56 protein-coding genes, 1 rRNA gene and 3 riboswitches (1 of these 60 running past the window's edge) are annotated in these 57,671 nt (G+C 36.7%); of the genes, 20 read left to right on the top strand and 37 right to left on the bottom strand.

The features are described 5' to 3' along the window. Nucleotides 1-171 (bottom strand): 16S ribosomal RNA (locus EK386_RS11850); the annotation flags it as partial. 416 nt (nt 172-587) lie between these two features. Further along, on the bottom strand, nt 588-1,490 hold the full coding sequence (locus EK386_RS11855) for a nucleotidyltransferase-like protein (RefSeq protein ID WP_126659386.1): 903 nt from the start codon (nt 1,488-1,490) through the stop codon (nt 588-590). A 378-nt stretch (nt 1,491-1,868) separates the two neighbouring features. Between EK386_RS11855 and EK386_RS11860 the strand changes: the two genes are divergently transcribed. Next, entirely contained in the window at nt 1,869-2,222 is a 354-nt protein-coding gene (locus tag EK386_RS11860) for a YgzB family protein (protein WP_126659387.1), read from the top strand. A gap of 151 nt (nt 2,223-2,373) precedes the next feature. Here EK386_RS11860 and perR read toward each other — a convergent pair whose 3' ends face one another. The 3 genes from perR to bcp all read right to left on the bottom strand — a co-directional run bounded on the left by perR (nt 2,374) and on the right by bcp (nt 4,451). Continuing rightward, the gene (perR, locus tag EK386_RS11865; protein ID WP_126659388.1) at nt 2,374-2,820 is read right to left on the bottom strand and encodes a peroxide-responsive transcriptional repressor PerR; all 447 of its coding nucleotides are present in this window, start codon (nt 2,818-2,820) and stop codon (nt 2,374-2,376) included. A gap of 213 nt (nt 2,821-3,033) precedes the next feature. Next, nucleotides 3,034-3,981: a D-2-hydroxyacid dehydrogenase gene (locus EK386_RS11870; RefSeq protein ID WP_126659389.1), complete on the bottom strand. Its 948-nt coding sequence runs from the start codon at nt 3,979-3,981 to the stop codon at nt 3,034-3,036. Beyond that, on the bottom strand, nt 3,981-4,451 hold the full coding sequence (gene bcp / locus EK386_RS11875) for a thioredoxin-dependent thiol peroxidase (protein WP_126659390.1): 471 nt from the start codon (nt 4,449-4,451) through the stop codon (nt 3,981-3,983). The genes EK386_RS11870 and bcp overlap by 1 nt, the downstream gene beginning before the upstream one ends. A gap of 118 nt (nt 4,452-4,569) precedes the next feature. Here bcp and EK386_RS11880 point away from each other — a divergent pair, with 118 nt between their 5' ends. Beyond that, a complete protein-coding gene (locus EK386_RS11880; RefSeq protein ID WP_126659391.1) occupies nt 4,570-5,859 on the top strand; it encodes a glutamate-1-semialdehyde 2,1-aminomutase in 1,290 nt (429 codons plus the stop codon). A gap of 101 nt (nt 5,860-5,960) precedes the next feature. Then, a complete protein-coding gene (locus EK386_RS11885) occupies nt 5,961-7,049 on the top strand; it encodes an FUSC family protein (RefSeq protein ID WP_126659392.1) in 1,089 nt (362 codons plus the stop codon). A gap of 52 nt (nt 7,050-7,101) precedes the next feature. Here the strand turns inward: EK386_RS11885 and EK386_RS11890 are convergent, their stop codons facing one another. Further along, nucleotides 7,102-7,710, bottom strand: a complete 609-nt coding sequence (locus EK386_RS11890) for a Crp/Fnr family transcriptional regulator (RefSeq protein ID WP_158674419.1) — start codon at nt 7,708-7,710, stop codon at nt 7,102-7,104. Between the two features lie 145 nt (nt 7,711-7,855). Between EK386_RS11890 and EK386_RS11895 the strand changes: the two genes are divergently transcribed. The 4 genes from EK386_RS11895 (at nt 7,856) to cysK (ending at nt 11,611) form a co-directional block, all read left to right on the top strand. Then, complete coding sequence (locus EK386_RS11895) at nt 7,856-8,707, top strand: ABC transporter ATP-binding protein (RefSeq protein WP_179966030.1); 852 nt, start codon at nt 7,856-7,858, stop codon at nt 8,705-8,707. Continuing rightward, entirely contained in the window at nt 8,640-9,425 is a 786-nt protein-coding gene (locus EK386_RS11900) for an ABC transporter permease (RefSeq protein ID WP_126659394.1), read from the top strand. Before EK386_RS11895 ends, EK386_RS11900 begins: the two co-directional genes overlap by 68 nt. 11 nt (nt 9,426-9,436) lie before the next feature. Then, nucleotides 9,437-10,459 carry an aliphatic sulfonate ABC transporter substrate-binding protein gene (locus EK386_RS11905; RefSeq protein WP_126659395.1) on the top strand — a complete coding sequence of 341 codons (1,023 nt, stop codon included), beginning with the start codon at nt 9,437-9,439 and terminating at the stop codon, nt 10,457-10,459. Nucleotides 10,460-10,687: 228 nt separating this feature from the next. Further along, a complete protein-coding gene (gene cysK / locus EK386_RS11910) occupies nt 10,688-11,611 on the top strand; it encodes a cysteine synthase A (RefSeq protein WP_126659396.1) in 924 nt (307 codons plus the stop codon). A 44-nt stretch (nt 11,612-11,655) separates the two neighbouring features. Here the strand turns inward: cysK and nikC are convergent, their stop codons facing one another. From nikC to mutY, 9 genes are all read right to left on the bottom strand, one after another. Continuing rightward, a complete protein-coding gene (gene nikC / locus EK386_RS11915) occupies nt 11,656-12,525 on the bottom strand; it encodes a nickel transporter permease (RefSeq protein ID WP_126659473.1) in 870 nt (289 codons plus the stop codon). A gap of 33 nt (nt 12,526-12,558) precedes the next feature. Then, entirely contained in the window at nt 12,559-13,563 is a 1,005-nt protein-coding gene (locus tag EK386_RS11920; RefSeq protein WP_126659397.1) for an ABC transporter permease, read from the bottom strand. 513 nt (nt 13,564-14,076) lie between these two features. Beyond that, a complete protein-coding gene (locus EK386_RS11925; protein WP_126659398.1) occupies nt 14,077-15,705 on the bottom strand; it encodes an ABC transporter substrate-binding protein in 1,629 nt (542 codons plus the stop codon). Nucleotides 15,706-15,732: 27 nt separating this feature from the next. After that, nucleotides 15,733-16,716 carry an ABC transporter ATP-binding protein gene (locus EK386_RS11930; protein ID WP_126659399.1) on the bottom strand — a complete coding sequence of 328 codons (984 nt, stop codon included), beginning with the start codon at nt 16,714-16,716 and terminating at the stop codon, nt 15,733-15,735. Continuing rightward, nucleotides 16,688-17,710 (bottom strand): ABC transporter ATP-binding protein, encoded by a 1,023-nt coding sequence (locus EK386_RS11935; protein WP_126659400.1) that lies wholly within the window; start codon nt 17,708-17,710, stop codon nt 16,688-16,690. The genes EK386_RS11930 and EK386_RS11935 overlap by 29 nt, the downstream gene beginning before the upstream one ends. A 295-nt stretch (nt 17,711-18,005) precedes the next feature. Next, nucleotides 18,006-19,751, bottom strand: a complete 1,746-nt coding sequence (locus EK386_RS11940) for an ABC transporter ATP-binding protein (RefSeq protein ID WP_126659401.1) — start codon at nt 19,749-19,751, stop codon at nt 18,006-18,008. Between the two features lie 325 nt (nt 19,752-20,076). Beyond that, the gene (gene ntdP, locus EK386_RS11945) at nt 20,077-20,631 is read right to left on the bottom strand and encodes a nucleoside tri-diphosphate phosphatase (protein ID WP_126659402.1); all 555 of its coding nucleotides are present in this window, start codon (nt 20,629-20,631) and stop codon (nt 20,077-20,079) included. A gap of 250 nt (nt 20,632-20,881) precedes the next feature. Next, nucleotides 20,882-21,079 carry a hypothetical protein gene (locus tag EK386_RS11950; RefSeq protein WP_126659403.1) on the bottom strand — a complete coding sequence of 66 codons (198 nt, stop codon included), beginning with the start codon at nt 21,077-21,079 and terminating at the stop codon, nt 20,882-20,884. A gap of 70 nt (nt 21,080-21,149) precedes the next feature. After that, nucleotides 21,150-22,211, bottom strand: a complete 1,062-nt coding sequence (mutY, locus tag EK386_RS11955) for an A/G-specific adenine glycosylase (protein ID WP_126659404.1) — start codon at nt 22,209-22,211, stop codon at nt 21,150-21,152. A 136-nt stretch (nt 22,212-22,347) separates the two neighbouring features. Between mutY and EK386_RS11960 the strand changes: the two genes are divergently transcribed. After that, nucleotides 22,348-23,334, top strand: coding sequence for a metal-dependent hydrolase (locus EK386_RS11960; protein ID WP_126659405.1), 987 nt, complete (start codon nt 22,348-22,350; stop codon nt 23,332-23,334). Between the two features lie 337 nt (nt 23,335-23,671). On the opposite strand, the gene EK386_RS11965 is transcribed toward EK386_RS11960, so the two are convergent. Genes EK386_RS11965 through recX form a run of 3 tightly spaced genes read right to left on the bottom strand, consistent with a single transcriptional unit; the run spans nt 23,672 to nt 25,083 of the window. Continuing rightward, nucleotides 23,672-23,950, bottom strand: coding sequence for a YfhJ family protein (locus EK386_RS11965; RefSeq protein ID WP_126659406.1), 279 nt, complete (start codon nt 23,948-23,950; stop codon nt 23,672-23,674). 1 nt (nt 23,951) lies between these two features. Continuing rightward, nucleotides 23,952-24,281 (bottom strand): YfhH family protein, encoded by a 330-nt coding sequence (locus EK386_RS11970; RefSeq protein WP_126659407.1) that lies wholly within the window; start codon nt 24,279-24,281, stop codon nt 23,952-23,954. Then, nucleotides 24,274-25,083, bottom strand: a complete 810-nt coding sequence (recX, locus tag EK386_RS11975; protein ID WP_126659408.1) for a recombination regulator RecX — start codon at nt 25,081-25,083, stop codon at nt 24,274-24,276. Before recX ends, EK386_RS11970 begins: the two co-directional genes overlap by 8 nt. Nucleotides 25,084-25,260: 177 nt before the next feature. On the opposite strand from recX, the gene EK386_RS11980 reads away from it, so the two are divergent. Continuing rightward, nucleotides 25,261-26,052: a polysaccharide deacetylase family protein gene (locus EK386_RS11980; RefSeq protein WP_126659409.1), complete on the top strand. Its 792-nt coding sequence runs from the start codon at nt 25,261-25,263 to the stop codon at nt 26,050-26,052. Nucleotides 26,053-26,093: 41 nt separating this feature from the next. On the opposite strand, the gene ribH is transcribed toward EK386_RS11980, so the two are convergent. Genes ribH through ribE form a run of 3 tightly spaced genes read right to left on the bottom strand, consistent with a single transcriptional unit; the run spans nt 26,094 to nt 27,864 of the window. Next, a complete protein-coding gene (gene ribH, locus EK386_RS11985) occupies nt 26,094-26,561 on the bottom strand; it encodes a 6,7-dimethyl-8-ribityllumazine synthase (RefSeq protein ID WP_126659410.1) in 468 nt (155 codons plus the stop codon). A gap of 2 nt (nt 26,562-26,563) precedes the next feature. After that, entirely contained in the window at nt 26,564-27,208 is a 645-nt protein-coding gene (ribB, locus tag EK386_RS11990) for a 3,4-dihydroxy-2-butanone-4-phosphate synthase (RefSeq protein ID WP_126659411.1), read from the bottom strand. Between the two features lie 17 nt (nt 27,209-27,225). Further along, a complete protein-coding gene (ribE, locus tag EK386_RS11995; RefSeq protein ID WP_126659412.1) occupies nt 27,226-27,864 on the bottom strand; it encodes a riboflavin synthase in 639 nt (212 codons plus the stop codon). Between the two features lie 264 nt (nt 27,865-28,128). Continuing rightward, nucleotides 28,129-28,259: riboswitch (FMN riboswitch) on the bottom strand. A 118-nt stretch (nt 28,260-28,377) separates the two neighbouring features. Continuing rightward, nucleotides 28,378-28,508: riboswitch (FMN riboswitch) on the bottom strand. Nucleotides 28,509-28,704: 196 nt separating this feature from the next. On the opposite strand from ribE, the gene rlmD reads away from it, so the two are divergent. From rlmD to nspC, 3 genes are all read left to right on the top strand, one after another. After that, the gene (rlmD, locus tag EK386_RS12000; protein ID WP_439331234.1) at nt 28,705-30,063 is read left to right on the top strand and encodes a 23S rRNA (uracil(1939)-C(5))-methyltransferase RlmD; all 1,359 of its coding nucleotides are present in this window, start codon (nt 28,705-28,707) and stop codon (nt 30,061-30,063) included. A gap of 367 nt (nt 30,064-30,430) precedes the next feature. Beyond that, nucleotides 30,431-31,654 carry a saccharopine dehydrogenase family protein gene (locus EK386_RS12005; protein WP_126659414.1) on the top strand — a complete coding sequence of 408 codons (1,224 nt, stop codon included), beginning with the start codon at nt 30,431-30,433 and terminating at the stop codon, nt 31,652-31,654. Then, nucleotides 31,655-32,794: a carboxynorspermidine decarboxylase gene (nspC, locus tag EK386_RS12010; protein WP_126659415.1), complete on the top strand. Its 1,140-nt coding sequence runs from the start codon at nt 31,655-31,657 to the stop codon at nt 32,792-32,794. 192 nt (nt 32,795-32,986) lie between these two features. Here nspC and EK386_RS12015 read toward each other — a convergent pair whose 3' ends face one another. Then, on the bottom strand, nt 32,987-34,168 hold the full coding sequence (locus EK386_RS12015; protein ID WP_126659416.1) for an MFS transporter: 1,182 nt from the start codon (nt 34,166-34,168) through the stop codon (nt 32,987-32,989). A gap of 408 nt (nt 34,169-34,576) precedes the next feature. On the opposite strand from EK386_RS12015, the gene EK386_RS12020 reads away from it, so the two are divergent. From EK386_RS12020 to EK386_RS12030, 3 genes are all read left to right on the top strand, one after another. Next, the gene (locus tag EK386_RS12020; protein ID WP_126659417.1) at nt 34,577-34,774 is read left to right on the top strand and encodes an SE1561 family protein; all 198 of its coding nucleotides are present in this window, start codon (nt 34,577-34,579) and stop codon (nt 34,772-34,774) included. Nucleotides 34,775-34,989: 215 nt separating this feature from the next. Beyond that, nucleotides 34,990-36,540, top strand: a complete 1,551-nt coding sequence (locus EK386_RS12025) for a fumarate hydratase (protein WP_126659418.1) — start codon at nt 34,990-34,992, stop codon at nt 36,538-36,540. A gap of 217 nt (nt 36,541-36,757) precedes the next feature. Continuing rightward, complete coding sequence (locus EK386_RS12030) at nt 36,758-38,662, top strand: heavy metal translocating P-type ATPase (protein WP_126659419.1); 1,905 nt, start codon at nt 36,758-36,760, stop codon at nt 38,660-38,662. Nucleotides 38,663-38,828: 166 nt separating this feature from the next. Here the strand turns inward: EK386_RS12030 and EK386_RS12035 are convergent, their stop codons facing one another. Both EK386_RS12035 and EK386_RS12040 read right to left on the bottom strand, forming a co-directional pair. Further along, complete coding sequence (locus EK386_RS12035; RefSeq protein WP_126659420.1) at nt 38,829-39,761, bottom strand: YihY/virulence factor BrkB family protein; 933 nt, start codon at nt 39,759-39,761, stop codon at nt 38,829-38,831. A 17-nt stretch (nt 39,762-39,778) separates the two neighbouring features. Beyond that, on the bottom strand, nt 39,779-40,114 hold the full coding sequence (locus EK386_RS12040) for a YtxH domain-containing protein (protein WP_126659421.1): 336 nt from the start codon (nt 40,112-40,114) through the stop codon (nt 39,779-39,781). A gap of 273 nt (nt 40,115-40,387) precedes the next feature. On the opposite strand from EK386_RS12040, the gene EK386_RS12045 reads away from it, so the two are divergent. Then, nucleotides 40,388-40,609 carry a DUF1128 domain-containing protein gene (locus EK386_RS12045; RefSeq protein WP_126659422.1) on the top strand — a complete coding sequence of 74 codons (222 nt, stop codon included), beginning with the start codon at nt 40,388-40,390 and terminating at the stop codon, nt 40,607-40,609. Between the two features lie 45 nt (nt 40,610-40,654). Here EK386_RS12045 and EK386_RS12050 read toward each other — a convergent pair whose 3' ends face one another. The 4 genes from EK386_RS12050 to motA form a co-directional block, all read right to left on the bottom strand. Next, a complete protein-coding gene (locus EK386_RS12050) occupies nt 40,655-41,569 on the bottom strand; it encodes a pseudouridine-5'-phosphate glycosidase (protein ID WP_126659423.1) in 915 nt (304 codons plus the stop codon). Continuing rightward, nucleotides 41,569-42,657: a PfkB family carbohydrate kinase gene (locus tag EK386_RS12055; protein WP_126659424.1), complete on the bottom strand. Its 1,089-nt coding sequence runs from the start codon at nt 42,655-42,657 to the stop codon at nt 41,569-41,571. The genes EK386_RS12050 and EK386_RS12055 overlap by 1 nt, the downstream gene beginning before the upstream one ends. 97 nt (nt 42,658-42,754) lie before the next feature. Beyond that, on the bottom strand, nt 42,755-43,516 hold the full coding sequence (gene motB / locus EK386_RS12060; protein WP_126659425.1) for a flagellar motor protein MotB: 762 nt from the start codon (nt 43,514-43,516) through the stop codon (nt 42,755-42,757). Beyond that, on the bottom strand, nt 43,500-44,303 hold the full coding sequence (gene motA, locus EK386_RS12065; RefSeq protein ID WP_126659426.1) for a flagellar motor stator protein MotA: 804 nt from the start codon (nt 44,301-44,303) through the stop codon (nt 43,500-43,502). The genes motB and motA overlap by 17 nt, the downstream gene beginning before the upstream one ends. 418 nt (nt 44,304-44,721) lie before the next feature. Here motA and EK386_RS20320 point away from each other — a divergent pair, with 418 nt between their 5' ends. Beyond that, nucleotides 44,722-44,862: a hypothetical protein gene (locus tag EK386_RS20320; RefSeq protein ID WP_179966032.1), complete on the top strand. Its 141-nt coding sequence runs from the start codon at nt 44,722-44,724 to the stop codon at nt 44,860-44,862. Between the two features lie 89 nt (nt 44,863-44,951). Next, nucleotides 44,952-45,566, top strand: coding sequence for a beta-class carbonic anhydrase (locus tag EK386_RS12070; protein WP_126659427.1), 615 nt, complete (start codon nt 44,952-44,954; stop codon nt 45,564-45,566). A 117-nt stretch (nt 45,567-45,683) separates the two neighbouring features. Here the strand turns inward: EK386_RS12070 and EK386_RS12075 are convergent, their stop codons facing one another. Next, nucleotides 45,684-46,283: a GNAT family N-acetyltransferase gene (locus EK386_RS12075; RefSeq protein ID WP_179966035.1), complete on the bottom strand. Its 600-nt coding sequence runs from the start codon at nt 46,281-46,283 to the stop codon at nt 45,684-45,686. Between the two features lie 82 nt (nt 46,284-46,365). Beyond that, a complete protein-coding gene (locus tag EK386_RS12080; protein ID WP_126659428.1) occupies nt 46,366-47,151 on the bottom strand; it encodes a polyphosphate kinase 2 family protein in 786 nt (261 codons plus the stop codon). A 112-nt stretch (nt 47,152-47,263) separates the two neighbouring features. Here EK386_RS12080 and EK386_RS12085 point away from each other — a divergent pair, with 112 nt between their 5' ends. Beyond that, on the top strand, nt 47,264-47,995 hold the full coding sequence (locus tag EK386_RS12085) for a TspO-related membrane protein (protein ID WP_126659429.1): 732 nt from the start codon (nt 47,264-47,266) through the stop codon (nt 47,993-47,995). 151 nt (nt 47,996-48,146) lie between these two features. Here the strand turns inward: EK386_RS12085 and map are convergent, their stop codons facing one another. Continuing rightward, nucleotides 48,147-48,899, bottom strand: coding sequence for a type I methionyl aminopeptidase (map, locus tag EK386_RS12090; protein WP_126659430.1), 753 nt, complete (start codon nt 48,897-48,899; stop codon nt 48,147-48,149). A gap of 161 nt (nt 48,900-49,060) precedes the next feature. Beyond that, the gene (gene thiT, locus EK386_RS12095; protein WP_126659431.1) at nt 49,061-49,621 is read right to left on the bottom strand and encodes an energy-coupled thiamine transporter ThiT; all 561 of its coding nucleotides are present in this window, start codon (nt 49,619-49,621) and stop codon (nt 49,061-49,063) included. Between the two features lie 136 nt (nt 49,622-49,757). Continuing rightward, nucleotides 49,758-49,865, bottom strand: a riboswitch (TPP riboswitch). Between the two features lie 127 nt (nt 49,866-49,992). Between thiT and EK386_RS12100 the strand changes: the two genes are divergently transcribed. Next, entirely contained in the window at nt 49,993-50,331 is a 339-nt protein-coding gene (locus tag EK386_RS12100; protein WP_126659432.1) for a magnetosome magnetite crystal formation protein family, read from the top strand. Nucleotides 50,332-50,443: 112 nt separating this feature from the next. On the opposite strand, the gene EK386_RS12105 is transcribed toward EK386_RS12100, so the two are convergent. The 5 genes from EK386_RS12105 to cuyB all read right to left on the bottom strand — a co-directional run. After that, nucleotides 50,444-53,518 carry an AAA family ATPase gene (locus tag EK386_RS12105; RefSeq protein ID WP_126659433.1) on the bottom strand — a complete coding sequence of 1,025 codons (3,075 nt, stop codon included), beginning with the start codon at nt 53,516-53,518 and terminating at the stop codon, nt 50,444-50,446. After that, nucleotides 53,515-54,687 (bottom strand): exonuclease SbcCD subunit D, encoded by a 1,173-nt coding sequence (locus tag EK386_RS12110; protein WP_126659434.1) that lies wholly within the window; start codon nt 54,685-54,687, stop codon nt 53,515-53,517. Before EK386_RS12110 ends, EK386_RS12105 begins: the two co-directional genes overlap by 4 nt. A gap of 254 nt (nt 54,688-54,941) precedes the next feature. Further along, complete coding sequence (locus tag EK386_RS12115; RefSeq protein WP_126659435.1) at nt 54,942-56,171, bottom strand: aminopeptidase; 1,230 nt, start codon at nt 56,169-56,171, stop codon at nt 54,942-54,944. Between the two features lies 1 nt (nt 56,172). Continuing rightward, complete coding sequence (locus EK386_RS12120; protein ID WP_126659436.1) at nt 56,173-57,321, bottom strand: DEAD/DEAH box helicase; 1,149 nt, start codon at nt 57,319-57,321, stop codon at nt 56,173-56,175. Nucleotides 57,322-57,519: 198 nt separating this feature from the next. Beyond that, nucleotides 57,520-57,671, bottom strand: the end of a protein-coding gene (cuyB, locus tag EK386_RS12125) for a cysteate racemase (protein ID WP_126659437.1). 559 nt of this gene lie beyond the right edge of the window; the window shows 152 of its 711 coding nt (coding positions 560-711); its start codon lies beyond the right edge, outside the window; it ends in the stop codon at nt 57,520-57,522.

A 57,671-nucleotide genomic window follows, 5' to 3' on the forward strand; every position in this document is an offset into this window, starting at 1 on the left:
TATTAGCTCCGGTTTCCCGGAGTTATCCCCAACTATAGGGCAGGTTGCCCACGTGTTACTCACCCGTCCGCCGCTAACCTTTAGGAGCAAGCTCCCAAAGGTCCGCTCGACTTGCATGTATTAGGCACGCCGCCAGCGTTCGTCCTGAGCCAGGATCAAACTCTCCATAAAAGAGAAAATTTGATTAGCTCAAATTTCTTGCTGGCATCAATTATGATGTCCAAATTTTGTTTCTCAACTTAATGAGAAACTTTATTTCATTAACGTTTTGTTGTTCAGTTTTCAAGGTTCATTTCAGTCACTTCTCAAAAGTAACTTTCAAATCATAACATTTTCACGAGTCGTTGTCAACAACTTTTTTATCAGTTATTTTTCAGCGACTTCTCAATAATAACAACTTCCCATCTTCATGTCAACAACTTTCTTTGTAAAAGTTGTTAGTAGAAAACTACTTCGTTATGATCATCGCTCTTTTCTATCAGCGACGTTAACTATAATACATTAGAATTTATATTTAAGTCAACACTTTCTCACAAAAAAATTGGGGTGTGTATATAAACCACCCCAAAACTGCACTACGACAGTATTTATTGATTCGTTAAAACGTATTCATTTTCTACAAATTCTCTATCTACTTTGTAATATCTGTGATAAACCATTTCGCTTTTGGCAACAGTTGGATCTATTAAGATGTATCCTTTATCAATTAAATACTCCACAAATACTTCTAAGTCCTTTGAGTAATACTTTAATTCGCGATGGCTATGTAGCTCCTGAATTGTCCATGTTTCTTTCGACAACATCGTCTCTAATATATGCTGAGCTCCATCATGTGTTCTGGAATTGATTAAAAACTCAATTCCTAAAAATAATAACTCTAACCTTTTCTCTAGAGTCTCTGTGCTCATTACTAGTTCTTCATATAACTTGTAAATGGCTGGTTCGATTTTTTTTACTTGAGACCAAACCGTTACTTCTGGGTATAAGCCATTATCGATAACTGATAATCGCCCTAGATGATGAAGTGATTCGACTACATGATTGTATGAATCTAGAAAATTACCATGGTTGAAAAATTCTTTTCCTTCAAAATAACGGCGAATTAATTTGGAAAACTGAATACCAGATTTAATTTTCCGACCAAAGAATGGGAACTCTTGTAGCTTCAATCTAAGATTATGTAAATATTCATTTCGATCAAACATTACTTTTCCATGGAAGATCCAATCTACAACACGTCTGTTAGAACCAATATAAAGCCACTTATTTAAGATTGCTTCCGTTACAACGTGCATGGCCATTTTTTGTCCTTCATATAAATAATGCTTAGTAAAGATTGGGTTTACTGCGTCTTTTACAATTATTAATAGAACTGTATCAAATGTATCTGTAATACTTTTCGTCTCTTCACGCTTTGAAACAAGGATAACTCCTAATGTATCAGATTGACTTGCACGTTCTTGGTAAATCGGGCGTAAAATATGCTCCATATTACCCCTCCTAATTTACGATTCCGTTATTGGTTTCGACACAATTCGTTAGATTCCTTCTCAAACAGCTTGAGAAAAAAATTAAATTTGATCAAATAACAAAGTAATGACATATTTTTTCGCACGATGATCATAGAAAGAAATTTTCCAAAGCCGCGGATTGAAGATAGGACATATTTATATTTAAGTGCCTTTCTACAATTTCAATCAAAACTGCACTTAATTTTAAATAAGCCGTATAGCGAAGTTCGTCATTTTCAATTTTCTTTACTTCTTTACACACATGATTTATAGAAGAAATGTAAATTTGATATTTTTCATCTCCGCAAACTAAAACGTTCTATGATATAGTAGAGTCTAGATTGGGAGGCATAGAACATGGCAAAAAAGAAATACTCAAATAAAATAAATAAAATTCGCTCATTTGCACTTTCACTTATCTTTATTGGATTCGTTATTATGTATGGGGCAATTTTCTTCCGCGAGAATCAAATATTAGTATTAATCTTTATGACAGTTGGTTTACTTTGTATTGTCGGAAGTACAGTCGTTTATGGATGGATTGGGTTGCTTTCCACTCGCGCTGTTCAGGTAGTGTGTCCAAATTGTAGTAGACATACAAAGGTTCTTGGTCGTGTAGATATGTGTATGTATTGTAATGAACCGTTAACCCTAGACCCGACTTTAGAAGGTAAAGAGTTTAATGAAGCATACAATAATCGAGAAAAATAAAGTTTCCCGCTATCCAGGGGAACCTCAATATAAGTTGGCTCAAATTTTTTTGAGTCAACTTTTTTAATGGTGTAGTAGAATCAAATACAAAAGAATGGTTTTTCATGGACTACAAAAAAACCTAGTAACATTTAAGCTACTAGGTTACACATTATAAAACTTGTTTATTCTCGTTTTCTAGACAGTCTTGGCATGTACCATATACTTCAAGGCGATGTGAGTGTACTTTGAAGCCTGTTACATGTGATGCAAATTGCTCCACTTCATTTAAACCTGGATAATGGAAATCAACAATCTTCCCACAGCTTTGACAAATCATATGGTAGTGATCATTTGTTACAAAATCAAATCGACTTGCTGCATCTCCGTAAGTAAGTTCTTTAACTAGGCCAGCTTCACGAAAAACTCGTAAATTATTGTATACCGTAGCTACACTCATATTCGGGAACTTGCCCTCTAATGATTTGTATATTTCATCTGCAGTTGGATGTGTCATTGATTCAATTAAATATTCCAAAATAGCATGACGCTGCGGAGTAATTCTTACGCCTGTTGTCTTTAACGTGTCGAGCGCATCCTTTAAATGCAGTTCAGACATCGCCATGCACCTCTTTTCATAAAGATTCTTAATTTATAATAGTTATAAATAGTGTAACGAATATATTTGTCCTAGTCAACATTTCCTTACTTCACATTGTTACTTTACGTTCATTTTCAATAAATATTCATAAAAAATCATTATTTATGACAAAAAAATATAAAGATAATAGGCAATCCAACATATTGCGTTTTCCTATCTACTAATTTATTCTCAGTAACCGCGCAACATGTCAACCTTATTTTCAAAATCTGTCTCACCATTTAACCATTTTTTTAAGCTCGGTTTAAAAATTTCTAAACTTCTTTCTAAATAACGAGAAGAGTGGCTTGAACAATGGGGGGATATTGTAATATTATCCAATTCCCAAAGCTGATTGTCTGACGGTAATGGTTCTTCCTCACAAACATCAAGCACGGCATGAGAAATTTGTCGCTCTTTTAAGGCACGATAAATGACATCTGTTTCCACTAAGTCGCCTCTACCAAAATTCATAAAGATCGCACTTTCACGCATCAACTGGAAATGCTCATATTGTAACAAATATTTCGTCTCATCTGTGCTTGGTAAGATGGAGATAATTATATCTGCTTTTGGAAGTTGTTTTGTCAGATCATGAATTCGATACGTTTCGTTCATAAAAGGCGCTTCATTTCCGCTACGGTTACATCCGATTGTATAAACGTCAAAGGCTTGTAGAATTCTTCCTATTTCAGCCCCAATTGCACCAGGACCAATAATGAGCGCCGTACTACCATTTAACTCTGTTGGACTCCCCCCGCGTTTATTCCAAATTTTATTCCGTTGATTGTTATAGATATAAGGTAAATCACGTTTTATAGCTAGAATATGTGCAAGGATCGATTCTGCCATAGGTTTTTTATGTATCCCGCGCACATTGGAAACAAGAATATTTCGTTTTGCTATTGTCTCTTTTGGCATTAGCTCAATACCAGCTGATGCTACAAAAATCCATTTTAAGTTACGAGCACATGCGATATGTTCATCCTCTAAATCTTCCCCATATGTAACGAGTACATCAGCTTGGGCTAATAGTTCTTCGTCGATCCCATCATGAAAGGAAAAATCCACATTTGGAAATTGCTCAATTAAATCTTGTTGTAAATCAGGTCTTGAATCAAAAGTAAAATACACTTGCATTACGCGTTCTGCCCTTCCTGTAAATAAATTAACACTTCTTCGATATGGTTTTTCACTTTCACCTTTCGCCATTCTTTTTCTACGATGCCTTCTTCATTAATAAGAAAAGTCGTACGTTCAATCCCCATATACTCTCTTCCATACATTTTCTTTAAAACCCACACACCGTACTTTTCGCATACTTCATGATCTTCATCAACTAGTAAAGAGAATGGTAATCCATATTTTTCGATAAATTTTGTATGTTTGGAAGCATCATCTCCACTTACTCCTAGAATCACCGCATTTAAATCCGTAAATGTTTCATAGTGATCGCGGAAATCACAGGCTTCTGTTGTGCAGCCAGGTGTCATATCTTTTGGATAGAAATATAGAACAACCTTCTTCCCACGAAAATCACTTAAAGTAACCTTTTCCTCTTTTTCATTTAATAACGTAAAATTCGGAGCCTCTGTATTTACCAATGTCATATAAATTCCTCCTTTTTCATAATCGTACCGAACAACTCGGACAGTTTCAAATTCTTTGGCGTTCATCCAGATTTAGGTCTACAATAAGAGATGAATATAGTTAGGAGGCATTTTCAAAATGAAGCATGCAAAATCACAAGAAGTCTATAATGAAGCACTTGAACATATTGTTGGTGGGGTGAATAGTCCATCACGTTCTTATAAAGCAGTGGGTGGTGGTGCTCCTGTCGTCATGGCGAAAGGAAAAGGACCATATTTTTGGGATGTAGACGGCAATCGCTATATTGACTATTTAGCAGCATATGGTCCGATTATTACCGGTTTTGGCCATCCACATATCGCACAGGCAATATCTCATGCAGCAGAAACAGGTGTATTGTTTGGTACACCAACTGAGCATGAAGTAAAGTTTGCCAAAATGTTAAAAGAGGCTATTCCTTCATTAGATAAAGTCCGTTTTACGAACTCTGGTACTGAAGCGGTAATGACGACTGTACGTGTAGCGCGTGCTTACACAGGTCGCACAAAAATTATTAAATTTGCAGGCTGTTACCACGGACACTTTGACCAAGTGTTAGTTGCGGCCGGGTCTGGTCCAGCTACTCTAGGTTCACCTGACTCAGCAGGGGTACCTGTCGCAGTAGCTACAGAAGTCATTACAGTTCCATTTAATAATAAAGAACAGTTCCAATTGGCAATTGATAAATGGGGAGACGAAATTGCCGCTATTTTAATCGAACCAATCGTTGGGAATTTCGGAATTGTTGAGCCAAAGCCAGGATTCCTAGAGTATGTACATGCTGTAGCGAAAGAAAAAGGGGCACTGACAATCCATGATGAGGTAATCACGGCATTCCGCTTCCATTATGGAGCAGCGCAAGATTTACTTAGTTTAACTCCTGACTTAACGGCGATGGGTAAAATTATCGGTGGGGGTCTTCCAATTGGGGCTTATGGTGGACGTAAAGAAATTATGGAAACAGTTGCTCCACTTGGCCCTGCCTATCAAGCTGGAACAATGGCTGGTAATCCTGCTTCCATGTTAGCAGGAATTGCCTGTCTTGAAGTGTTAAAACAGCCTGGTGTTTACGAGGAAATGGATCGTTTAGGGGCTATTTTAGAAAAAGGTATCCTAGAAGCTGCCGAAAAACACGGGGTAACGATTACAGTCAATCGTTTAAAAGGGGCTTTAACAGTTTACTTTACAGACGAAAAGGTAGAAAACTATGAGCAAGCTGAAAATTCAGATGGTGAAACGTTTGGCCGCTTCTTTAAATTAATGTTAGAAAAAGGCGTAAACTTAGCTCCGTCTAAATATGAGGCATGGTTCTTAACGACGGAGCATAAAGAAGAAGATATTATCGAAACAATCGCAGCAGTTGATTATGCCTTTTCACAGCTAAAATAAAACAAATTCTGAGCATTAAGTGGACTTGACTGACATAAAAAAGTTAGGTAAAGTAATGTAATTTCTAATAATGATTGAAGAAAGAGAGGGCGAACTTATACATGCAATTAGGTGCCCGCGTTTTAAAAACAGGGGTTGCAATTGTCTTCGCACTTTTTCTTGCGGAATTGCTCGCCTTACCTTCCCCAGTATTTGCTGGAATTGCCGCGATCTTTGCAATTCAACCATCTATTTATAGATCCTACTTATCTATAGTAGAACAAATACAGGGAAATTTTATCGGTGCAACAGTTGCCGTCATTTTTGGTTTATTGTTTGGTCATCATATTGTCGCGATTGGTATTGCTGCGATTATCGTGATTGGCTTAATGCGAAAGTTCAAATTGGATAGTTCGATGTCTCTTGCACTTGTTACGGTGGTAGCCATTATGGTCTATGAAGGCAATGACTTTCTAGAGTTCGGGGTTGTACGCTTTGTAACGGTTATGGTCGGTGTATTTGCAGCGTTTGTTGTAAATTTAGTGTTCATTCCACCAAAATATGAAATCAAATTATTTAAGATGATCGACTCTCTTCAGGATGACATCATTCGTTGGACACGACTCGCAGCAAGACAAGCATCCGAACATACGTCAACGAAAATAGCGTTATCAAAATTTCAAAGCCGTCTTACCGAAGTCGGGAATTTGTATGACTTCTATAAAGAAGAACGACATTATACGAAGAAAAAACGCTATATTCAGGCGAGAAAGCTCGTGATTTATCGTCAAATGATTACGACGACAAAGAAAAGCTTGGAGTTACTTCACCGTTTGCATAAACATGAAAATGAAATTGCTAATTTACCTGCCCATTTTCGATCGATGGTTCAGGAGCGTCTTGATTTTCTCCTTACGTTCCATGAACAATTGTTATTAAAATTTACTGGGAAACTTAAACCAGAGCATTCAAAATGGGTAATGGAAGAAGAAAACAAGCATGCAGATGTGATGGATCAGTTAATTCAACAAATTGCCTATGAACAAGATCGAGAAGGCGAAGAGGAATTTTCGAGTTATCACTTGTTCTACATTTTCTCTAGACTTCTTGATTATGAGGAAAACTTAGAGCATTTGGATACACTGATCGTTTCCTACCGTAGCTATCACGGAAATGAAAAAAACCCCGATCTTGAAGAAGGGTTCTACTAACGAAAAGCAGACGTCCCAAAATGATTTTTCGGACGTCTTTTTTTTATGTATGTTAAATTGGGTGATCGATATTAATTAATTGAATACTTCCCCGTTCATATTCGATAATGCCTTCCTTTTTCCATTTGTTTAAATACATTGTAATTTTTTGACGACTACAGCCAAGCATAAAGGATATTTCCTCATGGGTTAATGGAATATCCACCGTTAAAGTCCCATTCACTTCTTTTGCCAGCTTTTTTAATAACCATCGCAGCCGTTCTTCAACCGTCATTTTCGAATGAACATAAATTAATTCATGCGCTTCGGATAATTGCTTTATTAGAGTAAAAACTAAACTTTGTTCCAGTATTGAATGTTCCTGTCGGTGTTGTAAAAACAACTCAGCTGGAATTGCAATTAATGACGTATCTGTTAATGCAACAGCGTATCGAGTGTGTTCGACTTCCCCATTCAATCGATCAATAAATCCAAACAGTTGTCCTGGATGAAGAAGGGCAATTGTCACTGAATGACCATCTTTTGCATCATCTGCTAACTTTACTAACCCTTCCTTTATATAGTAAACATTTTTCACTTCTTCGCCAGCTTGATAAATTCTTTGTCCTTTTGTAAAAGAAACCTTTTTTCCATATTGCTCAATTGACGATACACGTTCCATCAACATCCCCCTTATTATTCTATTATACAAAAATATTCGAAAATTGTAACAAAGGTGACAGAAAGTACTTTTCATAACGACTATTATAGTTATAACCTAAAACATAGTAAATTAATAAGTTTTATAAGAAAGAAGGGAGTTCATTTTGTCAGCTGATCATATTACTCTAAAAAATGTACATAAGAAGTTTGACAGTAAAGAGCATAGTTCAACTATTGCGTTAGATGATGTTTCATTAACGATTAAAAAAGGTGAATTCGTTTCTTTATTAGGACCTTCAGGATGTGGGAAGTCTACACTTTTAAATATAATTGCAGGACTTGAAAAAGAATCTTCTGGATCACTACTAGTGAACGACAAAGAAATTAAAGGACCCGGAAATGATCGCATTGTCGTATTTCAGGAATCCGGCTTATTTCCTTGGATGACGGTCCTTGAAAATGTAATGTATGGACTGCTTATAAAAAAGGTACCAAAAGAAGAAGCCGAAAAACAAGCAATGACTTGGTTACAAAAAGTGCATCTTGGAAAATTTGCTCATTCGATGCCACACGAATTATCTGGTGGTATGAAACAACGTGTTGCGATTGCGCGTGCACTTGTAATGGATCCGGAAATTCTTTTAATGGATGAACCGTTTGCCGCACTTGATGAGCAAACACGAATGGTATTACATAAAGAACTTGAAAAGCTTTGGCGTGAAACAGGGAAAACAATTATTTTTGTTACGCACAACATTCGTGAAGCTGTCGTATTATCAGACCGTATTGTATTAATGAAGACTCGACCTGGTGGAATTAAAAATATCTTCCCTGTGCAAGCATCGCGACCTCGTAATTCGTCCGATAGCATTTTAATACATTTAGAGAATCGTATATTAACAGAGCTTGAACAAGAAATGGAAAAAGTGCTGAAGGAGGAACTAGGTAGTGACTACGCTCTTGAGAAGGATCGCCTTCGTGACGATCCTAATAATAATTTGGGAAGCGATATCTAAATTCGAAGTTTTCCCAGCTTTCATGTGGCCACCATTCATCATTCCGAATGACCCAGGTGGCGTTACCGTAATTAAAACATTAATAAACGGACTAATTAGTGGCCAATTATTAGAAGCGACTGGTTCATCTGTCGTTCGATTATTAATAGGTTTTGTAATTGCAGTCATTATTGGACTTGTACTTGGATTCTTAATCTATAAATACAAAATTATTGATGATACACTTGGCTTTTTCGTAACTACTTTACAAGCAATCCCAAATATCGTTTGGATGCCACTTGCAATTCTTTGGTTTGGTCTTGGGGTTGGCTCAGTAATCTTTATCGTAATTTTAGGAGCCGCTTTATCCATTACGATTACATCTAGTACCGCTTTTAAAAGTGTCTCTCCCCTACTCATTCGTGTAGCAAAAACAATGGGCTCATCTGGGTTCCATCTTTTCCGTACTGTTATTTTCAAGGCAACAGTACCTCAACTGATAGCGGGACTTCGTTTAGCATGGGCTCTTGCATGGCGCGCAGTACTTGCAGGGGAATTACTAGGTGGAAGCGGCGGACTTGGAACACTTCTTGATTTAGGTCGTTCCATCCAAGCTATGGATTTAATCTTTAGTATTATGATCATTATTGGAGTAATTGGCTCCTTTATCGATAACTTTATTTTTGTACGTTTAGAACGTTACGTGTTTAGAAAATATGGCATACAAACAACACATTAGGAGATGAAAAAATGAAAAAGAATAAGTTTTTATTAGTAGCACTATTAACCCTTGTGATCGGAGTACTTGCGGCATGTGGGAATAGCGAAAAAGAGTCTGAATCGAGTGCTGAAAAAGATTCGGCGACAGAAGTACGTATTGGTTACTTCCCAAATATGACGCATATCGCTTCAATCGTTGCACTTGAAAAAGGTTTCTATCAAGAACAATTAGGTGAAGGCATCACAATTGAAACAAAGACATTTAGTGATGGTTCTGCATTTATGGAAGCTATGTCAACAAATGCAATTGACTTAGGTACAGTTGGTCCTACACCGGCTTTAAATACATTTGTTAAAAATCCACAGCACGAAATTATCGCTGGTGCTGTTAATGGTGGTGCTGTTCTTGTTGTAGGTGCTGATTCAGGTATTAATAGCGTTAAAGATTTAGCTGGTAAAACAGTGGCAGTTCCAACATTCGGTAGTACACAAGATGTTGGCTTAATGAAATCTCTACAAGATGCTGGTTTAAAAGTAAAATCTAGTGGTGGCGATGTTAACACAATTAAACAAGCTCCTGCTGACACAGCTGCTTTAATGTTAAAAGGTGAGATTGATGCTGCCGCAACTCAAGAGCCTTGGGGAGTAAACATCGAAACAAATGCCAATGCAAAATTATTATTAGATCAAAATGAATTTGCTTGGGGTAGTGAATCTACAAATACAGTTGTAACTGCTAGAAAAGAATTTACATCAAACAATCCAGAATTAACGAAGAAAGCATTAAAAGCTCATAAACAAGCTATTGATTTTATTAATGAAAATCCAGAAGAAGCAATCCAACTATTCCTTGACCACGTAAAAGGAATTACAGGTAAAGAGCTTTCAAAAGAAGAAGTAACAAAAGCGTTTGAGCGCTTAACTCCAACAACGGATATAAATGAAGATGTTTTAAAAGAAATGGCTACAATTTCTAAAGAAGCTGGTTATATTACTTCAGATAACATTGATGGATTAGTGAATCTTTCTTATTTAGAAGCTGCTTCAAAATAAGAATCAATTATCTTGGATTAATTGATAGAAGTTTTTTATACTAATAAAGGGGATGTCCAGAAAGCACTACTCTTTCTGGACATCTATGCTTCTAATGATAAAATATCGCTAAAAAGCTTTGCTCCTGTGGTAGTAACAATAAATTGTCACTATCCTCGTCGCAAAGGAGACGTCCCAAAATAACTTTTCGGACGTCTCCTTTTCTAAATTTTTAAAGAAGGTGTCTACATGAAACTGCATAATTCAATTTTAGAATTAGTTGGAAATACTCCAATTTGTAAGTTAAATTCACTGCCTGCTAAAGATGGTGCAGAAGTTTTTATTAAACTCGAATCTTTTAATCCTGGGGGGAGCGTTAAAGACCGCGCTGCACTGAACATGATTGAACAAGCTGAAAAAGAAGGCAAATTAATTCCTGGAGTAAGCACAGTAATCGAACCAACTTCAGGAAACACAGGGATTGGGTTAGCCATGGTTTGCGCTGTAAAAGGATATCCTTGCATCATTACAATGCCTGATAACGCAACAAAAGAACGCGTCCAAATTATGAAAGCTTATGGCGCAGAAGTTCACCTAACACCTGCTACATTACGTATGCAAGGTTCTATTGATGAAGCAGTGCGGATTGCAGCGGATATTCCAAATAGTTTTATTCCTTTACAGTTTGATAATCCAGCAAATGCCGATGCACATCGAAAAACAACGGCTATTGAAATTTTAAATGCGTTTGATCATCAACTGGATGTATTAGTTTTAACAGCTGGAACTGGTGGTACGGTAACTGGAACAGGTGAAGAATTAAAGAAAGCTTTACCGAATTTAAAAATTTATGTTGTGGAACCTGCTGGATCTCCTGTATTAGCAGGTGGAAATCCAGGACCACATAAAATCCCAGGTACAGGACCAGGGTTTATTCCAAAAATCTTAAATCGTGATGTTTTTGATGAAATTCTTCATATTCAAGATGAAGATGCGGAAACGACAGCAAGACAACTTGCCGCGCAAGAAGGGATATTAGTTGGTGCATCGGGTGCGGCCTCTGCATACTTTGCTATTCAATTAGCAAAGGAACTTCCTCCTACAGCCCGCGTGCTAAGCTTAGCACCGGATACAGGTGAACGTTATTTATCTTCAGATTTATTTCCATATTAAAAATTTAAAGGGTAAGCCATTAAATCAGGCTCACCCTTTTTCTTTTAATTTTTCATCTTTGGATCCAATGCATCACGTAACCCATCCCCCATTAAATTAAAACCAAGTACAGTTAACATAATCGCTATACCTGGGAATAAAATTGTCCACGGTGCCGTCATGATATGAATTCGCGCATCCGATAGCATTTTGCCCCATTCCGGTTGTGGCGCTGTTGCCCCTAGTCCTAGAAAACTTAAAGCGGCTGCTTCAATAATTGCTGTAGCGATTGCTAGCGTCCCTTGTACAATAACTGGAGAAAGAGAATTCGGTAAAACATGCCTGAATAAAATACGGGCATCTTTCATACCAATCGCCCTAGCAGCCACAATATATTCTTCTTCCTTTACGCTTAATACTTTCGAACGTATTAGCCTGCCAAAGTTCGGGATATTGATGATAGCAATTGCGATTAACGCATTTTGCAATGATGGTCCTAAAATGGATACAATGGCAATAGCCAATAAAATACTCGGAAACGCCAACATAATATCAAATATGCGTGAAATAATTGTATCAATCCATCGTCCATAATACCCCGCTATCATACCGAGGAAACTCCCTACTACAGCAGACAAAATAACCGATAAAAATCCTACTGCTAAAGAAATTCTAGCACCATGAACAATTCGCGAAAAAATATCTCGACCAAAATCATCTGTGCCAAACCAATATTCACTAGAAGGAGGCAATAGGCGAACGCTTAAGTTTTGATCGTTAATTCCTTGAGGTACAAATAAAGGACCAAATACAGCTAAAAAGACAAAAAATAGAACAATCGCTGCTCCTACTAGTGCCGCTTTGCTTTTTTTAAAGCTACGCCACGCCTCTTTCCATGGCCCAACTGCTTTAACTTCCTTTGCTGTCATTTCCATTGAATTTGAGACCAATTCTATTTCCTCCCCCTTCTAGTTATATTTAATCCGTTTATCAATGACTGTGTATAAAATGTCCACTATGAGATTAATCATGACGAACAAAAATGCCACGATTAAAATACCGGATTGAATTACCGTGTAATCACGATACCCTATTGCTTCGTAAATGTAGCGTCCAATTCCTGGCCAACTAAAAATTGTTTCCGTTAAAATGGCGCCCCCTAATAATAAGCCCGTTTGCAAACCGATAATCGTTAAAATAGGAATTAATGCATTTTTTAAAGCATGCTTATAAATAACAACAATCATTTTTTGACCTTTTGCACGAGCAGTTCGAATAAAATCAGAACGCATTACTTCGAGCATAGAAGAACGAGTCATCCTTGCAATAATGGCCATCGGAATCGTAGCAAGTGCGGCTCCAGGCAGAATCAAATGTTTAATTGTAACTAAAAACTGATCAAATCGACCATGAATGAGTGTATCAATTAGATAAAAATGGGTTATAGCAGCGACAGGATCCCTCACTTCTTCTCGCCCTGAGGTAGGGAACCATCCTAAATTAATACTGAACGCCCATTGTTCCATTAACCCTAACCAAAATACTGGCATCGATACACCAATTAAAGCCACAACCATCGCAATATAATCAAACCAAGAGTTTTGGAACCAAGCCGAGATAATTCCTGCGTTCATACCGATAATGACAGCAAGGAGCATGGCAAAAAACGCTAACTCGATTGTTGCAGCTAAATACGGCCAAACTTCTGTAGTAATTGGTTGTCTCGTGCGAAGCGATTCACCTAAATCCCCTGTCAACAAACCTTTTAAGTAATCGAAATACTGGATATACCACGGGTTATCTAGTCCAAGTTTTGTGCGCAATGCTGCAGTTGCTTCAGCCGTCGCTTGCTGTCCTAATATTACTTGAGCAGGGTCTCCAGGGATTGCACGGATAATTAAAAAGACGATAAACGTCATCCCTAATAACACAGGTATTAAATGAAGAACTCGTTTGCCTATGTAGTGGAGCATATCTTCACCTCTTTCGTTAGAATAGCTAGATTTTTGTTTGAAACTCTGGGTTAAAGCCACGCTTGGTGCTATGAAGACCACTTTGATCAGTTTTTCACGTGGTTCGGGCTTTCATTGGCGTTATGAACACCCTTTCGATCCGATTTCCATGCGATTTGGGCTTTCATCGGCTTTATGAACACCTCTTTGACCGGATTTCCATGCGGTTCGGGCTTTCATCGGCGCTATGAACACCCCTTTGACCGGATTTCCATGCGGTTCGGGCTTTCATCGGCGCTATGAACACCACTTCGACCGGATTTCCACGCAGTTTTGTCTTTCATCGGCGCTATGAACACCACTTCGACTGGATTTCCACGCAGTTTTGTCCTTCATCGGCGCTATGAACACCACTTCGACTGGATTTCCACGCAGTTTTGTCTTTCATCGATACTCTCGATACTACCTAAGTTGCATTTAATGGGGATTAATAAAGGAGAGGCACATAACCTCCCCCTCATTTAAACTGTTTAATTATTGCATTGATACATTCACTAAGCTTTCAGAACCTGTTGGATGTGGTAAATAATCTGTTACCCCTTTTTTCGCTGCAAGTAATGGGATTGAATGCGCTAATGGTACCCATGGAGCGTCCTCATGAATAATTACTTGAGCATCTTTGTATAATTGATTTCGTTTCTCTTCATCCACTTCTGATTGAGCTGCAATTAATAATTCATGGGCAGCGTCACTTGAGTAATATGAGTAGTTGTTACTTCCGATATTGTCTTTATCTAGTAATGTGTAGATGAAGTTATCGGCATCTCCGTTATCACCAGTCCAGCCTAATAAGAAGGCATCTGCTTCCCCATTTTTCGCTTTTTCTAAATACGTTGCCCACTCGAATGTAACAATTTTAGATGGGATACCAACGTCTGCTAGATTTTTCTGAATTGCTTCAGCTACTTTTTGACCATCTGGCATATATGGACGTGGAACAGGCATTGCCCAAAGCTCGATTTCAGCACCATCATAACCCGCTTCAGCTAATAATTCTTTCGCTTTTTCAGGGTTGTACTCGTACCCAGCGATTTCATCATTGTATCCACTAATTGATGGAGGCATTGGGTTTACAGCCACTTCTGCACGCCCCTCAAAGAAGGCATCCACAATTGCTTGTTTATCAATTGCATAGTTTACAGCTTGACGAACTAATTTGTTGTCAAATGGCTTACGTGTTGATGTTAAACCTAAATAACCAACATTCATTGATGGACGTTCAATTAATTGTAATTCTGCATTTCCTTCGATTGATGTAGCATCTGAAGGATTGATACCTTCTGCTAAATCGATTTCACCCGTCATTAATGCATTTAAACGAGTAGAGTTATCAGGAATTGCGCGGAAAATAATTGTGTCTAGTTTTGGAAGACCTGCTTGCCAGTAGTTTTCATTTTTCTTAACTGTGATTGAATCGTTACGTTTCCATTCAACAAATACGAATGGACCTGTACCAACTGGGTTGTCACCAAATTTATCTCCCGCTGCTTCAAATGCTGTTGGTGAGGCAATACCAAATGGGCTCATCGCAATATTTTTTAAGAATGGTGCTTGTGGACGAGTTAATTCAAATACAACTGTTTTTTCATCCACAGCCGTAACTGTTTTAATGATATCTTGGCCTTCTGCTTTAAACATAGAGTTGAAATAATAGAACTGTTCTTCTGTTCCCGCTTTCCAACGATCCACATTTTTCACAACCGCTTCTGCATTAAAGTCCGTTCCATCATGGAATTTCACACCTTCTTGCAGGTGGAATGTATATGTTAAGCCATCTTCACTAACTTCCCATTCCTTTGCTAAACCTGGATTGATTGTTGTATCTTGTTCACCAAAATTCAGTAATGTTTCAAAGATGTTTTCCGTTACTTTAAACGATTCACCATCTGTAACGATTGCTGGGTCAAGAGAAACGGAATCTCCACCACGCCCAAATACTAAAACTTGAGGAACTGCTTCTTTTGTTGCTGTTTCTGTAGCTGGTTCGTCTGTTTTTTCTGTCGTTTCAGAACCCTCTTCATCTCCACCACTACATGCAGCTAATACAACCGATAGCATGAGTAGTAAAAACAACCCTAGTGACCATAACTTATTTTTCTTCATCCATTACCCTCCCAAATTTCGAATGATCTATGTCATTGTCGTTGTCTCATTCATTAAATGACACGCAACAGAATGACCTGGTTTAACAGTTACTAAATTGGGTACTTCCATTTTGCAAATTTCCGTTGCATAAGGGCATCGCAAATGGAATGTACATCCAGCTTCAGGGGTTGATGTGGCAATATCACCTGAAATAATTAATTGTTCTCTTTCAAATGTTGGATCGGGAATCGGTACAGCAGATAGTAGCGCTTGTGTATAGGGATGCAGTGGCTCTTTGTAAAGCAATTCACTATTTGCTATTTCTACTAATCTACCTAAATACATCACACCAACTCGATCACTAATATGTCGCACAACTCCTAAGTCATGGGCAATAAAAATGTAGGTTAGCTTTAAATCTTCTTGTAATCTTTGCATTAAGTTCAAAACTTGTGCTTGTATGGAAACATCCAAAGCCGATACAGGTTCATCTGCAATAATGAGCTTTGGATTGGTCATTAACGCACGAGCAATACCGATTCTTTGGCGCTGTCCTCCACTAAATTGGTGTGGGTACCGCCCCGCATGATAAGCACTTAACCCGACAATCTCTAAATACTCTTCTATTCTCTCTTTCCGTTCCTTGGCAGTACCAATTCCATGTACAATCAATGGTTCCTCTAAAATTTTTCTAACGGTATGCCTTGGATTTAATGAAGCATACGGATCTTGAAAAACCATTTGGATATCTCTTCTTGTTTTTCGCAATTCGGTTTTAGATAGCGTAGAAAGCTCCACTCCATTAAATTGAATTGTTCCATCTGTAGGTTCCAGTAATCGCATAATCATTCGACCAGTTGTGGATTTACCACATCCCGATTCGCCTACGATTCCGAGTGTCTCTCCCTCATATACTTCAAAGGAAACATCATCTACCGCTTTCACATAACTGATATTTCTTTTTAATGACCCTGTTTTTTTAGGAAAATGCTTTTTTAAATTATCGACTTTCAAGAGCACGTTCGACATGTTCAATTCCTCCCGTCTCTTGCAAGAAACATCTTGCTCGATGGTGTGCTGTGTCGCTTACTTCATAAAGTGGTGGGTTTTCTGTTACGCATCGATCTTGTGCAAATTCACAACGTGGTGCAAAACGACACCCTACTTTAATCGAACCAGGTTTTGGAACACTTCCTGGAATGGAATATAAATTTTCCTTTTTAAAACGCATATCAGGAACGGATTGTATTAATCCCTTTGTGTATGGATGCTGAGGGTTTTTAAATATTGTAGTTACAGGAGCTTCTTCAACAATTTGACCTGAGTACATAACGATTACCCGTTCACAGGTCTCCGCAACAACGCCTAAGTCATGAGTAATGAGTAAAACAGCCGTTCTAAATTTTGTATTCAACTCTTTCATTAGTTTTAATATTTGAGCTTGAATCGTAACATCCAAGGCTGTAGTCGGTTCGTCAGCAATTAATAGTTTAGGATTACAAAGTAGTGCCATCGCGATCATGACACGCTGCCTCATACCACCTGATAATTGATGGGGGTAATCTTTCATTAATGCTTCGGCTCTAGGTAATCCAACCAACCGCATCATTTCAACCGCACGAGCTTCTGCTTGCTTTTTTTTCCACCCCTTATTATGTATTAGGATCGCTTCAATAAGCTGATTACCAATCGTGTATAGGGGGTTCAATGAGGTCATTGGTTCCTGAAAGATCATGGCAACATCTCTTCCACGAATTTTACGCATTTGCTTCTCTGATAATTTCGTTAAATCTGTTCCATCTAGAATGATTTCACCCGATGTAATCTTTCCAGGAGGGGATGGTACTAGCCCCATGATTGATAAAGAAGTGACACTTTTCCCGCAGCCAGATTCTCCAACAATCCCTAATATTTCGCCTTCTTTAATGTTAAAATTAATCCGGTCAACAGCTGGTATATTGCCATCCTCTGTAAAAAAGGTTGTTTCTAAATCTGTAACCTCTAGCAAAGTTTTCTGATCCATCTTACCCCTCCCCAAACTTCAATATATTAAAAACTCAAAATATACTGAAAATTTACGTTATATTTACATTAATCTATTATTATTATGCTAAGATAACCTCACTTTGCTCAACAAAATCCGTTCGACAAAATTGTTTACCTTCAATGGTTCAACGCGTTAAATCGCTAACAAACAAAATATTAAATACTGGCAAATGTCGTTGGTACTAAAGGCTTAATTTGTAGTATTTTATTAAAAATAAAAAAGTTCAATGTATCAAAAATTGACACATTGAACTTTTTCTTGTCGAACGTTTTTAATCTAATTTTTGTATCTGGAATAAATCAAAGTAGACACCTTGCTTCGCCATTAATGCTTCATGGGTACCTTCTTCTACGAGTTCTCCATGATCAATTACGAAGATTTTATCTGCATGGGTAATTGTGGACAATCTGTGGGCAATGATAATCGTTGTTCTGTCGCTCGCTAATCGATCGAGTGAATCTTGAATTAGAGCTTCACTTTCTAAATCGAGTGCCGAAGTTGCTTCATCAAGCACTAGGATTGGTGGATTTTTTAGAAATACTCGGGCGATTGCAACACGTTGCTTTTGTCCTCCCGATAATTTTACTCCGCGCTCCCCAACCTTTGTATCATAGCCCTCTGGTAATGACATGATAAAGTCATGCGCATTGGCTGCTTTTGCTGCTGCAATCACTTCCTCATCGGTCGCATCTGGTTTCCCCATTAAGATGTTTTGTTTTACAGAATCGCTAAATAAAATATTGTCTTGTAATACAATTCCGATTTGAGAACGCAACGAATTGATTGTTGTATCTGTTACATTCATCCCGTCGATTTTAACCGCCCCATTTGTTACATCATAAAAACGAGGAATGAGACTAACAATAGTAGATTTACCTCCACCACTCATACCGACAAACGCGGCAGTTTCTCCAGGATGGATATTGAAGTTAATATTTTTTAATATCATTTGTCCATCTTTTTCATATTGAAAATCTACATTTTCGAATTCTACTCGACCTTCAACAGCAGGTAATAGTTTTGCATTTGATTTGTCTTGAACGTCGTATTGCTCGTCCATCAATTCAAACATTCGATCCATCGAAGCAATCGATTGTGTTAGTGTAGTAGATGAATTTACTAAACGACGTAAAGGACTATATAATCGTTCAATGTACGCAATAAATGCAGCCATTGTTCCAACAGATAGTTGATCATTAATTACTTGATACCCTGCAAAACCAATCACAAGTAATGGTGCAATATCTGTAATGGTATTTACAACCGCAAAGGATTTAGCATTCCATTTCGTATGGTCCAGCGCTTTTTCTAAAAATTCCCCATTTTCACGATCGAAAATAGTTTGTTCATGCTTTTCTAATGTAAAACTTTTAATGATACTGATTCCACTTACTCTTTCATGTAAATAGCTTTGAACATGAGCTAAAGCTTGTGAACGTTTTCGAGTTAAATCACGAAGTTTGCCAAAGAAGAACTTCACACTAATTGCGAAAAATGGTAATGAAATAATTGCGACTAATGTGAGTTTCACGTCCATTGCTAGCATGATTCCAATGGCAATGATAATTGTCGCCACATCTAACCACAAATTCATTAAGCCAATCATAATGAAGTTTTTCGTCTGTTCAACATCATTGATGACACGAGAGATAACTTCCCCCGCTCGTGTATTAGCGTAATATTTCAAGCTTAACTTTTGTAAATGGCCAAACAATTCTTGCCGAATATCAAATAACACTTTATTTCCGACATGCTGCGCAAAGTATTGACGGTAATATTCAATAGGCGGGCGGATTACGAAAAATAAAAGGACTGTTCCACCAAGCCAATAAAATAATTGTCTCGTTTTTTCACTATCTGATAAGTTTGGTGCTCCAATAATATCATCAATGACGATTTTGATTAAGAGTGGAATAAATAGCGGAATTGCAAATTTTAAAATACCAATAATAATAGTTCCTATGATTTCCCACTTATATGGTTTTACAAATCTCATATAACGTTTAATGCTACTCAATTTTCCCATTCACTTCCTTACTTGTTACATTAGTATGTATGAATATATCAATTACGCCTTGGCGTAATTGCGTCTGGATTTTGAATTGTGCTTGCACAATTAACTCCTTACAAAATCCATGACATCCGCCTGGGGCTTTATCTTCATTCAGCTAATATCATTTACTGAATTAATTACTACTTCACATTCATCCCTGCTTATAGAAGTGGGAGTCTTCTGCTGAATGAAGATAAAAGGTGCCCAATTATGGACACCTGAATAACACTATACGCTAATTTCTTTAAATGTACATAAAAATAAGCCTACTGAGAAAGCGACAGTAGACTTATCCTTGTTTTTCATTTGATTGCATTTCTTTATTGAAAGAATAACGATTTGTCCATACTTCAATAAAATCAGGCGCAAATGGTCCTCTTTTTTGTTTAATCCAACTGATCAATTTAGTAACATTACGCTTTAAAATTTTGTCGATTACTTCAGGATAGCCCATTTCTTTTTTATGTTGTTCGTATTCATCTTCATCTAATACTGTATAGGTCATATCGGGAAATACTTTAATATCTAAATCGTAGTCAATATATTTAATAGCATTATTGTCAAATACAAATGGAGAACTCATATTACAGTAATAGTAAACTCCATCTTCACGCAACATACAAATGATGTTAAACCAATGTTCTGCATGGAAATAACAGATTGAAGGCTCTCTCGTTAACCAAGTACGACCATCTGATTCAGTAACCAGCGTCCGCTCGTTTGCACCAATAAATATGTTCTTCGTTCCTTTTAAAACCATCGTTTCTTGCCAGACACGGTGGATGCGACCATTATGTTTATAACTATGTATTTGTATCGTTTCTCCTTCTATTGGTATTGCCATAGTATTGCCCACCTTTTCGTCTATGCTAAAACCCTTAGCAGTCTATTACATCTATTATAACAATGGTTTACAAAAACTTGTAGCAAGAAGAACATATTTTTCACAAAACTGGAAAGAAAAGCGGAGGTGGCTTGCTAAATTCTGATAACAACTAGTGCCTTTTGATAATTGAGACCTTTATATAAAAATTTAAGGTATAGACAAAAATGTCTATACCTGTAAAAGTGAATTCACTTTCTGAAACAAAAAATTAAATATCGTTATTGTTGTTATTGCGGTTGTTGTTATTATTACGTTGATTGTTTTGTTGGTTTTGCTTTTGGTTTTGTTGACGTACTTGTTGGAAGTCTTGGTCAACTGCGAATTCCTCGTTGTTGTTATTGTTGTTATTATTATTGTTGTTGCGGAATTCATTGTTGTTGTTATTGTTGTTATTTCTTCTCGCCATCTCAAATCACCTCCGTGCTAAATATGATGGACGGATGTGTTCGAGTTTATTCGACAAGTTTCTAAATATATTAATTCAGAACTTTCAAAATTTTCTGCATTGGTACAGGTAATGGCAATTGTGCAATCTGCTCTAAAGTAAAAAAGTTTGTGTTTTCAGGTAAATTAGCTGTTTGCTCAACCTTCACTAAAGTACAGTCCATCTCCCATACTAAGTGAGAAAAAATGTGTTTGAATGTTAGAAGATTTTCGTTTAAACAACTCTCAATCTTCACATTATACAGTGATTGAAATTTCTTACGTGTTTCAGAAGTGTTCTCTTTTTCTATTTCAATCATCGGAAATTGCCACATATCTGCAAGCAACCCTTCACTCGATCGTCTTTCTAACAAGTAACGACCACTTGCATCCTTCGCAACATAAACATGGAATTGAATCTTTTTCGTTTTCGTCTTTTTCGTTTTAATTGGCAATTGATCAGCATCCCCTTCATGGAAGGCCGTGCAATATTCGCGAACTGGGCATAATAAACATTTCGGGGAGGTCGGAGTACAGATCATCGCACCAAGATCCATTAAGGCTTGATTAAAATCTCCTGGTTGGTTTGGATGAATTAACATATCAACCGCTTCCTCAAAAGTCTTTCTTGTTTTTGGAAGTGCTATATCTTCCTTAATATGTAAAACGCGACTTAATACGCGCATCACATTTCCATCGACGGCATGTTCTGGTTTGTTATAGGCAATACTTAAAATGGCTCCCGCTGTATATGGACCCACCCCTTTTAACTTGGAAATGTCGTGTCGGTTATTCGGTACTTGTGAATCGTACTTTTCTACAACTTCCTTAACGCCTGATTGTAAGTTTCGTGCCCTTGAGTAGTAGCCTAGCCCTTCCCACATTTTTAATAATTCTTCTTGTGGTGCATAGGCAAGCGACTGCATTGTTGGATATTTTTCTAAAAAACGATTGTAGTATGGGATGACGGTATCAACACGAGTTTGTTGGAGCATCACTTCAGAAACCCAGATTTTATATGGGTCACTTGTTCTTCTCCAAGGTAAATCTCTTTTTTCTTGATTAAACCAATCGACTAAATTTTGTCTAAATTGTTCTGTATGTTGATATTTCACAATAACCTCCAGATAATTGGATTTTAATTTTAGCAAAAAGGGTATAATATAGGCATAAGGATAGAAAATGAAAATTTAACCAAAAACTAGTAATTATTGGTGCACAAACGCTCCGATACTTAGGGAGTTGATACTTTTGGATTCAGGTACACATTTAGTGATGGGAGTTGCTTTAGGCGGATTAGCATTGGCAGACCCTGTCGTTGCAAACCATTCGATGACATTTGGTGCAGTCATGGCAGGAACAATTTTAGGTTCACAAGCACCAGACGTGGATACAGTATTGAAACTTAGAAACAACGCCGTTTATATTAGACATCACCGAGGTATTACCCATTCGATTCCAGCAGTACTATTGTGGCCAATTGGCATTACGGCTATTTTATCGCTTATTTTTCAAGAAGCGAATATTTTGCATTTATGGCTTTGGACATTCCTTGCTGTATTTTTGCACGTTTTTGTTGATATTTTCAATGCATATGGTACTCAAGCTCTCAGACCATTTTCCAGGAAATGGGTAGCGCTTGGTGTCATCAATACATTCGATCCCATTATTTTCGGGATACATTGCATCGGCATACTACTTTGGGCTTTTGATTTTGAACCAGTACGAACTTTTACAATTATGTACCTCATCATTATTGCCTATTATGTCATCCGGTTTGCAGTGCAAGGAGCTGTTAAAAAAGCTGTGCACAATACGATTCAAGATGAAGATTATGTTATCGTTGCCCCTACCATGAGGTTTTTCAACTGGCGTATTGCCGCTAAGTCAAAAACTCATTATTATGTAGGAAGTGCATACGGAAGAACGATTAATATTTATGATAAATTTGAGATTCATCCGATACCGAAAACAGCTATTGTTGACAAGGCATTAGAAGATCCAAACCTATCTGCCTTTGTTTCGTTTTCACCGATTTATCGATGGGAAATTTCAGAATTGGACAACGGGTTAACAGAGGTACGGTTGATTGATTTACGCTACCGAAGTAATGATCGTTATCCATTCGTAGCCGTTGCACATATTGATGATGATTTAAATATCATTAACTCGTATACTGGCTGGATATTTAGTGAGGATAAACTTCAACGAAAGCTACAGATTGGTGCGAGTGAATAACTGAAGGTACGCTACACATACTTCTCGGAACTAGAAGAGGCTGTCTAATTAATTGGCGAACTGCTCCCAATTAATTAGACAGATAAGATAATAAAATTTTACTTTTATTATTTCTATTAGTAATTCAAAAAAATATTACTTAGTGAGCGGACTAAGCACACAAGCCGCAAAGCCACGTTGTACGTGTCTTTACGACTTGTCTTAGTGCTTTGTGTAAGGTCCGCTCACACAGGATATCCCCAACTTCACTTTCATAATTTAGTGCGCGGCTTACAGTGGTAGGCCGCGTTTTCTAACTTTAGTTGACTCCCTAAACGTTACGTAAGCCTCTTTTTATTTATTGAAGTGTAGTATCCTCATCCGCATCTAACAAATGAGCATATTTTGGATTGCGTCCTGCAAATTCATGGATTTTATCACCGTAACTTGTGATCCATTGTCTAATGATCTTTTCCGTATATTCTGCCCCACGATAGTCATATCCCGCTTTTGCGTATGTGGACTCAAAATCTGACCATAAAAGCTCAATCCAGGTTTGGGCTTTATTAACGGATAGGTGTGGATTTTTGTCTACTAGCTCTTGTGTAAGGCTTTTAATAATTTCATGTGCATCCATACTATTTACCCTCTTTCATTGGTGAAAGGATTGAGATTGGTAACGCTTCTTCAAAACGCTCGCCACCTAAACGATAGCCCCAAGCAAAACGGCCCTTTAGATATTCCACTTTGAAAAATTCACCAGGTGCGCCATTAATTCGATACATTTCCCCTGCAATAATTGTTTCAGGATCAATCAAATACGCCTCAGCCATTAATGCTTTTCTTTCATACACTGCATATTCATTTACAATACCAAGTTGTTCCGCTTTTCTTGCTTTCTCTCTTAAAGTACGAATTTCGTTTATTAATTCTTGCTCTGTCATTTGTGCATAAGCTTTGTCATTCATTGTCTTCTATCTCCTTTTGTTCGATAAAACGTTCAATTACTTCTATTGGAAAACCTTTTTGATATAGGGCTTGTTTTATTTTCATTCTTAAATCGTTACCAGAAAATTTAGAAGCATACTTTCTCCATATTTTCTCACCTTGTAATTCAATCATTTCTTGCCAATCATCATCTTCTCGCTCTAACTGCATTTGGTCAAGTATTTCGTTTAATACTGTAAAGGAATACCCTTTTCTCGTCAAAACATCCTGTATTTTTTGTTTTATTTGAACAGGCGTTTTTTTACTATGGGCACGAACCGTTTTTTCTGCTAGCTCCATTGCAAGTTTCAATTGATCATCATATGTAAAGGTCTCAAGTACTTTTTGTTGCGTGTCTTTATCAATACCTTTTTTAATTAAATCTTGCTTAATCGCTCGTGGCCCTTTTTTAGCCGTTTTCTTTTTTGTTTCAAGTAATGCCTTTGAATAGGTTTCATCATTTAAAAACCCTAATTTTTCGAGTTTTCGAATAGCCTCTAAAATAACGGCTTCTCCAAAACCAGCGTCTAGAAGCTTTTTCTTTACTTCATATTCACTCCGCATTTGAAAGCTTAAAAATTGAAGAGATCGATTAAAGGCTTTTGATATTTCATCTTCATAATTTATTTCATCAATATCAAAGGGTTCGAGTATTTTTCCTTTTGTTAAGCCAAACTTAATTAAAGTTGATTCATCTACAGCAAAAGAATATTTTTCATCTAAATAAATATTATAGCGTTCTGGATTGTTTTTTTGACGGGTTATTTTTGTGATAACTTGCATACAAACACTCCTTCTATGCCTAGTATACATGTTTTTTCATTTTTCGCGAAACGCGTAATTCGTAAAATTAAATCGCATAATGCAAACTTTTTCGCACACGCTATGAAAAGAAACTGAGACTAACTATGTATGTTTATATTTTCTTGTCCATAAAGCAAAAGGAGGATTAATTCTTTTATGTGGAAACATCACATATTCGGTTTAACGCTAATCGCCATGGTCATCACCGTAGCCTTTAGTTTTGTAAATCCAGATGTTGCAAGTGCGAATTCCTACCATTGGGGCTTCACAAAGTCAAAGGATGGAAAGCCAGCTGATGCTGGTGCCCAATTTGAAACAATACTCAAAGAAAATGGTGCCTTTTACCGAGGCAATCCAAATAAAAAAGTAATTTATTTATCCTTTGATAATGGTTTTGAAAATGGGTATACAGAATCTATTTTGGATACGTTGAAAAAAGAGGAAGTTCCGGCAACCTTTTTCTTAACAGGGCACTATTTAACGAGCGCTACAGATTTAGTGAAGCGCATGATTAAAGAAGGTCATATTATAGGAAATCATTCATACGGACATCCCGATATGTCTAAATTATCGGATGATGAACTTGTGAAAGAGTGGAAGAAATTTGACGATAAACTGAAAGAACTAACAGGCATTAAACGTACTTATTACGTTCGACCACCTAAAGGAATTTTCAGTGAACGCGATCTCCGAGTTGGTAATGAGCATGGCTATACCCACGTCTTTTGGGATACGGCCTTCGTGGACTGGCATGCAGATTCTACTGTTGGTTGGGAGTATGCATATGATGAACTCATGGATCAATTACATCCAGGAGCCGTGATTTTATTGCATACAGTAGCTAAACATAACGCGGATGCACTTCCTAAATTTATAGAAGATGCGAAAAAGGAAGGCTATACTTTTGGCTCTTTAGATGATTTGGTAATGGAGAATTTAATGGAATAAATAAAATGGGATTCCTTGAATTTAGGAATCCCCTTTACTTATTATTTAAACATTTTGTTTAAGTTAGCCATTTCAATTGCGGACACTGCAGAATCGTATCCTTTATTTCCAGCTTTCGTTCCTGCGCGCTCAATTGCTTGTTCAATATTTTCTGTTGTCACAACCCCAAAGATTACTGGCACATTTGTATCCAACGACACCTTTGCAATTCCTTTTGCAGCTTCATTACATACATAGTCATAGTGTGATGTCGCCCCGCGGATCACTGTACCTAAACCGATTACAGCATCGTAGTTACCTGTCGTAACCATTTGCTTTGAAATAAATGGTACTTCAAATGCTCCTGGAACCCATGCAATATCAATGTTTTCTTCTTTTACACCATGTCTTTTAAGGCCATCTAATGCACCATCTAACAACTTACCTGTAATGAATTCATTAAATCTTCCTACAGCGATCCCAATTTTTAAATCTGTACCTATTAATTGTGCTTCAAATACTTTTCCCATGTTCATTCTCCTTTGTTTGCGTTAGTAATATAACGTGGTTTATTTTCGTGTTTTATAAGGTAACTAACTAAATCTTCTATTGAAATAATTTTTAAATTATGTGTGTTTGCAAATTCTTTTAATCCATCTAAACGTAACATTGAACCATCATCACCCATGATTTCACAAATTACACCTGCTGGATAAGAATTACAGAGTAGCGCTAAATCAACGGCAGCTTCCGTATGTCCTCGTCGTTCTAAAACACCATTTTCTTTTGCTACAAGCGGAAATACATGACCCGGTCTTCTGAAATGACTAGCCTTTGAATTGGCATGAATCATTTGAAGAATTGTAAATGAACGTTCATATGCACTAATCCCTGTTGTCGTTTCAATATGATCAATGCTGACAGTAAATGCCGTTTGATGATTATCTGTGTTGTTTTCAACCATTGGATGAAAGTTTAGTCGATTGGCAAGTTCTTTTGTAATCGGTGTACAAATTAAACCACGACCATAAGTAGCCATAAAATTAATATTTTCTGGAGTAGCAAATTCAGCTAAAGAGACTAAATCGCCTTCATTTTCACGATTTTCATCATCTACTACAATGATGTTTTTACCTGCTTTTAAGTCTTGGAGCGCTTCTTCAATTGTGTTTAACATAAAAACACCACCTTTTTTTAGAATCCATTTTGTCTTAAAAAATCTATTGTAATATTGGACTGATTTTCCGTTCTTCTTAAATGATGTAACACATATTTTCCAAGCATATCGGTTTCAATATTTACTTTATCACCAACATTTTTCCTTCCTAATATTGTTTCATCATAAGTATGTGGAATAAGGGAGACTGTCACACTTTGGTCCGTTACTTTAAATAAAGTTAAACTTGTCCCATCAATTGTGATCGACCCCTTTGGAATACAGTTTTCTACTAACTCTTTTGGTAATTCGATGTCAATATATACCGCATTCGATACGGGCTTTTTACTTCGAATCGTGCCCACACCATCGACATGTCCAGAAACGATATGCCCGCCAAATCGCCCATTCGCACTCATCGCTCGTTCTAAATTAACGAGATCACCAAGTTTTAGCGTATGAATCGTTGTTGCTTTTACAGTTTCAGGCATCACATCAACAGTCATCAGTTCATTTGTAAAATGTGTAATCGTTAGACAAACACCATTAACTGCAATGCTATCACCTAAATTCGCATCTGAAACAATTTTTGGAGTCGCAATGGTAAGCTGCATACTTTTGTCATCTTTTTGAATCGCAGTAACTCTTCCCTTGTCTTCAATAATTCCTGTAAACATTTACTTTACTCACCTCATTAGAAAAGTGGAGAACGCCCGTTTAGCTCCGAAAACAACTGGAGGAAACCACAAGAGGACGCTTTTTGTCCTCGTAGGGGTTTTCGCAAGTTTAGAGGAGCTGGCGTTCGCAACTAGACACTTTTCAATATTTTTTTACTTTCTTTTAAAAATAAAAAACTCCTAAAGAAGTTCCTTAGGAGTTGGGAGTATGTAAAAAGGCAATAGTTAAATAAACCTTTTGAAATGTATTTTTTCAAAAAGCGCCATATCCTTCTCCCATCCAGACTATACTGTCGGCTTTGGACTTACACCAAATCCTGCTAAAAATTAGCTCACGGGCTTAGAATTGCTTCATCACCGTCGATTGGGAATTTCACCCGACCCCGAAGGACAAATCATATTAAATTGCAACTAAATAAAAAGACCCCGAATAAAACTCGGAGTCGATAGGTTAAATGTAAAATTTTTGTATAACAAAATAGACTATTAAACATGATAAATTTAATAGCATTTTACATCCTTCTCCCATCCAGACTATACTGTCGGCTTTGGATTCGCACCAAATCCTGCTAAAAACTAGCTCACGGGCTTAGAATTACTTCATCACCGTCGATTGGGAATTTCACCCGACCCCGAAGGATACATTTTATTTAATTAGAATTAAAGATAACATGAATTCAGAATATTATCTATAAAAAACATTTCTGTACAGTAAAATGTCAATATAGAGAGACGTATATTAGGAAATATTTTCTGTGCTTGCTTTTACTCAGCTCCCGGGCTTAAGATGATTAGATGAACTTATTAAAGGACGTGAACACTTTGAGTGATAAAGTATTAATGGAAGTTGGACAAAAATTTCCGTTAACAATAAAACGATTAGGCATTAATGGAGAAGGTGTGGGTTTCTACAAACGTAACGTAGTGTTTGTAAAAGGCGCTTTACCTGGAGAAGAAGTGACTGTAAAAGTTTCAAAAATACAACGAAACTTTGCGGAGGCTGATATATTAACTATTCGTAAAGCTTCAAAAGATCGTCAGGAGCCTATTTGCCCAATCTATAGCGAATGTGGTGGTTGCCAGCTTCAACATATTACATACGAAGGTCAATTAAAAGAAAAGCGTGATATGGTTGTGCAGGCGTTAGAGAAATATGTAAAACCAATTGCAGAAACGGTAGATATTCGTCCTACAATGGGAATGGACAATCCTTGGCATTATCGTAACAAAAGTAGCTTCCAAGTACGCAAAGAAGGCAAACGCGTATATGCTGGTCTCTTTGCAGAAGGAACGAATCAATTATTAAACATTAATGATTGTGCCGTTCAACATCCGTTAACATCTAAAATTACTGTAGCGACACGTAAAATCTTGCAAAAGCTTAACATCTCTATTTACGATGGTAAATCATTAAATGGTTTAGTTCGAACAATCGTCGTACGAACAGGTATTAAAACAGGTGAAACACAAGTTTGTTTAGTTACAACACGGAAGGATTTACCTCATAAAGAAGAGCTCATTGAACGTATGTTAAAGATTGACCCAAGTATCGTATCCATTACACAAAATATTAACCGCGAGAAAACTTCTTTAATATTTGGTGATGAGACAATTGTTTTACATGGTAAAGAAACGATTCACGAAAATCTTGGCGAGCTTGCTTTTGATTTATCTTCTCGTGCATTCTTCCAGTTAAATCCGGAGCAAACAGTCCATTTATATGATGAAATTAAAAAAGCAGCTGCATTAACTGGAAAAGAAAAAGTAGTCGATGCTTATTGTGGAGTTGGAACAATTGGACTATGGCTTGCTCCACATGCTAAAGAAGTTCGTGGTATGGATGTAGTTCCTGAAAGCATTGATGACGCGAAGAAAAACGCACGAAACCATAAATTTAATCATGCTCGTTATTACACAGGAACGGCTGAAGAATGGCTTGGAAAATGGAAACGAGAAGGCTTTATCCCAGACGTGGTAACAGTAGACCCACCACGTACAGGCCTTGCACCAAGCTTTATTAAAACCGTCATGAAAATCAAACCAAAACGTTTTGTGTACACTTCTTGTAACCCATCAACATTCGCAAAAGACTTACAAGAATTAACGAAAGTTTATAAAGTCGACTATATCCAGCCTGTCGATATGTTCCCGCAAACAGCAAGGGTTGAAGTTGTAGCGAAGTTAACATTGAAAAACTAATTGATCGATATGCCATCTTCAAATTTTGAGGATGGCTTTTTATTTTGAATTGTAAGTCGCACGTATTCCGCGAAAAGTCGCTCGTATCCCCTAAAAACTCGCACGTAAACCCACGAAAACCGCTCGTAAATTAATTTAATTATCTTCATAAAGGATAAATATTTTTATTCTTTCTGTTAAGTCTATATAATAAGAAACTGTTAGATGAACTATGCGACAAAATAGTTGCTATTTTTAACAAAACTTTTGTCGAAAAATGATTGATAGGTAAAAAATATTTCTGTATAATCTGTTTTATTGCGTTAAAATAGCTAGTTGCGTCTTAAAATTTGTTGCGCGCTAGTAACTTTGAGGGGGTTATAAAAAATTGGGTAAAGCATTGATTATTGGAGCTGGCGGTGTAGCTAGCGTAGTGGTACACAAATGTGTACAAAATTCAGAAGTGTTCGAGGAGATTATGATCGCAAGTCGAACAAAATCAAAATGTGACGCGTTAAAAGAAAAGTTAGACGGCGGTAAAACAATTATCCACACTGCTCAAGTAGATGCGGATAATGTCGAAGAACTTGTTGAATTAATCAATGGATTTAAACCAGATGTGGTAATTAACGTTGCTTTACCATATCAAGACTTAACAATTATGGATGCATGTTTAGAGACAGGTGTGCATTATGTAGATACAGCAAACTATGAGCCACCTGAAACTGCTAAATTTGAATATAAATGGCAATGGGCTTACAAAGAAAAATTCGAAAAAGCTGGACTAACAGCACTTTTAGGTAGTGGATTTGACCCAGGTGTAACAGGCGTATTCTCTGCTTACGCGTTGAAACATCATTTTGATGAAATTCACTACATCGATATTTTAGATGCGAACGCTGGTGACCACGGCTATCCATTCGCGACAAACTTCAACCCAGAAATTAACATTCGTGAAATTACTGCAAATGGTCGTTACTGGAAAGAAGGCGAGTGGGTTGAAACAGAACCATTAGAATTCAAAGAAGTATATAACTTCCCAGAAATCGGGCCAAAAGATATGTACCTTCTATATCATGAAGAATTAGAATCTTTAGCGAAAAACATTACAGGGATTAAACAAATCCGTTTCTGGATGACATTCTCTCAAAAATATATTACGCATTTAAATGTTTTAGAAAACGTTGGAATGACATCAATTGAACCAATCGAATTTGAAGGTCAAATGATCCAACCACTTCAATTCTTAAAAGCGGTATTACCAGATCCAGCTTCTCTAGGGCCACGTACAAAAGGTAAAACAAATATCGGATGTATTTTCCGTGGTATTAAAGACGGCGTAGAAAAAACTTACTACGTATATAACGTTTGTGATCATGAAGAATGTTACCGTGAAGTTGGTAGCCAAGCGATTTCATATACAACTGGCGTACCTGCAATGATCGGTGCAATGCTAGTAATGAATGGCGAATGGCAAAAACCTGGTGTTTGGAACGTAGAAGAATTCAATCCAGATCCATTCATGGACGCATTAAATAAATGGGGTCTTCCATGGCAAGAAAGTCATAACCCAGAACTTGTGGACCTTGAATTAGAAAAAGAGGCAAAGTAAATGAAAGCAATTGATTGGAATCAAGTGCCGTCTCCTAGTTATATAGTAGACGAGCGTTTGCTTACACGTAACTTAGAAATTTTAAAATCGGTACAAGATCGTACTGGTTGTGATATTTTATTAGCACTTAAAGGATTTTCGATGTTTTCGACTTTCCCCCTTGCTAAACAATTTTTAAAAGGCATCACTTCTAGTTCATTATTTGAAGCACGCCTTGGTTACGAGGAATTTGGCAAAGAGGTTCATGCTTATGCTCCTGCCTATGCGGAACATGAAATTGATGAATACTTAAAATATGTCGACCATATCGTATTCAACTCTTTTGACCAATTAAATAAGTACAAAGAAAAAGTACAAAGTTTAGACAAGCATGTATCAATCGGTTTACGTGTAAATCCAGGTTATTCTGAAGTTGAAACAGAACTGTATGATCCATGTGCGTTAAATTCTCGTTTAGGAATTCCATTTGAACAATTCCGTCCAGATGAACTAGATGGGGTTGAGGGAATCCACTTCCATGCGATGTGTGAACAAAACTCGGACGTATTAGAACGAATCATCCCTCATTTCGAGGAAAAATACGGTCCTTATTTACATCAAATGAAATGGGTAAATTTTGGCGGTGGTCATCATATTACTCGTCCTGATTATGATGTCGATAAACTTGTGAATATCATTAACTATATTAAAGAGAAATATGATGTTCATGTTATTTTAGAGCCAGGCGAAGCAATTGCATTAAACACTGGTTATTTAGTAACAACTGTACTTGACGTTGTGAAAAATGGTATGGAAATTGCCATTTTAGATACTTCTGCAACATGTCATATGCCAGACGTATTAGAAATGCCTTACCGTCCACAAATTATCGGCGCAAGTACACCAAACGATAAAGCGCACACGTACCGTTTAGGCGGAATGACATGTCTTGCTGGTGACGTGATTGGTGACTATTCATTTGATGCGCCTTTAAAAGCTGGCGATAAAATTGTATTCACTGACATGGCCCACTATACAATGGTGAAAAACCACATGTTCAATGGTGTAAACTTACCAAGCATTTGTTTATATAACGAAGAAGAAGGCGTTAAAGTCATCCGTCAGTTTGGCTATGAAGATTATCGAAATAGATTATCTTAATTTTTTAGAAAGCTAACTCACTTTTGTTGGGTTAGCTTTTTATTATAGAAAACCACAAATTATTAGCCAACTTTCATTAATTATTAGCCAAACTCGGCTTGATATTAGTCAAGTTTCTTTGATTATTAGCCAAATCTCATTCAATATTAGAAAATCGTCATTAAACAGAAAAAAGATAGGGAAATTGTTTCCCTACCTTACTTGTTGTATATCTAACTTTTTGCTCCCAATGTATACAATTACGTAAACTATAAATAGAATCACTGCAATAAATAATAAGAAGCTTATATTTTCAGTGACTTGTAAGAATAGTCCCCCGATGAACGGCCCTGTTAAACTACCTAAGCTGAAAAAGATGGCACATAGCATATTTCCAGTTGGCAATAAATCCTTTGGTGTTAAGTCTGCCATATACGTAATTCCTAGAGAAAATAACGAACCAAGGAACATACCAGATACTAAGAAGATCGCACCAACTAGTAGCTCAGAACTTTCAAATTGACTTCCAACTCCAAACAGAATGGTACCGAAAAATAATCCAATCAAAATGACCTTTCTTCTTCCAACTTGATCACCTAATATACCAAGAGGGATTTGCGTGATAATCGCCCCTATCGAGAAAGATGCAAGGATAATGGATACATGAGAAACATCAAAATCTTTCCTCAATGCATAGACTGGAAACAATGCATTTAAGGAAGTTTCGAGTACGCCGTAAACAAAAGGTGGTAAAAATGCAACCCATGCATATTTAAACGATAATTTATAGCGTCCAAAACTATTCGTTCCCTGTGAATCTCCCTTTAACGCTTCTGGCTTTTCATTACTAATAAAGAACACAAACGACCATGCAATTAAACATAGAATGGATGATACGATAAACGGTAACATTTCAGATATCTTGATTAACGGTACCATCAACGGACCCACTGCAAACCCTACACCAAAAGACAAGCCGTAAATAGACATACTTTTCCCTAGATTCCCTTTTGGAGCTGAACTCGTTAACCACGTTTGAGTCGCAAAATGTAAACAATGATCCCCTATCCCAATTAGTAAACGTAAAATAAACCAGAACATAATATTTTGCCATAAAGGAAATAACAGTAATGAAAGAAATACTACTGCCCCACCAACAATGATGATTGGTTTATAGCCAAATTTTCGTAATGGCTGTTCTATAAATGGTGATATTAAAAGAGTGCCTATGTATAAACCCGTTGCATTTAAACCATTCAGCGTAGTAGATACGCCGTCTGACTCAAAAATGACGGAGATTAAAGGTAATAACATTCCCTGTGAGAAACCCGAAATGGAAACAATAATAATTAAAGTCCAAAATCTACGTTGTTCATCTCTATGTGCTGCAACCATGCGTATCCTCCAACATTACTCTATTCCAAAATCTCCGTACTATATTAACATAACAATGTCTAAATAGCTTTAAAAATTACATAGAAAAACCCTAGTGACATCTACTCTCAATGTACACTAGGGTCTTCACATATCAATTAACTCCATTTTTGATTGAATAAACGCAGGTTCGGCACGTGGATAGCCGAAAACTTGTTTAAACTCCCTCCTTTTCCTATTGAAGTGAGCATATGCTTTTCGACCATCTCCTTTTCTATTTGTTGTATACAATGTATCATATTATCTTAATGTTGTAAATATTCAGAAATTAAATATTTTTTATTTTTTTAATTAAAAAATTACTACTACATAATATTTGAACATTCTCCATTATTTCGTTATGATGGATTTGACGAAAGAGGTGCATTTATGTCGAATTCAATTACAGATAAAAATAAGCAAGTAAATTACTTAAAAGAACGTCTTCAAATTTTTGTAGAAGTACTCGATGCCATTGATCCAGAAACTGCAGATTTAGAAGATATTGATCGACTAATTCAAATCATTGATGATGTTGAAGATAAGATGGATCAATTTAATAATCGAAATGGTTTTGTAGGCGAATAAACATCACATCATCCAACTATTAGGTAATCATCCTGATAGTTGGATTTTTTCTTTGTAACTTTTCCAATTAGATACACTCATGTCTATATTTACTTAATAGTTTACTATTTTTCTTGAAGGTTAAGGTTCTATCACTCTTTTTTTAATTTAACGAAAAAGGTATAATGTCTTTGGAGAAAAAATAAATTTCTAAATATTCTGGGGGGAATATATTAATGTCACAAGTAGCAACTTCTTATTTACAAACTTTAGAAAAAAGTTTATACGACTTAGTAAGTGAAACATCAACGAACTTACCAACAGATGTTCGTCGTGCGATTAAAAAAGCAAAAGAAGCTGAAAACGCTGGCACTCGTGCTGCAATGAGTTTAGATACAATTGCGAATAACATCGTAATGGCTGAAGATAATGTATCTCCAATTTGCCAAGATACAGGACTTCCAACATTCAAAGTAAAAACTCCAGTTGGCGTAAACCAATTAGAAATTAAAGCGGTTATTAAAAATGCAATTGTACAAGCTACAAAAGATGCAAAATTACGTCCAAACGCGGTTGATTCTTTAAGCGGTTCAAACAGTGGAGATAACTTAGGTGATGGTCTACCTGTTATTAAATTTGAACAATGGGAAAAAGACTACATTGAAGTAAAATTAATTTTAAAAGGTGGCGGATGTGAAAATAAAAACATCCAATATAGCTTACCTTGTGAATTAGAAGGTCTTGGCCGTGCTGGTCGTGACTTAGATGGTATCCGTAAATGTATCCTTCACTCTGTATGGCAAGCACAAGGACAAGGCTGTTCTGCTGGTTTCATCGGTGTTGGAATCGGTGGAGATCGTTCTTCTGGTTACGATTTAGCGAAAGAACAATTATTCCGTCATGTTGATGATGTAAACCCTAACGAAGACTTAGCAAAATTAGAAGAATACATTGTTGAAAAATCAAATACGTTTGGTGTAGGAACAATGGGATTCGGTGGAGAAGCGACATTACTTGGTTGTAAAATTGGCGTTATGCACCGTCTACCAGCATCATTCTTCGTTTCTGTAGCTTATAACTGTTGGGCTTATCGTCGTATGGCGATTGATATCAATGCTCAAACGGGCGAAATTATGAACTGGCACTACACAGAAGGCGAAAGAATCTCTTTCCGTGATGAAGAAAAAGCAGAAAACACTTCTGACAACAAAGTAGTGGAATTAAAAGCTCCGATTACAGAGGAACAAATCCGCGAGCTTAAAGTTGGAGATGTTGTAAAAATTAGCGGTCGTATGTACACTGGCCGTGACGCAATTCACCATCACTTAATGAGCCACGATGCACCAGTAGATTTAAATGGTCAAATTATTTATCACTGTGGTCCTGTAATGGCAAAAGACGAAGAAGGTAACTGGACAGTAAAAGCTGCTGGTCCAACTACTTCTATTCGTGAGGAGCCATACCAAGGCGATATTATGAAAAAATTCGGTATCCGCGCAGTTATGGGTAAAGGCGGTATGGGTCCAAAAACACTTGCTGCTTTAAAAGAACATGGTGGCGTTTACTTAAATGCAATCGGTGGCGCAGCGCAATACTATGCTGACTGTATTAAATCAGTAGATGGCGTTGATCTAATGGAATTCGGTATTCCAGAAGCTATGTGGCACTTAACTGTTCAAGATTTCACTGCGGTTGTTACAATGGACTCTCATGGTAACTCATTACACGCAGACGTTGAAAAATCTTCATTAGAAAAACTTTCTCAGTATGCAGAGCGTGTATTCTAATTAAACACTTTTTCACACTCGTAAGAATTTTGTATTCTTACGAGTGTTTTTATTTTTCCCAAAAAATGATATTGATTTTACAAATTACATAGTCTATATTATAATTATTATAAATTAATAAAAGATGAAATTTAAAGGATAAACTAAATGAAAACACTTATCATTAAGGACTTGTTAGTATTTTGATAGTGAAATTCATTATCAAAAGGAGGATTATATGAATCAATCTAATCGAGAAAATATTAGTTTAATTGAGAAAACGAAAGAACATGGTGAGCTAATTGCAGCGGTATTTTCCGGCTTAATTATTTTACTTGCTTGGCGTATGGAATCGAGTGGCTTAAATACCGCTGCCGTTATTGCTTATCTTACTGCCTTTATTATCGGGGGTTATGCAAAAGCAAAAGAAGGCATTCTAGATACTATAGAAAACAAAAATCTAAATGTTGAACTCTTAATGGTGTTAGCTGCAATTGGTTCAGCAATTATCGGTTATTGGACAGAAGGGGCTATTCTTATCTTCATTTTTGCGTTAAGTGGTGCCCTTGAAACATATGCCATGAATAAAAGCCATCGAGAGATCTCTTCTTTAATGAAACTGCAGCCTGAAGAAGCATGGCTTGTGCGCGGCGGATTTGAACCAATGAAAGTACCTGTAGCTTCCCTAAAAGTAGGAGACCACCTATTAATCAAGCCAGGCGAACGTATTCCCGCTGATGGAGAAATTTTTAAAGGTAGCTCTTCTATTGATGAATCGGCTATTAGTGGTGAATCAATGCCTACGACTAAGCATGTTGGAGATTTTGTCTATGCAGGAACAGTAAACTTAAACGGAACACTTACCATCACTATGACGAAACCAAATTCTGAAACAATGTTCCAAAAGATTATTACTTTAGTACAGTCAGCTCAAAGTGAAAAATCACCTTCCCAACAATTCATCGAAAAATTTGAAGGGATCTATGTGAAATTTGTTTTATTAACCGTCCTTCTTATGCTATTTTTACCCCACTATTTACTAGATTGGGACTGGACGACAACATTTTATCGAGCAATGGTATTATTAGTAGTTGCCTCTCCATGTGCCCTTGTTGCTTCCGTTATGCCCGCAACACTCGCTGCCATTTCGAATGGTGCGAAAAACGGCATTCTCTTTAAAGGTGGCGTTCATTTAGAACATTTAAGTGTGTTAAAATTATTGTCTGTCGATAAAACAGGTACTTTAACATTTGGTACACCTGTTGTAACCGATATTATTGTTAGAGACAATCTAAATCGAAATGATACGATTGCAGTTCTCGCTTCCATTGAATCACAATCTAATCATCCTTTAGCTCAAGCAATTAGCCATTATGCCAAAGAGTTGAACATAACTACAATGCAAGGGATCGATATTGAAGATGTTCCTGGATGGGGCTTAAAAGCTACTGTGCATAATCAATCTTATATCGTTGGTAAGCCTGAATTTGTAGGTCGTGACGAAGCGTCCCATTTCGCAAACAATGCAGCGGAAAAACTTGCCGAAGAGGGTAAAACAGTCATTTTCATGCGTGATGAAAATGGAATTGCTTTACTTGCTGCAATGAAGGATACAGTCCGCGATGAAGCAAAACAAGCGGTAAACAACTTAAAAGAACTCGGAATCAATGTTGCCATGTTAACAGGCGATAACGAAAAAACCGCTAAAACCATTGCAAAAGAAGCAGGCGTGAATGAATATATCGCTGAATGTTTACCAGAAACAAAAGTAAATTATATTAAAGATTATTTAGACCAGTACCATGATGTCGGAATGGTTGGAGACGGTATAAACGATGCCCCTGCCCTTGCAACCGCAACAGTTGGAATTGCTATGGGTGGAGGAACAGATGTTGCATTAGAAACAGCAGATGTCGTATTAATGAAAAACGATTTATCCAAAATTGCCTATGCAGTGCGTTTATCAAGGAAAATGCAGCGAATTGTTAAACAAAATATCATCTTCTCTATTAGCGTCATCGCATTATTAATCATCTCCAACTTCCTACAATTAGTGGATCTCCCATTTGGTGTAATCGGCCATGAAGGAAGTACGATCTTAGTTATACTCAATGGATTACGCATGCTCAACCGAAATATATAAAAGAAAAGGAGCCGTCCAAAAGTCATTTTGGACGGCTCCTTTGCGACGAGGATAGTGACAATTTATTGTTACTACCGCAGGAGCACAGCTTTTTAGCGATATTTTATTATTAGAAACGTAGATGTCCAGAAAGTGTAGTGCTTTCTGGACATCCCCTTTACGTTCATTATGCATGTTTTCGTTTCCTCATTTTCACAAGCTTTCTCTTTTGTAGGGAAGCATTTAATAAACCACCAAAGATTAGTATCATTCCTGTAAAATACAGCCAAAGCATTAATATAATAACTCCTGCAATACTGCCATAAGTTGATGTAAAGTTACCAAAATTATTGACATAGTAAGAAAATGCGTAAATTAAGATGACCCATGATACGGTTGAAAATAGAGCCCCAGGAATTACACTTATAAGATGTAGCCTTGGGTCTGTATTTGGAATAATCCAATACATTAAGGCTAGTACAATAAATATTAATGTTGGCGGTAGAACCCAACTTATATATTTCCAAACTTGTGAAAACGTTTCTTCTACACCTAAATAACTAAAAAGTTCATACCCATATCGTTGACCGAAAATAGGTACTAATAATGCAAGTAAAATGACTACGACAAGAGCAATGGTAAACACTAATGACCAACCACGATTGATGATACCGGATTTTTCTTCCGTATCATACGTATGGTTTAATGTTTTGATTAATGCATTCACTCCCCTTGATGCAGACCAAATTGTACCGACAATCCCGATTCCAAGTAGTCCCCCACCATTATGGGTTGTCAAAATTTCCGTCAATGTTCCCTGTGTTAACATAAATACTTCTGCCGGCATGATCGTTTGAATAAAATCGAATACATGCTCTTCTTTTAAGTCTAAGTAAGGAACTAATGTAACAATAAAAATTAATAATGGGAAAAAAGAAAGTAAAAAGAAGTAAGCTAACTGAGCACCCATTCCGGAAATATCGACATCTCTCATTCGGACAATTAAATCTTGAAAGAAGCCTTTTACTGTAGTTACATCGATTTTCGAGACGTCTGGATCAATAAAGGTATTTACGATCGATAGTACTTCATTTTGAGACGCTTTCTTCTGTTCTTGCAATTTTTCCCCACTCCCCTTTATTCGCTTATCGTCTTATTCTGTTCAGAAAATGCTTGTTTCGTATCGTTTACAATATGTTGGATGGATTCTGGAATTTCCTTCACTTCTTCAATTGTATTTACGATCAGACTTACATTTTCGGATGCCTTTTCGTACAGTTCTTGCACTTCATCTACTTTCTCTTCAATTAATTGTTGCAGTTGTTCTCTATTATTCGCATAGTAAATCATTTTATCTTTTATTTTTTTAGTCGTTTCTATTGTATGTTCCCTTGTTTTACGGTCAAACATACTAATAATTGCTCCTGCAACTGCACCAATTACAACTGATTTTAATAATTTACTTTCACTCATTATAATTTCCTCCTATTTTAATTTAAAATCATTCATTTGATTAAACGTTTTTTCTATTCATTACCATTCTATAGAAAAATTGACTAACTTTAAAGGGACGAGACATTTTATATTGACACAATGCATATGTAATGAAATGATAAAGTGAAAACTTTAAATCAGTGGGTTGTCTACTTACTGAATTTTAGTGTAGCTTATCGGACGTAAAACGACTCTATACAGTGCTTTACGTTACTTGCGAATAAATCCAATAGATTGAAAGGTGGACATGAAGTGGATTTAACGAAACCAAATCAAGAAAATGTAGTGTACATGATTGAACAAATTAAAGAAAAGCTTCGTATGGTAAATGTTGATGCGATGAGGTCTGATGATTTCCCCGAAGATAACTATGAAGACTTAATGTATTTGTATGAAATGGTCATGAAGCGTAACTCATTTAGCCCAAGCGAAATGCAAGCAATTGTTTCTGAGCTAGGGGCTTTACGTAAATAAAAATATCCGTTGAAGAGTATTTCTTCAACGGATATTTTTTAAGTTTTATTTATTGTTATTTAACGCGATCGCAATTTCAGCGCCGATATGTGCGTTATTTTTTACAAGAGCAATATTAGCTTCTAACGATTTTCCTTCTGTTAATTCTTTTACTTTCCCTAGCATGAATGGTGTTACATCTTTCCCTTTAATACCATTCTCTTCTGCTTCTTTTAAGGCTGTTTCAATAATTGAATTAATAAAGCTAGCTTCCATTGCATCACTTTCTGGTATTGGATTTGCAATCACTGCTCCACCGCGTAGTCCGATATCCCATTTTGCTCTCATCATGTCTGCCACTTCTTGAGGTGAATCTAATCGGAAGTTTACTTTAAATTCGCTATCTCTTGTAAAGAATGCAGGTAGGTAATCTGTTCCATACCCTACTACAGGTACACCATTTGTTTCAAGGTATTCTAACGTTAGTCCAAGGTCTAATATAGATTTCGCACCCGCACATACAACTGCCACGTTTGTCCCAGCAAGCTCTTCTAAGTCTGCTGAAATATCCATTGTTTGCTCAGCACCACGGTGAACACCACCAATACCACCTGTTACGAAAAGTTCAATTCCCGCTAATTCTGCTGCGATCATTGTTGCCGCAACTGTTGTAGCTCCTAATTTTTTCGTTGCAAGCAAGTAGCCAAAATCACGACGAGAAGCTTTTGCAACGTCTTTAGCATTTCCAAACATTTCGAGTTCCTCATCCGAAAGACCAATTTTGATTTGACCGTCAATAAGGGCAATCGTTGCTGGTACTGCTCCTTTACTACGGATAATCTCCTCCACTTCTCTAGCTGTCTGAACATTTTGAGGATACGGCATACCGTGTGAAATAATTGTAGACTCTAACGCAACAATTGGTAATCCTTTTTCTTTTGCTTCCAATACTTCTTGTGAATATGATAAATATTTTTCCATTATAAATTCCTCCATATCGTTATCTCATTTACTGATAAATCTTGTCGTACTGTTTTATCTGATTGTAATGTTTTCGCTGCATTATAAAGCCCAAACTTCACTGCATCATAAAATTGTTCTCCATTTAGGACGCCATGAGTCAATGCACTGACAAAAGCATCTCCTGCCCCTGTCACATCTTCAACATGACTTACTTTTACAGCTTCAAATCGGTTAATGCTAAGAAGATTCCCAGCAATTACCCCTTTTCCACCTAAAGTTAACACGACATTTTGGGCCCCTTTTTCAAGCAACCTCTTTACCGCGTCAATATAATCATGCTCCGATTGTAGTTTTGTATTTAAATACATTTCTGCCTCATCCAAATTACAAATGAAATGAGATACACCAATTAAATCATCCGGCATATTTTTCATTTTCGGAGAGGATACTGGCACAATAATGAACGGGATCTGTTTCTCAAAGGCAATATTTTGTAAGTACAGAATCGTTTCTTTTGGGCAATTGAGATCGACAATAATACATTTTGCGTTAAAAACGCTCGCATCATGCTTCATCAATTCGGTTGGTAATAACAAATCGTAAATCGCCATATCTGCTAACGCTAGTATAAGTTCGCCATTCGAATCCAATACTGCGCTATAAGAACCCGTTTTATGATTGGCTAGATTAATCGATAAATCAAAGTTGATATAGGCCCCGCTAGTTTGTTTAATCGTTTCAGCATCTTGATCTAGGCCGAGTGTTGTAATGAGCTTTACATTATTCCCAAGGCGACCTAGGTTTTCTGCAATATTACGCGCTACCCCTCCGACACTTTCTGTTAGATGCGCTGGATTAGATGTTCCGTATTGTACCGATTCATTTATATGAAATTTTCGATCGACATTGGCTCCACCAATACATACAATGGCATTCTCTTCAGGTAAGACATAAGCTCTACCTATTATTTCACCTTTTTTTATAAGCCCTGAAATTATATTAGCTAACGTCGGTCGTGACATATTCAGTTGTTCTGCCATTTCCTGTTGCGATAAATAAGGATTCTTTTTTATCGTTTGAAGGACTAAGTGCTCTTTTTCATTCATCAACATCCCACCTTCATAAACTTATGTTTAAATTATAAACATTTGTTTTAAGGATGTCAAAAAAAAAGAGGCATGACTATTTCACACCTCTTAGAAATTATTCTTTAGTTTTATTTCCATCTTCATCTACTAGTTGTTGAACTAATACTTCTACACGACGATTAAGCGCCCTACCTTCACTTGTATCATTTGAAGCGATCGGATAATACTCTCCATATCCTTTTGCACTAAAATATTTAGGGTCTAGCTCAGGATTGCTTGAAACGATAAGCTCTAATAAATTGACAGCACGCATAACGGATAGTTCCCAGTTGGACTTAAACTCGCCACTATTTTGAGGTACATTGTCCGTATGCCCTGTTACAACAATATAGCGTGGCGGATCCATTTTCAATATAGTTGCTAACTCATCAGCGATTGGCAAATAATCTGACTTTACATTGGCTCTTCCTGGATCAAAAAGCAAACTATCACGAATTGTAATTAATAAACCTTCATCTGTCATATTTGTTGCAAAAGTACCTTCTAGTTCGTTTACCGCGATCAATTCATCCACACGAGCTTGAATCTCTTTTAATTCTCTTTGATCTTGAAGGTACGCTTTTTCCTCTTCTGAAAGCCCTGGAGTTACTGCAGTTGGATTTTCCATAATGGAAGTTTGATCCATAAACCCAGAACCCCCATCAAAAATCTCATTAAAAACAGCAGACATTTGTGCTAACTTATTTTGATCTATAGAACTAGAGGCGAACAAAACGATAAATAGGGCAAGTAATAGCGTCATTAAATCGGAATACGGTAAAAGCCATGACTCATCGATATGACCTTCGTGTTTTTTCTTTTTAGCTTTCTTTGCCAAGGCCACCCGCCCCGCTTTCATTAGAAATTTGTCGGCGTTCCTCCATTGTTAAATATGAGGCTAGCTTTTGTTCAATAACACGTGGTGCTTCCCCTTCTAACACAGATAAAATTCCTTCAATCATTAAATGTTTTTGCTTAACTTCTTCTGCTGATTTACGTTTTAATTTGTTTGCAAATGGATGCCAAAGTACATACCCTGTAAAAATCCCTAGTACCGTGGCAACGAACGCTCCAGTAATCGCATGTCCTAATGCATCGACATCGCTCATATCTTTTAGAGCAGCCATTAAACCAACAACCGCACCAAGTACCCCTAAAGTGGGCGCATATGTACCTGCTTGTGAAAAGATTTGTGAACCCACTGAATGTCGATCTTCCATAGCTTCAACTTCTTCAGTTAAGACATCCCGAATGTAGTCAGCGTTTTGACCATCAATCGCTAATGTTAACCCATTCTTTAAAAATGGATCTTCCACTTCTGAAGCCTTCCCTTCAAGTGCAAGTAAACCTTCTCGACGAGCTAAATCTGCCCAAGTTGAGAACATTTTAATAATTTCAATGTCACTCGTAAGCTTTCTTTCTGTAAAAACTATTTTAAATAACTTTGGTATTCTTTTTAACTCTTTCATTGGGAAACCAATTGTTACCGATGCTATTGTCCCCAAAATAATTATTAAAAAGGCAGCTGGGTTAACTAATACTCCTATATCCGCACCTTTTACAATCATTCCTACAAACACTGCAATCAGCCCAAGTACAACCCCTACTATCGTTGATATATCCATAATCGTACCTCCAAATCTTCTCCTACTATTATTTTCGACAAAGTTTTAATTATTTTTACATTCTACTATATAAGTATATAAGTTGTTTGCCTTTTTTTCGATGTAATAATGGTTTTTTTCTCCCAAATAATCCAATTTAATTATATTGAATTACTAGTATTATATATTTTATAATCTTAAGTGTAGGAATTAATAATCATATGTAATTCAAAAATCACAGCATAAACAATATTTCTACACCTTTTTACCCCGTAATAATCATTTATACATTTAAAAGATTGCTAGTTTATTCATTCTTAATCTTTCTTTAAATTGCCATGATTATTTTTACGGATAGCATACAATTAAATAAAATTTATAGTATAATAGATAATAATTAATCAATGACATTTGTTTAAATTGAAAGGAGTCTTTATCAATGGCTGGATATCTTACTACTGTAGTTGGTTTTCTACTTTTCCTTTGCGTTAGTGTAGCAATGTTTATTCAATACCTACGTATCGGGTTAGATTCTCATTCTTCTGTCAAAATTGATCCAAAACCAACGAATAAATTATAATTTTTCTAAGTCGACGCACTTCTGTAGGTGACGTCGACTTTTTTTGTATATAATATTGCTAGTCATAAATGATAGGGGATGTTAAAAATATGGAATCGTCATTAAATGAAGTATTAAGTTTCAATGAATCTTTTGTAAAATTTAAACAATACGAGCCTTTTATTACGTCTAAATACCCAACTAAAAAAGTAGTCATCTTAACTTGTATGGATGCTCGATTAGTTGAATTATTACCAAAAGCAATGAATATGCGTAACGGTGATGCAAAGATTGTCAAAAGTGCAGGGGCGCAAGTCAGTCATCCATTCGGAGCTGTTATGCGTAGTTTATTAGTTGCGGTATATGAGCTAAAAGCAGACGAAATCTATGTCGTGGGTCATCACGATTGTGGTATGAGTGCTATTGATCCGCATAAAATGATTAATCATATGATTGAACGTGGTGTTAATAAAGACATTATGAACATCATTGATTATACAGGTATAGATTTAGTAGATTGGTTACATGGTTTTGGTGACGTTTCAACAAGTGTACTAAAAAGTGTCGATATTATCCGAAATCACCCATTAATGCCAAAATCAACACCTGTTCATGGACTTGTAATGGATCCTGGAACTGGTAAGCTTGATTTACTTTCAGATGGTAATGCCTATTTAGAGAACCTTGAACCAAAAGAGAGTAAAGAAGAAAAATCATCGAAATAGAAATAAAGAAGTCGCAAAATTCGCAAATCGCGTTACTTTGCGGCTTTTTTGTACAAGTTCTCATAATTTACCTCAACCAATTAAAAAGGTCCCTCACAAATGTAAGAGACCTGTACTTTAGATTCCCCAGCGATCATTTCGTAACAATGAATAGAGGTAATGATCTTCCCAAGAACCATTAATATATAATAGTTCCCTTAATAAACCTTCTCGAACAAAATTAGCATTTTCTAGAACTTTGATTGAGCCAAAGTTTTTAGGTGAAACATAGGCCTCAATTCGATGAAGTTTTGCTACATTAAAGGCGAATTTTACAACTTCATTCACTGCTTCCGTTGCAATTCCTTTACGTGTATATTTTTCATCTACGGAATATCCCACAAATCCACTATTATAAGGCAGTCTTTTTATTGCATATAAAGAAATATGCCCAATTAAAAGGTTACTCCCTTTAGGATATATACCAAATGAATACTCTCGATTAGCCCGAAGTAAATGCATACTCTCTAAGATTTTCTTAAACTGTGCTTCTTCTGTATAGAATTCATCTTCGTGCATCGGTTCATGGGTTGCCCAAAACTGTTTATTATTTCGCATGAGCTCTGCTAAACTTCTTGCATCGGATTCTATAAAAGTCCTCAAAGTTAGACGATCCCCATCAAGCTTTACCACATGATCACCCTTTTTATGTAATAAATTTAAAAATTTTTTGACCATCATCATGCCCTATTGCCTTCCTCAAGAATAGTTTATTGTAAGAATCCAACGCAAATGCAACATTTCCTATATTAATTTATTTTTAAGAGTTAACTTCTTCTACCATATTATCATTTACTACTTCTTTACCATCCTGTGAGATAGTTAAACCTCTTCGTTTTGCTTCTTTTTCAATTCGCTTTATTGTTTCAGTTAATACTTGTATACGTGCATGTTGCTTATTATTTCCTGCAATTAAACACCATGGTGCATTAGGCGTATCTGTTCTTTCAAACATATCGTCCGCGCATTGTACATAAACATCAAATTTATCACGATTACGCCAATCTTCATCTGTTAACTTCCAAATTTTATAAGGATTTGTTTGGCGTTCTTGAAAACGTTTTAACTGCTCTTCTTTATCTACATGAATCCAAAACTTTATGATAATATAGTTTTCATCTGTTAATGTTTTTTCAAAAGAATTTATTTCCTCATACGCACGTTTCCACTCAGCTTCGGTTGCAAAGCCTTCAATTCTCTCAACTAACACTCGGCCATACCAAGTTCTGTCAAATACCGCAATTTGCCCGTGTTGAGGCAATTTACGCCAAAATCTTTGTAAATAATGATATCTTAGTTCATGGGGTTGTGGTGCAGAAATCGGGTGAACAATGATTCCACGAGGATCTAGTCTTTGCGTTAGACGTTTGATCGCGCCTCCTTTTCCAGCAGCATCCATACCTTCAAACGCAAGAATTAAACCAATTTTGTTATTGTATAAAAATTGTTGAATATTTAACATTTCATATTGAAGTTTTTTTAGTTCTTTTTTATACGTCTTTTTATCAAGTGTCACACTTAAATCTATTTCTTGAATTTTTTTCATTCCATTCACTCCCAACATCATTTCTTTTATTTTACAGAAGTTTGTATGTTTTTGGAATTTGTTGTTCAAAACTATTTTAATGTATATAATTTTATAGAAGGGAGAGGAACATATGAGTCGGTTAATCGCCATCACCATTTTCCTCATTGTAACCATATTTTTTACAATTAATGCTTTTTGGTTACAGTTGGCAGGACATTCTACCTTAGAAATTATCAATCGATTACCTATTTTATTCGCACCAGCGTCATTCGTTTATTTTATATGGTTCATTGTGTTCATATTTCTTTTCCTATGGATTAAAAATTATTGGACTCTTCGTCAATCTGAAAAGTTTATTTCTACACTTCAAACTAGTATTTTTATATTTATTTTGATTTTACAAATTGCTTCTCTATTCAGTTGGCATCATGAACATTTTATACAATCGATTATTTTTTTAGGTATTCAATTAATTTCATTATTTGCTTTATATTTAACTTATCCATTAAAAATGGAGATGCTAAAGTTAAGAATTCCTATAGCTATTTATTTTAGTTGGACGACATTTTTATTTATTTTACATTTCTGTTACATATTAGTTCATACTGGCTGGAATGGGTTTGGACTAAGCAATGCTTTATGGGCGGTCATTATTATGACAATCGGTACTGCAATTGCATTACACCTTCGCTACCATCACTATGATATTGCGTACCCAATTATTTTTATTTGGTGCTACATCGGAATAGCAATTGCGAATGGCTTTGATGAATTATTAGTAACCACTGCTGCCCTATTTTTAACGGGTGTCTTAATGGCTGGTATATTCTTAATGAAAAAAAATCCTGCACGCTTAAACTAGCGTTGCAGGATTTTTTATTTAAAGTTTGGATAGTGTCTAGCTACAGGCGCTAGATCTTCGGAAACTTCAACTTCCTCCGGCGCATGCAAGCATGCTTGTCGGAAGTTTCCAGTTTCTTTCAGAGCTGGGCGAGCGCCTTTCGCTTTTCTAATTAGTCTTCAATTTCTGTAATTAAAATTGGTTTGTCTTTTGTCACGATAATTGTGTGCTCAATTTGTGCAACTAAAGATTTATCTGGTGTGATAAATGTCCAACCATCACCTGATTCGACAATATGCTCTGCTTTTTCTGAAATGAATGGTTCTACCGCTAATACCATCCCATCTTTCATAATCGTTGTGTCCCATGCATCATAGTAATTTAATACATGATCGGGCGCTTCATGTAATGCACGCCCTACACCATGACCCGTTAAATTCATAATGACTGTTAATCCATTGTCTCTTGCTTCGCGCTCTACTGCTTTCCCAATTTGATTCAGTTTCGAACCTGCTTTTACTTTTGTCATTGCTCGGTCAAATGCAGACTTCGCCACTTGGCATAGTTTTTCTTTTTCTGGGTAATTGTTTCCTACGACAAAAGAAATCCCCGTATCCGCAAAATAACCATCTAATGAACCAGAAACGTCGATATTAACAAGATCGCCTTCTTCAATAACTCGGTTCCCCGGAATTCCGTGAGCTACTTCATGATTCACGCTGATACATGTATATCCTGGGAAATCATATTGGCCTTTTGGTCCAGAAATGGCGCCTTTTTCTTCAAACATTCTGCCCGCAATCTCGTCAAGCTCTTTCGTTGTCACACCTGGCTTAGTGGCAGCTCTCATAGCATCTCGTATTTCAGCACAAATGCGTCCGATTTTTTTTAACGCTTCTAACTCTTCTTTTGTTTTTACAATCATGGTAAACGTCCTTCCTATATGCTTCTCTCTATATACTATATCATATTCACAAAGGAATATTAGGCTTGCACCACTGTTAATCTATCGTATTTTATTCACAATATATCTTGGTAAAACATGAAACAGAGCAACCACTTGTAGATTGCTCTGTTTCGTTTAAATTATGAAGCTGTTTTTAAAAGTCTCGGTGCACTAGAGAATATAAATGAACCAACAATTGCCGTTAAGATAATGGCTGGAATCATATACGATCCATTATAAATTAATGTATATGCCCAAACATTTTGATCGCCTGCGTACTCTGCAAAGAATATAGCTCCTGCTAGGGCATGTGCTGCGTAGCGTAAAAGTCCGCCGATAACAATCCCAAGAACAATATATAAACTGATTTTTTTCTTATTTAAAGCGTTCGCAGCCTCTAGGATTTGGTGGCGGAATAGCCCTGCTAATCCAACAACCGAGAAGGCTACAACATAATCTAGTAACGCCTGTGCCCAGTGTAAAATGTAAGCACCGGAAAGCATTTGTAAAACACCAACTAATAATCCTGTGCTAAGACCTGCACCTAAGCCCCAACGAACGCCAATAATTAAAATTGGCAACATGACAAAGCTAATAGAGCCACCTTGTGCCCATAGCGAAAACGAAATTTTGTCTAATACGAGGCCAATTGCAGCGAATATTGCAATTTCCACCAGCATTAGTAATCTTGATTTGTTCATAACAAGTCTCCTCTCTATTATTCCGATGTAGAACATTTGAGAAGGAATAGAAATCGTTACGTAGTGTCTCCTAAAACTTTTAGTTCATACTAAAAGAAAAAAATGACATCAGGACAGAGCCTGACGCCATTTTGGAGTCGGTTTCTATCCACATCCCTACGCAAGTACTAACTTACAGGTTCAAAGGGTTAGTGCAATAAGTGCACAATCTCAGCTGACTTTATCAGCTCCCCTTGTGGGTAATACATCTTAAATTATTGTTTGAACACTCTCATTTTATCAGACTATTATTTTTTTTCAACTACCCGTTTAAATTTTCCAGCTTATCACCATCCTAGTAAGAGAAAGTAAATGCGAAAGTGGAGTGGATCATGCTCAGTAATATTTTAGAAAACAACAAAATGATATCAGCCCTTTGTTATATAAGTTTATTATTTGCTCCGTTTATTTTGCCTTTAATTGTGTATTTTATTGTGAAGGATTTGGAAGTGAAGTTTCATGCAAAACGCGCTTTTCTTTCACACCTCATTCCCACTGTCATCGGAGTTTTACTAGGTGTATTTAGCGTCATTGGGATGTTTACAGTAAGCTTTGATGGCATGAGTGGCTTTGTCATTTTAATGTTAGTGTTTACAATTATTTATTTTTTACTAACAATTGGACTGATGATTTGGAACTTAATGCAAGCTGTTCAGATTTTAAAAACTTAAGATAATTTAAAGTAGCTGATTTTTCAAATTCTCCATTCAACTTCATGGCATGTAAAAACGCCCAAGATCACTGAAGCGGTGAATTTTGGGCGTTTTTTCTATTAGTTTTTAGTTATTTAACAGTAATGGACGTTCGACTATAGCCTTCCTTTAACTTCTCCACGTTTAAAATCGCCGGCATTGCTGCTTTTAGCTCATTGACGTGCGAAATGACACCAATCATTCTTCCTGATTTTTGTAAATCAATTAACGTATCAATTGCTTTCATTAAGGACTCCTCATCTAAAGAACCGAACCCTTCGTCAATAAACATCGTGTCAATGCGTACACTGCCTTGGAAGCTTTGAATGACATCGGCCATCCCGAGTGCAAGACAAAGTGAGGCATTAAATTTTTCACCGCCAGAGAGGGATTTTACATCACGCGATTGCCCTGTGTACGTATCATACACATCTAAACTCAATCCACTTTGGCGACCATGAGATTCTTGTCGATCTGAGCATTGTAAATAATACTGCCCATTTGAAAGGTTCCTTAAGCGAATATTCGCTGCTTCTGTTATTTGCTCTAAATAGCCCATCTGTACATAGCGTTCAAAGGAAATTTTTTTACTATTTTGACCACGTAACAAATTATACAAATCGATAATTTGATTGGACTTCTCTTCTAACTTATTAATTTCTTCAGCTACACTTTCAAGATTTTCAGAAAAGCGAATTGCTTGTCGTTCATAATCCTTCGATAAATTGAGTGTTTGTAATGCCTTTTCATATACTTCTTTTAATTGGTCTAACTGTTCTTGTGCCACAGTTAAATCCACCTTCACCATTCCCTTCAGTTGCGTACGTTCTTCCGCTACTTGAGTTGTAAGTGAATGAAGTGCCTTTGTAAATTCTAAGAAATTGTTTTGAAGCTGTTGTTGCTCTTGTTCTGTACGTTTTGCTGATTGGAATAATTCGTAACTTTCAAAACCAGCTGCTTTCATTTTAGTAAGAAACTCTTCTTTTGCGCTAATTAGCTTTTCTTCTAGTTGTTCTACTTGTTGGGTTATTTGCTTTGCTGCTTCTTCGTTTGTTGCTACCAACTTATCGGCTGTTTGAAGTTGTTTTTGAGCATGCTCCCATTGCTGAATTAATGTTTGTTTAGTTTGTTCTGCTAGATGTAGCGCTTGTTGCAATTGGGCTAGCTGTTGTAAATCGCTCGGAATGGCTAAACGTTGTTGATCTAAAATTGTTTGTTGTTTAACGAACTGCTCATTTTTTTCTAGTTTAATTTGCTCTAGTTGTTTTCGTTTATCTGCTAATTGTTCGCTAGTAATGACTAGCTGCTTCAATTGTTTTTTACATTGTGAAAGTTTTTCGAGGTCATTCTGTAATTGTTGAACAAGGGAATCCACTTCATGACATTTTTGAATAAATTGCGCTTGTTCATGAATTGGTGCTTGAAGTGTCGTTAATGTTTCTTCTAATTGTTTTACTTGAATGCTGCTCGTATTGACTTGTACGTAAGCTTCATTTTTCTTTTGTTCTATCTGTCTAACCTTCCCTTGCAACCTATCCAATTCCTGTTCATCGATTAAATTTTCAGTTTGATGAAGTAAGGTTTGATGCTCTGTGCTTCCACAAACAGGACACGGCTCACCCTGTACTAATTTCGCTGCAAGAATCGCCGCCTGATTACCTAACCATTTCTTTTCTTCTTGTTCATAAATACGTTTTGCCTCTTCGTACTCTTTAGACACAATGTCAAAGTGAGCTTGTAGATTGTTGGAGGTTGCTAGCTGTTCATTATACTTTGTAAAGGTTTGAACTACTTCTTGAAGATGGCGTTGCTCATCCTTTGTTTCATTGATTTTTTCAGTTTTAGTTTCTAGCCGTTCAATCTGTTGATTTAATTGTTCGATTTGTTCACGTTGCTCAGATAGCTGTCTATCTACAAGTTCAAGATTAGACTGGGCATTTTTTGCCTCTTTCGATAATGCTTGTACCAATTGTGTTTGTTTTTCAATTTGTTCGTAAAGTGGCAGGTATTTTTGAAGCTCCATTACGTGTTGGATGGCAGCATCTCGCTCGTCTTGCTTTGCTAATTCTTTTTCGTACAATTGTTTTGCAGCTTCTAAGTCGCGTTGTGCTTGTAGCAGCTGCTCTTTCACATTAGATAAACGGGCTTGTTGTAGCCTTTTTTCATCATTTAATTCATGGCATTGTTTATTTAACGGTTCAATTTGATTAGCTCGAATTGATGCTTCATAGTCTTTATTCATTTGTTCATATAGAGGCTTTTGTTGCTCTAATTCATTGAGTTTATTTACTTTCCTATCAAACTCATCAATACGATCATTTAACGCTTTATTTTTAACAAAGAGTTCGTACTTCTCGTTATACTCACTATAAGCTTTACTGTGAATTTGCTCATCTTCTTTTATTTTTTGTTGGTAATAGTGAATTTCATCCGCTAAGCCCTTTTGTATTTGGTGAATGTTCGACTCTTTTTCCAGTACAGCCGTTAATAAAGAATCCCTTTTTGGAAGTAGTCCTATAATTTGTTCAACAATACTTCCTTTTAGAGCACGTGCTTTTTGTAGTTCTAAATCGGCCTTTTTCTTCTTTTCCTCTAATTTTTGAGCCATTTCCCCATAACGATTGGTCTTAAAGATTTTTCTTAAGATCGCTTCTTTATTATCCGATTGCGACGTTAAAAGTTTACGGAACTCTCCTTGTGGCAACATGACAATTTGGTTAAATTGGTCGTAGGTTAACCCAATAATTTCTTCTAATTTTTGATTGATATCCGTTACCCGTTGACGTTCGACAATAGGGAGTTCTTGAGTATCTTGAATTTCAAAGAGCTCATATTTTTCTCCTGTTGCTGTTTTTCGTCCTGCTTTAACATGGGAGAGCTGACGAAGCACTCGATAGGTTTTGTTATGAATCTCAAATACTAGTTCAACTGCCGTATGGACACTTTCTTCTGCAAAATCACTTCGGAGCATTTTTGTATCTTTGCGATCTTGCCCACTTCCATAGCCATATAATGCAAAACAAATCCCATCAAAAATTGTTGTTTTTCCAGCACCAGTCGAACCAGAAATGACAAATAACCGATTGTCCTTTAACTCAGTGAAATCAATTACTTCTTCATTTTTATATGGTCCAAATGCACGCATTGTTAGTTTAATTGGCTTCATTTTGTAACCACCTCTTTTACTTCACGGTCTTCGGTTAACAGCTCTTGAAGTACTTCCTCAAAAAGTTGTCGCTGCAAATCAGTCGGCTCTGTTCCTACAATTTCTTTATGAAAGGCATGAAATAAGCTTAGATCATCCAATTGTTCTCTACGTACTGCTTCACCATTTTCATCTTTATCTAGTTTCGGTAGCGCTTTTCGTTCCACGTGCATAGCATTTGGGTAAACCGTCCGAATTTGCTCCATGGCACCAACGACCGGTGTGATGTCTGTTAATCGAACAAACACATAGTCTTCACTCTCATCATGTTTTAAAATTTCGGAAAGTGCCCCTTCAATAATGCGAAGATCTCTTCTTGGGATAAATTTACGTTTTGTTATTTGGGCTTGTCCATCTTTATCTAAATCGATTACTAAAAAACCTTTTTCGTGGTTCGCTTCTGATGCTGAATATTTTAGGGGTGAGCCGGAATAACGGATCGTTTCATTTAATACATAGTGGGCTTTATGCAAATGACCAAGTGCAGTGTAATGGAACGGTTTAAAATAATCCGCACGCACACATTCAGATCCCCCAATAGCTAACGGACGTTCTGAATCACTTGTGTTGTCTTCTTTTTCTCCATGGGGCGTTACAAAGGCATGGCCAATCAATACGTGACGTTTGGACTTGTCCATTTTCTCTTCAATGGCATCAATAACCTTTTTCATTGCTTCGTCGTAGGTGCTAATCGAATTATCGGAAAAAATATGCTTTACTGTTGAAGGCTCTGCAAAAGGAATTAAATGAAAATGTACTTCACCAAATTCATCATTTATCACAATCGGTTGTAAGTTTGAATTTAGCTCCCCAACAATATGCAATCCACTTTCTTTCATGAGTTTGCTACCGAATTGGAGACGGGTTGGGCTATCGTGGTTTCCTGCAATACTTACGACAGGAACTTTTCGTTTCAATACGATTTCTGCTAACGTTTCGTCTAGTAAATTGACCGCATCAACTGGAGGCAATGAACGGTCATATAAATCTCCAGCGATAATAATCACATCTGGTTGTTCTTCATCGATGGCTGTAATAAATTGTTGTAATATGTGACGTTGATCTTCTGTCATATAAACACCTTGCACTAACTTTCCTAAATGCCAATCTGCAGTATGAAATATTTTCAATCCAACAACCTCCACTTCATTTATTTTTTCCATTATAGCATCATTCGCTAAAAGATGACTACAATTTACGAACAAACATTCCTATTATTGTATAGTGTTTCCAATATTTTGATTTACTCGTGGTTTTAAGGTAAATACTCGCGCTTTTTGGATAAATACTCGCGGAATTCAACAAAATACTCGCAGTTTCCTTAAAAATACTCGCGATATAAAAAAGACCACAAATTGATACTCTCAATTTGTAGTCCTCGTATTTAAAACGCCCAATTCCCTTTACGGAAAATCGGTTCTACTGTGCCATCTGGTAAAATTCCGTCGATGTCCATTTCCCCACTACCGACCATGAAATCTTCATGCGTGATGGAGACGTTAATTCCAAGTGCTTCGAGTTGGCCTTCTTCAAGCTCGCGGCCGCCTTCATAGCAAGTTGGATATGCTTCTCCAATGGCTAAATGGTTTGACGCATTTTCATCAAATAACGTGTTGTAATATAAAATCCCTGAAGTTGAAATTGGTGATTCGTGCGGTACTAACGCCACTTCACCTAAATAACAGGAACCTTCATCATTTGTAAGAAGCTCTTGTAATAAGTCATTTCCTACTTCTGCTTCAGCCTTAACAATTTTCCCTCTTTCAAAGGTTAAAGTAAAATTATCAATGATATTACCTTGATATGCTAAAGGTTTTGTATTGCTCACAACGCCATTTACCCCATATTTTGAAGGCAATGTAAACACTTCTTCTGTTGGCATGTTGGCAATAAATGTTGTGTCTTCAGGAGTTTTACTACTTCCTGACACCCAAATATGTTTTTCTGGTAGTTCAATTGTTAAGTCTGTTCCTGGCGCTTTATAATGTAATTTTGCATAACGTTTGCTATTTAATTGGGCAGCGCGAGTATCTAAATTTGCTACATGGTTACGCCAATTTTCAACTGCATTTCCCTCACCGATACGAACTGTTTTAAAAATGGCATCCCATAAAGCAGTCATCTGTTCATTTTCAGGTAGGTTTGGGAATACTTTAGCAGCCCATTTTGGAGAAGGAACCGCAATGATTGACCAAGCAATATCATCATTCATAATCGCTTTACGATATCGAGCTAATGCTTTCCCAGATGCCTTATGTTGAGCAGAGATTCGAGAACTCGGAATTCCTTCTAATAGATCTGGATCTTCCGCATCAATCCACAATAGTGCACCTTTACGCTCGATCAGTTCATCTCGTTGCGCCACTATCCATTTTGGGAAATTAGTAAATTCCTCTTCAGCTCCAAATTCATAAAAAGCGCGCGTAAACTCTGGATCGGTTAAATTCACTTGCACTCTTCCAGCCCCTGCTTCATAGGCTTTCTTTACAACGATTCGCGTAAATTCTAATGTGTCTGTTGAAGTGTTAATTAATAAATATTGACCCTTTTGAATATTTGCTCCAACTTTTACGGCAAGGTCAGCATATTGTTCTAATTTCTCCTCAAACGTCATATTATTTCCCTCTCTTTTGTGTCGCCGTTTTTGAATTCCCCTCAATCATTTCCCCTTGATGCCATACTTTTTGAACTGTTTTGACATTCATTTCACGCGTTAATTTTTTATACGTTTTTTCATCTTTATAAGATAACAATGTTAATACTTCGCCATCAGCACCGGCACGACCTGTACGTCCTGAACGATGTGTATATTGTTCAATCGTATGCGGAACGTCTACATGGATAACGTGTGTTAAACCTTCAATATCTAGTCCACGAGCTGCAATATCTGTTGCGATTAAAATTCGCACATCCCCTTTACGGAATGCGTCCAATGCTTTTTTTCGTTCTTCTTTTTTCATGTCTGAATGAAGAGTAACTACTTTTGCATCTCGATATTTTAGTTTTGATTCCTTCATTAATACCTGATCGATATTGTTCACAAATGCAAGACCGCGCAAACCTTCAATATGTGATAATCTACGGAGCATGTCTGTTTTATCGCGCTCATCCACCTTAATAAACGAATGAACTACTTTCCCGACTTGCACCATATCTTCTGGTTTGATTTCGATACTTACTGGTTCAAACATTAAACGATTGGCTACCAGTTTGATTTCTTCTGTAATCGTTGCTGACACGACCACCACTTGGCGACCATAAGCAGCACCTTCAATAAATGACTTCACAATCACACGGTATTCACGACTAAGTAGTTGATCGCATTCATCCAGTACAACCGTCTCAACTTCTTTTAGCTTTAACTTATTGGCTTTCGCTAGTTCATTTAATCGACCTGGTGTCCCAACAACGATGGTAGGCTTCTTTTTAAGTTTCTCAATTTGGCGTGCTGAGTTCGCTCCACCAATTAATTGTTGTACAGTAATATCCGTACCAGCCGTCCATTCACGAATAACTTCAACGATTTGCATTGCTAGTTCTTGAGATGGTGCAACGATCAGCGCCTGTGTTTGTTTTTTGCTCCCATTTACTTTATTTAAAATTGGTAATACATATGCAAGCGTTTTTCCTGAACCTGTAGGAGATTCTGCAACGATATCTTTTCCTTCAAGCATCGCTGGAATCATTTCGTCTTGCACCTTCATTGTTGTTTCAAATTTCCATTTATTTTGTAATGTTTCATTTAATAAATTAATGACTGACATTCTTAACCCACCTTTATTTACTTCCCGTTTAGTGTACCATAATTTAAAGAATTTACACGATTTTCCCTAGTGGAATTTGGCTATGGGACATATTTATGTTTTTATGGGACAAATTTCGAATTCTATAGGACACAATTTAATTTTTATGGGACACTTTTCGCTAATCAAACAAAAAAACCCACCTATTACTAGGAGGGCCTATATTTTCACCGTATGATTCAATTCATACCCACAAGCGACAATCGCACTATCTGCAAGGACGAGTAGAGAGTCGATATAGTGGTTATTTAATTTTAAATCTCGGTTCACAATGGAAAGCTCTGTACATCCTAAAATAATTTTATCACAAT

It is taken from the genome of Lysinibacillus antri (genome assembly GCF_003977595.1).
GTDB classification, from domain to species: Bacteria; Bacillota; Bacilli; order Bacillales_A; family Planococcaceae; genus Ureibacillus; species Ureibacillus antri.

What these genes read in the sequence shown, in the direction of transcription:
- EK386_RS12025 (WP_126659418.1), top strand. Translation starts at nt 34,990, where the DNA reads ATGTCACAAGTAGCAACTTCTTATTTACAAACTTTAGAAAAAAGTTTA.
- EK386_RS11965 (WP_126659406.1), bottom strand. Translation starts at nt 23,950, where the DNA reads ATGGATGCACATGAAATTATTAAAAGCCTTACACAAGAGCTAGTAGAC.
- recX (WP_126659408.1), bottom strand. Translation starts at nt 25,083, where the DNA reads ATGCAAGTTATCACAAAAATAACCCGTCAAAAAAACAATCCAGAACGC.
- EK386_RS12070 (WP_126659427.1), top strand. Translation starts at nt 44,952, where the DNA reads ATGGAATCGTCATTAAATGAAGTATTAAGTTTCAATGAATCTTTTGTA.
- map (WP_126659430.1), bottom strand. Translation starts at nt 48,899, where the DNA reads ATGATTGTAAAAACAAAAGAAGAGTTAGAAGCGTTAAAAAAAATCGGA.
- motA (WP_126659426.1), bottom strand. Translation starts at nt 44,303, where the DNA reads ATGGATATATCAACGATAGTAGGGGTTGTACTTGGGCTGATTGCAGTG.
- EK386_RS12120 (WP_126659436.1), bottom strand. Translation starts at nt 57,321, where the DNA reads ATGTCAGTCATTAATTTATTAAATGAAACATTACAAAATAAATGGAAA.
- EK386_RS12105 (WP_126659433.1), bottom strand. Translation starts at nt 53,518, where the DNA reads ATGAAGCCAATTAAACTAACAATGCGTGCATTTGGACCATATAAAAAT.
- EK386_RS12015 (WP_126659416.1), bottom strand. Translation starts at nt 34,168, where the DNA reads ATGGTTGCAGCACATAGAGATGAACAACGTAGATTTTGGACTTTAATT.
- EK386_RS11890 (WP_158674419.1), bottom strand. Translation starts at nt 7,710, where the DNA reads ATGGAACGTGTATCGTCAATTGAGCAATATGGAAAAAAGGTTTCTTTT.
- EK386_RS11855 (WP_126659386.1), bottom strand. Translation starts at nt 1,490, where the DNA reads ATGGAGCATATTTTACGCCCGATTTACCAAGAACGTGCAAGTCAATCT.
- EK386_RS11930 (WP_126659399.1), bottom strand. Translation starts at nt 16,716, where the DNA reads ATGTCGAACGTGCTCTTGAAAGTCGATAATTTAAAAAAGCATTTTCCT.
- ribH (WP_126659410.1), bottom strand. Translation starts at nt 26,561, where the DNA reads ATGGGAAAAGTATTTGAAGCACAATTAATAGGTACAGATTTAAAAATT.
- nikC (WP_126659473.1), bottom strand. Translation starts at nt 12,525, where the DNA reads ATGGAAATGACAGCAAAGGAAGTTAAAGCAGTTGGGCCATGGAAAGAG.
- EK386_RS11950 (WP_126659403.1), bottom strand. Translation starts at nt 21,079, where the DNA reads ATGGCGAGAAGAAATAACAACAATAACAACAACAATGAATTCCGCAAC.
- EK386_RS12115 (WP_126659435.1), bottom strand. Translation starts at nt 56,171, where the DNA reads ATGACGTTTGAGGAGAAATTAGAACAATATGCTGACCTTGCCGTAAAA.
- ribE (WP_126659412.1), bottom strand. Translation starts at nt 27,864, where the DNA reads ATGTTTACAGGAATTATTGAAGACAAGGGAAGAGTTACTGCGATTCAA.
- ntdP (WP_126659402.1), bottom strand. Translation starts at nt 20,631, where the DNA reads ATGGCAATACCAATAGAAGGAGAAACGATACAAATACATAGTTATAAA.
- EK386_RS11860 (WP_126659387.1), top strand. Translation starts at nt 1,869, where the DNA reads ATGGCAAAAAAGAAATACTCAAATAAAATAAATAAAATTCGCTCATTT.
- EK386_RS11980 (WP_126659409.1), top strand. Translation starts at nt 25,261, where the DNA reads ATGTGGAAACATCACATATTCGGTTTAACGCTAATCGCCATGGTCATC.
- EK386_RS12050 (WP_126659423.1), bottom strand. Translation starts at nt 41,569, where the DNA reads ATGGAAAAATATTTATCATATTCACAAGAAGTATTGGAAGCAAAAGAA.
- EK386_RS11920 (WP_126659397.1), bottom strand. Translation starts at nt 13,563, where the DNA reads ATGCTCCACTACATAGGCAAACGAGTTCTTCATTTAATACCTGTGTTA.
- EK386_RS12085 (WP_126659429.1), top strand. Translation starts at nt 47,264, where the DNA reads ATGAGTCGGTTAATCGCCATCACCATTTTCCTCATTGTAACCATATTT.
- cysK (WP_126659396.1), top strand. Translation starts at nt 10,688, where the DNA reads ATGAAACTGCATAATTCAATTTTAGAATTAGTTGGAAATACTCCAATT.
- EK386_RS12100 (WP_126659432.1), top strand. Translation starts at nt 49,993, where the DNA reads ATGCTCAGTAATATTTTAGAAAACAACAAAATGATATCAGCCCTTTGT.
- bcp (WP_126659390.1), bottom strand. Translation starts at nt 4,451, where the DNA reads ATGACATTGGTAAATACAGAGGCTCCGAATTTTACGTTATTAAATGAA.
- EK386_RS12055 (WP_126659424.1), bottom strand. Translation starts at nt 42,657, where the DNA reads ATGAATGAAAAAGAGCACTTAGTCCTTCAAACGATAAAAAAGAATCCT.
- EK386_RS11970 (WP_126659407.1), bottom strand. Translation starts at nt 24,281, where the DNA reads ATGAATGACAAAGCTTATGCACAAATGACAGAGCAAGAATTAATAAAC.
- rlmD (WP_439331234.1), top strand. Translation starts at nt 28,705, where the DNA reads ATGGAAGTTGGACAAAAATTTCCGTTAACAATAAAACGATTAGGCATT.
- EK386_RS12080 (WP_126659428.1), bottom strand. Translation starts at nt 47,151, where the DNA reads ATGAAAAAAATTCAAGAAATAGATTTAAGTGTGACACTTGATAAAAAG.
- EK386_RS11885 (WP_126659392.1), top strand. Translation starts at nt 5,961, where the DNA reads ATGCAATTAGGTGCCCGCGTTTTAAAAACAGGGGTTGCAATTGTCTTC.
- EK386_RS12030 (WP_126659419.1), top strand. Translation starts at nt 36,758, where the DNA reads ATGAATCAATCTAATCGAGAAAATATTAGTTTAATTGAGAAAACGAAA.
- EK386_RS11870 (WP_126659389.1), bottom strand. Translation starts at nt 3,981, where the DNA reads ATGCAAGTGTATTTTACTTTTGATTCAAGACCTGATTTACAACAAGAT.
- EK386_RS11935 (WP_126659400.1), bottom strand. Translation starts at nt 17,710, where the DNA reads ATGGATCAGAAAACTTTGCTAGAGGTTACAGATTTAGAAACAACCTTT.
- EK386_RS20320 (WP_179966032.1), top strand. Translation starts at nt 44,722, where the DNA reads ATGGCTGGATATCTTACTACTGTAGTTGGTTTTCTACTTTTCCTTTGC.
- thiT (WP_126659431.1), bottom strand. Translation starts at nt 49,621, where the DNA reads ATGAACAAATCAAGATTACTAATGCTGGTGGAAATTGCAATATTCGCT.
- EK386_RS12040 (WP_126659421.1), bottom strand. Translation starts at nt 40,114, where the DNA reads ATGAGTGAAAGTAAATTATTAAAATCAGTTGTAATTGGTGCAGTTGCA.
- EK386_RS12075 (WP_179966035.1), bottom strand. Translation starts at nt 46,283, where the DNA reads ATGGTCAAAAAATTTTTAAATTTATTACATAAAAAGGGTGATCATGTG.
- EK386_RS11925 (WP_126659398.1), bottom strand. Translation starts at nt 15,705, where the DNA reads ATGAAGAAAAATAAGTTATGGTCACTAGGGTTGTTTTTACTACTCATG.
- EK386_RS12020 (WP_126659417.1), top strand. Translation starts at nt 34,577, where the DNA reads ATGTCGAATTCAATTACAGATAAAAATAAGCAAGTAAATTACTTAAAA.
- EK386_RS11905 (WP_126659395.1), top strand. Translation starts at nt 9,437, where the DNA reads ATGAAAAAGAATAAGTTTTTATTAGTAGCACTATTAACCCTTGTGATC.
- nspC (WP_126659415.1), top strand. Translation starts at nt 31,655, where the DNA reads ATGAAAGCAATTGATTGGAATCAAGTGCCGTCTCCTAGTTATATAGTA.
- ribB (WP_126659411.1), bottom strand. Translation starts at nt 27,208, where the DNA reads ATGTTAAACACAATTGAAGAAGCGCTCCAAGACTTAAAAGCAGGTAAA.
- EK386_RS11880 (WP_126659391.1), top strand. Translation starts at nt 4,570, where the DNA reads ATGAAGCATGCAAAATCACAAGAAGTCTATAATGAAGCACTTGAACAT.
- perR (WP_126659388.1), bottom strand. Translation starts at nt 2,820, where the DNA reads ATGTCTGAACTGCATTTAAAGGATGCGCTCGACACGTTAAAGACAACA.